55 protein-coding genes (1 of these 55 cut by a window edge) are annotated in these 56,680 nt (G+C 63.6%); 47 read left to right on the forward strand and 8 right to left on the reverse strand.

What is annotated here, in order from left to right; genetic code table 11:
• Positions 1-62 precede the first annotated feature (62 nt).
• Positions 63-296, forward strand: a complete 234-nt coding sequence (vapB, locus tag IB267_RS26055; RefSeq protein WP_192450420.1) for a type II toxin-antitoxin system VapB family antitoxin — start codon at positions 63-65, stop codon at positions 294-296.
• The gene (gene vapC, locus IB267_RS26060; protein WP_192450422.1) at positions 296-703 is read left to right on the forward strand and encodes a tRNA(fMet)-specific endonuclease VapC; all 408 of its coding nucleotides are present in this window, start codon (positions 296-298) and stop codon (positions 701-703) included. Before vapB ends, vapC begins: the two co-directional genes overlap by 1 nt.
• Before the next feature lie 12 nt (positions 704-715).
• Here the strand turns inward: vapC and IB267_RS26065 are convergent, their stop codons facing one another.
• Positions 716-1,603, reverse strand: a complete 888-nt coding sequence (locus IB267_RS26065; RefSeq protein ID WP_192450424.1) for a helix-turn-helix domain-containing protein — start codon at positions 1,601-1,603, stop codon at positions 716-718.
• A 128-nt stretch (positions 1,604-1,731) separates the two neighbouring features.
• Between IB267_RS26065 and pobA the strand changes: the two genes are divergently transcribed.
• Complete coding sequence (pobA, locus tag IB267_RS26070) at positions 1,732-2,904, forward strand: 4-hydroxybenzoate 3-monooxygenase (protein WP_192450426.1); 1,173 nt, start codon at positions 1,732-1,734, stop codon at positions 2,902-2,904.
• Here the strand turns inward: pobA and IB267_RS26075 are convergent.
• Both IB267_RS26075 and IB267_RS26080 read right to left on the reverse strand, forming a co-directional pair.
• Positions 2,898-3,440, reverse strand: coding sequence for a GNAT family N-acetyltransferase (locus tag IB267_RS26075; protein WP_192450428.1), 543 nt, complete (start codon positions 3,438-3,440; stop codon positions 2,898-2,900). The genes pobA and IB267_RS26075 overlap by 7 nt on opposite strands.
• 87 nt (positions 3,441-3,527) lie before the next feature.
• The gene (locus tag IB267_RS26080; RefSeq protein WP_192450430.1) at positions 3,528-4,442 is read right to left on the reverse strand and encodes a LysR substrate-binding domain-containing protein; all 915 of its coding nucleotides are present in this window, start codon (positions 4,440-4,442) and stop codon (positions 3,528-3,530) included.
• Positions 4,443-4,810: 368 nt separating this feature from the next.
• Between IB267_RS26080 and IB267_RS26085 the strand changes: the two genes are divergently transcribed.
• The 16 genes from IB267_RS26085 to IB267_RS26160 all read left to right on the forward strand — a co-directional run bounded on the left by IB267_RS26085 (position 4,811) and on the right by IB267_RS26160 (position 21,408).
• Entirely contained in the window at positions 4,811-5,848 is a 1,038-nt protein-coding gene (locus tag IB267_RS26085; protein WP_246810844.1) for an extracellular solute-binding protein, read from the forward strand.
• A 114-nt stretch (positions 5,849-5,962) separates the two neighbouring features.
• The gene (locus IB267_RS26090; RefSeq protein WP_156133980.1) at positions 5,963-6,949 is read left to right on the forward strand and encodes an ABC transporter permease; all 987 of its coding nucleotides are present in this window, start codon (positions 5,963-5,965) and stop codon (positions 6,947-6,949) included.
• Positions 6,949-7,743, forward strand: a complete 795-nt coding sequence (locus IB267_RS26095) for an ABC transporter permease (RefSeq protein WP_127889868.1) — start codon at positions 6,949-6,951, stop codon at positions 7,741-7,743. The genes IB267_RS26090 and IB267_RS26095 overlap by 1 nt, the downstream gene beginning before the upstream one ends.
• The gene (locus tag IB267_RS26100) at positions 7,743-8,825 is read left to right on the forward strand and encodes an ABC transporter ATP-binding protein (protein WP_043612758.1); all 1,083 of its coding nucleotides are present in this window, start codon (positions 7,743-7,745) and stop codon (positions 8,823-8,825) included. Before IB267_RS26095 ends, IB267_RS26100 begins: the two co-directional genes overlap by 1 nt.
• Positions 8,826-8,893: 68 nt before the next feature.
• The gene (locus IB267_RS26105; RefSeq protein WP_192450434.1) at positions 8,894-10,003 is read left to right on the forward strand and encodes an NAD/NADP-dependent octopine/nopaline dehydrogenase family protein; all 1,110 of its coding nucleotides are present in this window, start codon (positions 8,894-8,896) and stop codon (positions 10,001-10,003) included.
• Positions 10,004-11,191, forward strand: coding sequence for a glycine C-acetyltransferase (locus tag IB267_RS26110; RefSeq protein ID WP_192450436.1), 1,188 nt, complete (start codon positions 10,004-10,006; stop codon positions 11,189-11,191). It begins immediately after the preceding gene.
• An 11-nt stretch (positions 11,192-11,202) separates the two neighbouring features.
• Positions 11,203-12,237 carry an L-threonine 3-dehydrogenase gene (tdh, locus tag IB267_RS26115; protein ID WP_192450437.1) on the forward strand — a complete coding sequence of 345 codons (1,035 nt, stop codon included), beginning with the start codon at positions 11,203-11,205 and terminating at the stop codon, positions 12,235-12,237.
• 128 nt (positions 12,238-12,365) lie between these two features.
• Entirely contained in the window at positions 12,366-13,361 is a 996-nt protein-coding gene (locus IB267_RS26120; RefSeq protein ID WP_192450438.1) for a LysR family transcriptional regulator, read from the forward strand.
• A 62-nt stretch (positions 13,362-13,423) separates the two neighbouring features.
• Positions 13,424-14,524, forward strand: coding sequence for an extracellular solute-binding protein (locus IB267_RS26125; protein ID WP_192450439.1), 1,101 nt, complete (start codon positions 13,424-13,426; stop codon positions 14,522-14,524).
• 78 nt (positions 14,525-14,602) lie between these two features.
• On the forward strand, positions 14,603-15,583 hold the full coding sequence (locus IB267_RS26130) for an ABC transporter permease (protein WP_192450440.1): 981 nt from the start codon (positions 14,603-14,605) through the stop codon (positions 15,581-15,583).
• Positions 15,584-15,593: 10 nt separating this feature from the next.
• A complete protein-coding gene (locus IB267_RS26135; RefSeq protein WP_192450441.1) occupies positions 15,594-16,385 on the forward strand; it encodes an ABC transporter permease in 792 nt (263 codons plus the stop codon).
• 4 nt (positions 16,386-16,389) lie between these two features.
• Entirely contained in the window at positions 16,390-17,460 is a 1,071-nt protein-coding gene (locus tag IB267_RS26140; protein ID WP_043614933.1) for an ABC transporter ATP-binding protein, read from the forward strand.
• Positions 17,461-17,473: 13 nt separating this feature from the next.
• Positions 17,474-18,943 carry an NAD(P)-binding domain-containing protein gene (locus IB267_RS26145; protein ID WP_192450442.1) on the forward strand — a complete coding sequence of 490 codons (1,470 nt, stop codon included), beginning with the start codon at positions 17,474-17,476 and terminating at the stop codon, positions 18,941-18,943.
• Between the two features lie 31 nt (positions 18,944-18,974).
• On the forward strand, positions 18,975-19,481 hold the full coding sequence (locus IB267_RS26150) for a CMD domain-containing protein (protein ID WP_192450443.1): 507 nt from the start codon (positions 18,975-18,977) through the stop codon (positions 19,479-19,481).
• A 1-nt stretch (position 19,482) separates the two neighbouring features.
• Complete coding sequence (locus IB267_RS26155; protein ID WP_043614924.1) at positions 19,483-20,061, forward strand: peroxidase-related enzyme; 579 nt, start codon at positions 19,483-19,485, stop codon at positions 20,059-20,061.
• Positions 20,062-21,408, forward strand: a complete 1,347-nt coding sequence (locus IB267_RS26160) for an MATE family efflux transporter (RefSeq protein WP_371742643.1) — start codon at positions 20,062-20,064, stop codon at positions 21,406-21,408. It abuts the gene before it with no gap.
• A gap of 18 nt (positions 21,409-21,426) precedes the next feature.
• On the opposite strand, the gene IB267_RS26165 is transcribed toward IB267_RS26160, so the two are convergent.
• A complete protein-coding gene (locus IB267_RS26165) occupies positions 21,427-22,665 on the reverse strand; it encodes an FAD-binding oxidoreductase (protein WP_192450444.1) in 1,239 nt (412 codons plus the stop codon).
• Positions 22,666-22,689: 24 nt separating this feature from the next.
• Complete coding sequence (locus IB267_RS26170; protein ID WP_192450445.1) at positions 22,690-23,514, reverse strand: M55 family metallopeptidase; 825 nt, start codon at positions 23,512-23,514, stop codon at positions 22,690-22,692.
• A gap of 109 nt (positions 23,515-23,623) precedes the next feature.
• Here IB267_RS26170 and IB267_RS26175 point away from each other — a divergent pair, with 109 nt between their 5' ends.
• The 19 genes from IB267_RS26175 to IB267_RS26265 all read left to right on the forward strand — a co-directional run bounded on the left by IB267_RS26175 (position 23,624) and on the right by IB267_RS26265 (position 44,531).
• A complete protein-coding gene (locus tag IB267_RS26175; protein ID WP_192450446.1) occupies positions 23,624-25,081 on the forward strand; it encodes a M81 family metallopeptidase in 1,458 nt (485 codons plus the stop codon).
• A gap of 175 nt (positions 25,082-25,256) precedes the next feature.
• A complete protein-coding gene (locus IB267_RS26180) occupies positions 25,257-25,889 on the forward strand; it encodes a helix-turn-helix domain-containing protein (protein ID WP_192450447.1) in 633 nt (210 codons plus the stop codon).
• A 123-nt stretch (positions 25,890-26,012) separates the two neighbouring features.
• Complete coding sequence (locus tag IB267_RS26185) at positions 26,013-27,554, forward strand: ABC transporter substrate-binding protein (protein WP_192450448.1); 1,542 nt, start codon at positions 26,013-26,015, stop codon at positions 27,552-27,554.
• A 132-nt stretch (positions 27,555-27,686) separates the two neighbouring features.
• Positions 27,687-28,700 carry an ABC transporter permease gene (locus IB267_RS26190; RefSeq protein ID WP_192450449.1) on the forward strand — a complete coding sequence of 338 codons (1,014 nt, stop codon included), beginning with the start codon at positions 27,687-27,689 and terminating at the stop codon, positions 28,698-28,700.
• A gap of 2 nt (positions 28,701-28,702) precedes the next feature.
• Positions 28,703-29,611, forward strand: coding sequence for a D,D-dipeptide ABC transporter permease (gene ddpC, locus IB267_RS26195; RefSeq protein ID WP_246810845.1), 909 nt, complete (start codon positions 28,703-28,705; stop codon positions 29,609-29,611).
• Positions 29,608-30,630: an ABC transporter ATP-binding protein gene (locus tag IB267_RS26200; RefSeq protein ID WP_246810846.1), complete on the forward strand. Its 1,023-nt coding sequence runs from the start codon at positions 29,608-29,610 to the stop codon at positions 30,628-30,630. The genes ddpC and IB267_RS26200 overlap by 4 nt, the downstream gene beginning before the upstream one ends.
• Positions 30,627-31,619 (forward strand): oligopeptide/dipeptide ABC transporter ATP-binding protein, encoded by a 993-nt coding sequence (locus tag IB267_RS26205; RefSeq protein WP_210336010.1) that lies wholly within the window; start codon positions 30,627-30,629, stop codon positions 31,617-31,619. Before IB267_RS26200 ends, IB267_RS26205 begins: the two co-directional genes overlap by 4 nt.
• A gap of 232 nt (positions 31,620-31,851) precedes the next feature.
• Entirely contained in the window at positions 31,852-32,220 is a 369-nt protein-coding gene (locus IB267_RS26210; RefSeq protein WP_246810847.1) for a hypothetical protein, read from the forward strand.
• A gap of 61 nt (positions 32,221-32,281) precedes the next feature.
• Positions 32,282-33,106: a creatininase family protein gene (locus tag IB267_RS26215; RefSeq protein WP_192450451.1), complete on the forward strand. Its 825-nt coding sequence runs from the start codon at positions 32,282-32,284 to the stop codon at positions 33,104-33,106.
• Positions 33,107-33,169: 63 nt separating this feature from the next.
• On the forward strand, positions 33,170-34,783 hold the full coding sequence (locus tag IB267_RS26220) for an ABC transporter substrate-binding protein (RefSeq protein WP_192450550.1): 1,614 nt from the start codon (positions 33,170-33,172) through the stop codon (positions 34,781-34,783).
• Positions 34,784-34,893: 110 nt separating this feature from the next.
• Positions 34,894-35,541, forward strand: a complete 648-nt coding sequence (locus IB267_RS26225; RefSeq protein WP_192450452.1) for an AAA family ATPase — start codon at positions 34,894-34,896, stop codon at positions 35,539-35,541.
• A 348-nt stretch (positions 35,542-35,889) separates the two neighbouring features.
• The gene (locus IB267_RS26230; protein ID WP_192450453.1) at positions 35,890-36,654 is read left to right on the forward strand and encodes an IclR family transcriptional regulator; all 765 of its coding nucleotides are present in this window, start codon (positions 35,890-35,892) and stop codon (positions 36,652-36,654) included.
• On the forward strand, positions 36,654-37,766 hold the full coding sequence (locus IB267_RS26235; RefSeq protein WP_210336011.1) for an ABC transporter substrate-binding protein: 1,113 nt from the start codon (positions 36,654-36,656) through the stop codon (positions 37,764-37,766). The genes IB267_RS26230 and IB267_RS26235 overlap by 1 nt, the downstream gene beginning before the upstream one ends.
• A gap of 121 nt (positions 37,767-37,887) precedes the next feature.
• Positions 37,888-39,606 (forward strand): iron ABC transporter permease, encoded by a 1,719-nt coding sequence (locus IB267_RS26240; protein WP_192450454.1) that lies wholly within the window; start codon positions 37,888-37,890, stop codon positions 39,604-39,606.
• Positions 39,599-40,678: an ABC transporter ATP-binding protein gene (locus IB267_RS26245; RefSeq protein ID WP_192450455.1), complete on the forward strand. Its 1,080-nt coding sequence runs from the start codon at positions 39,599-39,601 to the stop codon at positions 40,676-40,678. The genes IB267_RS26240 and IB267_RS26245 overlap by 8 nt, the downstream gene beginning before the upstream one ends.
• A 21-nt stretch (positions 40,679-40,699) precedes the next feature.
• Complete coding sequence (locus IB267_RS26250) at positions 40,700-41,914, forward strand: CaiB/BaiF CoA-transferase family protein (RefSeq protein WP_192450456.1); 1,215 nt, start codon at positions 40,700-40,702, stop codon at positions 41,912-41,914.
• Positions 41,911-42,759, forward strand: a complete 849-nt coding sequence (locus IB267_RS26255; protein WP_192450457.1) for a CoA ester lyase — start codon at positions 41,911-41,913, stop codon at positions 42,757-42,759. Before IB267_RS26250 ends, IB267_RS26255 begins: the two co-directional genes overlap by 4 nt.
• Positions 42,760-42,795: 36 nt before the next feature.
• On the forward strand, positions 42,796-43,821 hold the full coding sequence (locus IB267_RS26260) for a hydroxyacid dehydrogenase (RefSeq protein WP_371742644.1): 1,026 nt from the start codon (positions 42,796-42,798) through the stop codon (positions 43,819-43,821).
• A 23-nt stretch (positions 43,822-43,844) separates the two neighbouring features.
• Complete coding sequence (locus IB267_RS26265) at positions 43,845-44,531, forward strand: RraA family protein (RefSeq protein WP_192450458.1); 687 nt, start codon at positions 43,845-43,847, stop codon at positions 44,529-44,531.
• A 200-nt stretch (positions 44,532-44,731) separates the two neighbouring features.
• Here IB267_RS26265 and IB267_RS26270 read toward each other — a convergent pair whose 3' ends face one another.
• Complete coding sequence (locus IB267_RS26270) at positions 44,732-45,343, reverse strand: outer membrane protein (RefSeq protein ID WP_192450459.1); 612 nt, start codon at positions 45,341-45,343, stop codon at positions 44,732-44,734.
• A 97-nt stretch (positions 45,344-45,440) separates the two neighbouring features.
• A complete protein-coding gene (locus tag IB267_RS26275) occupies positions 45,441-46,487 on the reverse strand; it encodes an ATP-binding protein (RefSeq protein ID WP_192450460.1) in 1,047 nt (348 codons plus the stop codon).
• 506 nt (positions 46,488-46,993) lie between these two features.
• Between IB267_RS26275 and IB267_RS26280 the strand changes: the two genes are divergently transcribed.
• The 6 genes from IB267_RS26280 (at position 46,994) to IB267_RS26305 (ending at position 54,238) form a co-directional block, all read left to right on the forward strand.
• On the forward strand, positions 46,994-47,830 hold the full coding sequence (locus IB267_RS26280) for a MurR/RpiR family transcriptional regulator (protein ID WP_192450461.1): 837 nt from the start codon (positions 46,994-46,996) through the stop codon (positions 47,828-47,830).
• A gap of 121 nt (positions 47,831-47,951) precedes the next feature.
• Entirely contained in the window at positions 47,952-49,073 is a 1,122-nt protein-coding gene (locus IB267_RS26285; RefSeq protein ID WP_192450462.1) for an ABC transporter substrate-binding protein, read from the forward strand.
• A 60-nt stretch (positions 49,074-49,133) separates the two neighbouring features.
• The gene (locus IB267_RS26290; RefSeq protein WP_192450463.1) at positions 49,134-50,879 is read left to right on the forward strand and encodes an iron ABC transporter permease; all 1,746 of its coding nucleotides are present in this window, start codon (positions 49,134-49,136) and stop codon (positions 50,877-50,879) included.
• Positions 50,876-51,976 (forward strand): ABC transporter ATP-binding protein, encoded by a 1,101-nt coding sequence (locus IB267_RS26295; RefSeq protein WP_192450464.1) that lies wholly within the window; start codon positions 50,876-50,878, stop codon positions 51,974-51,976. The genes IB267_RS26290 and IB267_RS26295 overlap by 4 nt, the downstream gene beginning before the upstream one ends.
• Positions 51,973-52,578: a histidine phosphatase family protein gene (locus tag IB267_RS26300; protein WP_034801808.1), complete on the forward strand. Its 606-nt coding sequence runs from the start codon at positions 51,973-51,975 to the stop codon at positions 52,576-52,578. Before IB267_RS26295 ends, IB267_RS26300 begins: the two co-directional genes overlap by 4 nt.
• Positions 52,579-52,600: 22 nt before the next feature.
• Complete coding sequence (locus tag IB267_RS26305; protein WP_192450465.1) at positions 52,601-54,238, forward strand: Na/Pi cotransporter family protein; 1,638 nt, start codon at positions 52,601-52,603, stop codon at positions 54,236-54,238.
• A gap of 124 nt (positions 54,239-54,362) precedes the next feature.
• Here IB267_RS26305 and pcaQ read toward each other — a convergent pair whose 3' ends face one another.
• Complete coding sequence (gene pcaQ, locus IB267_RS26310) at positions 54,363-55,289, reverse strand: pca operon transcription factor PcaQ (protein ID WP_192450553.1); 927 nt, start codon at positions 55,287-55,289, stop codon at positions 54,363-54,365.
• Between the two features lie 93 nt (positions 55,290-55,382).
• Between pcaQ and pcaD the strand changes: the two genes are divergently transcribed.
• The 3 genes in view from pcaD to pcaH are tightly spaced (at most 12 nt apart) and all read left to right on the forward strand, a layout consistent with a single transcriptional unit that may run on beyond the window.
• The gene (gene pcaD, locus IB267_RS26315; protein WP_192450466.1) at positions 55,383-56,195 is read left to right on the forward strand and encodes a 3-oxoadipate enol-lactonase; all 813 of its coding nucleotides are present in this window, start codon (positions 55,383-55,385) and stop codon (positions 56,193-56,195) included.
• Positions 56,188-56,592 carry a 4-carboxymuconolactone decarboxylase gene (gene pcaC, locus IB267_RS26320; RefSeq protein WP_034801802.1) on the forward strand — a complete coding sequence of 135 codons (405 nt, stop codon included), beginning with the start codon at positions 56,188-56,190 and terminating at the stop codon, positions 56,590-56,592. The genes pcaD and pcaC overlap by 8 nt, the downstream gene beginning before the upstream one ends.
• Positions 56,593-56,604: 12 nt before the next feature.
• A protein-coding gene (gene pcaH / locus IB267_RS26325; RefSeq protein WP_192450467.1) for a protocatechuate 3,4-dioxygenase subunit beta crosses the window boundary here: on the forward strand, positions 56,605-56,680 show its 5' end (the start). It continues 674 nt past the right edge of the window; only the first 76 of its 750 coding nucleotides appear in the window; it begins with the start codon at positions 56,605-56,607; its stop codon lies beyond the right edge, outside the window.

Raw genomic sequence — 56,680 nt, forward strand, 5'->3', positions numbered from 1 at the left:
ATTGACATATCCTGCGACTGAAACCACCTTGGATATACGCAAGGTATATCCCGGAGGCGGCAATGTCTGAACAGGGCGCAGTTTTTCTCAGCAACCGCAGTCAGGCAATCCGGCTGCCGAAGGCCGTGGCGCTTCCGGAGGACGTCAAACGTGTCGATATTGTCGCGGTCGGGCGAACGCGGATCATTACGCCCGCTGGCGAAGCCTGGGACAGCTGGTTCGATGGCGAGCCCATAACAGCCGATTTCATGGTGGAGAGAGAGCAGCCGGAGGCCCAGGAGCGCGAGGCACTCTGATGCTGAAATACATGCTCGACACGAACATTTGCATCTACACGGTCAAGAACCGGCCGCAACAGGTTCGCGAGGCGTTCAACAGGCATCACGGACAATTGTGCATCAGCTCGATCAGTTTGATGGAGCTGATCTATGGCGCCGAAAGATCCGCCATGCCCGAGCGCAACCTATGGGTTATAGAGGGCTTTGCCGCACGTCTTGAAGTGCTCAACTATGATCAGGGGGCAGCGACCCATACCGGACAGTTGCGTGCCGAACTCGCCCGCAGCGGAACTCCTATAGGGCCTTACGATCAGTTGATCGCTGGTCATGCACGCTCTCAAGGTTTGATCCTGGTGACCAACAACCGCCGGGAGTTCGATCGCGTGCCCGGCTTGCGCGTCGAGGATTGGACCGCAGCACCCTGACGCTCCCCGTCTCTACGCGCCGAGCCTGTCCCGCTCGGCAAGTCGCCAGGCGCGCGGCGTCATGCCCGTCTGGCGTAGGAAGAAGCGGGAGAAATATGCCGGATCGGCAAAGCCGAGGCGGAAGCTGATTTCCTGCACGCTGGCGCGGGTGAAGACGAGTTCGCGCCTCGCCTCTCCGACGAGCTTTCGCGAAATCATTTCGTGCGCGCTGAGCCCGGCGATGGCGCGCGTGATCCGGTTGAGATGAGTGAGAGACAGGCCGAGTTCGCGGGCGTAGGCGGCGGCCGGCCAATGGGTGCGATAGTGTTGCTGCAAAAGCGCCTGGAAGCGCTGGACCCGCCGTTCGTTTTCACTCTCGCTGCTGTCATCCCGCTCGTCGCTCGTCTCGTCGAGACGTGCCGTCAGCGTCAGGGCAGCGGTCAGATAGGCGTCGAGAAGATCGGCGCGGTTGCTGCGGCTGGTCTCCCATTCCCTGGCGAGGCGCGTGAGCGTTGCGGCGATGTAGGCCGCATCCTCGCCACCGCCGAGCCGGATCAGATGCGGGGCGGCGAGCCAGGCGCCAAGGCGGCTGCGCTCGCCGGGCGTCGTCTTCAAATGTGATGCGAGGATGGTGAAGACGAAGCCGTCGATGTCACGCGAGAAGCGGAAGCCGTGGCTCAGCGCCGGCGGAACGGTGATGACGACAGGCGGTTTGATCATGTTGACCGCGTTGCCGAAGACGGCATCGCCGGAGCCGCCGGCAATGTACAAGATCTGAAAGAAACTCTCGTGCCGGTGTAGCCCGATCTCCCAGTGGTAGAGGCTGCTTCGTGAAGGGATCGTCTCGCAATGCAGCCAGAAATCCGGCCGTTCTCCGGACTTTTCGCCGTAGAGCTCGTAGGTCGGAACCGTCTTCTTCATGCCACACATCCTGAAGCCATGTTCGATTTGTGCAATTTCATGGCGGATTTGTCCATTGAGGGCGAAGCCGGCCCGGCGCAGATTTTGCCAAAAGACAATTCTGACAAAGGGTAATTCCGGAGGAGAGCATGCGCACCAAGGTCGTCATCATCGGGTCGGGCCCGTCAGGTCTTCTGCTCGGCCAACTGCTGACGGAGGCCGGCATCGACAACGTCATTGTCGATCGTGTCAGCAAGGACTACATCCTCGGTCGCGTGCGCGCCGGCGTGCTGGAGGAAGGCACGGTCGGTCTGATGGATCGCGCCAGGGCCGGCGCACGTATGCACAAGGAAGGGCTGCCGCATGACGGCTTCTCGCTCGCCTTCGACGGTCGCGACCACCGTATCGATCTCAAGCATCTGACTGGCGGAAAACGCGTCATGGTCTATGGCCAGACGGAACTGACACGCGACCTGATGGAGCATCGCGGGCATTCAGGGGCCGTCACGATCTACGAGGCGGCCAATGTCGAACCGCATGACTTCGATGGCCACCAGCCCTATGTGACCTTCGAGAAGGATGGCGCCACGCAGCGCATCGATTGCGACTTCATCGCCGGTTGCGACGGCTTTCACGGCGTCAGCCGCAAGGCCGTGCCGCAAAAGGCGCTCAAGACCTTCGAGAAGGTCTATCCTTTTGGTTGGCTCGGTATCCTCGCCGACGTGCCGCCGGTCGATCACGAACTGATCTATGCCAACCATCCGCGCGGCTTCGCGCTCTGCTCGATGCGTTCGACGACGCGCAGTCGCTACTACATTCAGTGCGCGGTGAGCGAGAAGATCGAGGACTGGTCCGACGAACGCTTCTGGGACGAACTGCGCCGGCGCTTGCCGCAACACCATGCCGAAGCAATGGTGACCGGACCGTCCTTCGAAAAATCGATCGCGCCGCTGCGCTCCTTCGTTGCCGAGCCGATGCGTTTCGGCCGATTGTTCCTGGTTGGGGACGCCGCCCATATCGTGCCGCCGACGGGTGCGAAGGGCCTGAACCTGGCCGCCAGCGACGTGCACTATCTCTTCGAGGGGCTGCTCGAACACTACCAGGATCGCTCGAACGCCGGCGTCGACGCCTACTCGGCACGGGCGCTGGCGCGTGTTTGGAAGGCCGTGCGCTTCTCGTGGTGGATGACGACGATGCTGCATCGCTTTCCGGATACCGGCGATTTCGACCAGCGCATCCAGGAAGCCGAACTCGACTACCTGACCCATTCGGTGGCGGCCGAGACAGCGCTGGCGGAGAACTATGTCGGCTTGCCCTACTGAGCGGCGGCGGCGCGCTCGGCCCATTCCCCTCTGAGCAGGCCGTAGATTGCCGTGTCCCACCTGGCATCGCCGACCCTGGCGGAGGAGCGCCGAACGCCTTCTTCCTGAAAGCCGAGGCTGCGGTAGGTGCGGATCGCCGCCTCGTTGAAGGTGTAGACGTTGAGTTCCAGCCGCTCGAAGGCAGGGTCGGCGAAAAAGCGGCGGGTCACTTCGCTGAGGAATGGCCGGGCGAGGCCCTGTCCGCGCATGCGCGGATTGATTGCAATTCGGGCGAGGCGGCCGACGCCGTTTGCCCAGTCGAGCGCCACCTGCGCATGGCCGGCGAGCTTGCCGTCGACGATCCCTGCAAACATCAGGCGCTCGGCTTCGGCGCCTTCGGTCCCGGCGAGCATCGCCTCGAGCTGCGCTGCGTCCAGCGGAAAGGAGAGGCCGGGGCCGCCCCATTGGACCAGCGCCTCCAGGCTCGAAAACCAGTCGAGCATCTCGGGAACATGCGCTTCGGAAAATGCGTCAACACGGAGGGGAGTGGTCGGCATGGATCACCAGTTCTGTCGGGCCCGCAATCTCGGTTTCTGATCGAGGCTTGTAAAGCCGCGAAATCCCGCGGGCCGCCACACGCGAACTCAAACCGTCTCCATTGCTTGTCGCATGTCGTGGACCGTCGCGCGGGTCGCCTCGACATAGGCGTCGACCAGATGACGGTTCCGCGTGTCGCGCAACCAGCAGAGGCTGAGATCCGATGGGATGCTGGGGAGGAACGGCCTGATCGTCAGCCGGTCGCGTTGGCCAAAGGCGAAGACGGGGTCGACGATGGCGATCCCGAGCCCGTTGGCGACCATTTCACACACCGCCGGCGCCAGTGTCGCGTCCATGATGTAGTTCAGGCGCGTGCCATAGGTATCGAGCGTACTTTCGATCTTCTGCCGGATGCGATTGTCGGCGGCAAAGCCGATATAGGGTTCGCCGTGGATGTCGCTGGGCACGATCTCCTGTTTCGCGGCAAAGCGATGATCGCGCGGCGCGATGCAGACGAGATCCCCACCGCGCAGCGGCACGCACTCGATGTAAGGGTTGTCCGTGTTGCGATTGATGAGGCCGATATCGACCTGCTTGGACAGCAGCCATTCGACGATGAACTGCGAACTGCGAATCACCACCGAGATATAGGCGTCGCCGTGCCCGGCGAGGAAACGCTTGTTGGTGTGGCTGATGAAGAGGCCTGAGAGCGCCGGCATCACGCCGACCGAGATCTGCCCCAGTTCCTCGCGCCGGATCAGGTCGACGGCGCGCTCGATCTGCTTGATGCCGGCGAAGACGCGATCGATCTCCTTGTAGAGCCGCATCCCATGCTCCGAAGGAATGAGCCGCCCCTTGATGCGCTCGAAGAGTTCAAGCTCCGTATCTTCTTCCAGATGCGCCAGCAGTTTGCTCACAGCGGGTTGCGAGATGTGCAGGACTTCCGCGGCACGGCTGACCGTGCCGCATTCGATGACGGCCTTGAGAGCCTCGATTTGTCGTAGGTTCGGTGCGCGCTTCATTTCATAACTTCATGCAGGTCCGAATTGGCTCCAGCCTAGCTTTGCGCGCGCAGGTTGACAATGCGTCTGCCCGGGGCCCCTGCAAAATATCGCCATTCCCCGTCCCAGCACAAATCCTAGCCTATAACCTTTTGGAATGGACGCAGACTCAAAAACAATTAGACGGGTCAAATTTGCTGCGCTTATCTCTAGGCAGGCTGCAACCGGATCGATCCGGTTGCGCGATTGGCGACGGGATCAGGATAGCGCTTATGCGGCGCACTGACGCCATCAGGTCACGCTGGGAGGCGAGAGGAGGAACAATGATTATCGGGCAGAAAATCAATCGCAGGAGCGCGCTCAAGCTGTTGGGGGCAGGGGGCGCTACGATGCTCGCCGCGCCTTACATCCGGTCGGCGCATGCGCAGAGCTCGGTTCTCAACATCACCACCTATGACAAGTTCCTGCCGCAGGACTTCATCGAGCAGTTCCAGAAGGATAGCGGCATCGAGGTTCGCATCCGCCTGACCGACGACCAGGGCAAGCAGTACAACCTCTTGACGGCGGAGGGCGCAAACCCGACGACCGATATCGTCACGGTCGCGGGCCACCGCTACGGGCAGTTCATCGGCTCGAAGCTGGTGCAGGCGCTGGATACGGCAAAGCTGCGCAACTGGTCGAACCTCAATCCCGCCTATCAGGATGCCGCCTGGGCGCGCTATGAGGGCAACCTCTGGGGATTGCCGATCCTTGCCGGCTACGAAGGCCTCGTTCGCAACACCGACTACGTGCCGGAAGCCGACAGCTGGGGCATCATGTTCGACGAGAAGTACGAGGGCCTGACCGCTTACATGGCCGGCGATTTCATGTCGATCACCATGAAGTATCTCGGCCATGACGGCGACTTCGTCACCTACACCGACAAGGTCGAGGCGGCCCAGCAGGCCGCCAGCGAAGCGCGCGACCACCTGATCAAGCACAAGCATATGGTTCGCAAGTATTACGATGCGGCCAGCGAAGTGCAGCAGATGTTCATCAACGAGGACATCCACCTGGCGCAGGCCTGGTCGGGTCCTGCCGCCAAGCTGATCATGGACGGCGTGCCGGTCAAGCTCTCCGTTCCGAAGGAAGGCACCTACGGGTTCTGCTACACGCTGAACATCGTCAACAACGCGCCCAATGCCGAGAACGCCTACAAGCTGTTCGACGCGATCCTCGCCAATCCCGAGGTCGGCGCGGCGATGACCCGCACCTCCGGCTTCAGCTCGACGATCTCTGGCGTCGACAAGCTGCTCGACGACAGGGAGCGGCTGGCATCGACGCTGCCGCAGGAAGAGCTCGAGCGCGTCACCTTCTTCAGCTCGCTCAATCGCTCGATGAAGAACGAGATCATCGATCGCGCCGTCGCGGAACTGAAGGCCGCCTGAGCAATCGCATCGTGACGACTGACTGACCGACCTCGCCGTGGCGGCGGGGTCGGAACGGTGACGCATGTCCTGCCAACACCCGTCGGGTCGCGGACAAGCTTTGGGATTAAAACAATGGCCGTGGGAACACATGCGGCAGGTGGCGGTATCCCCGTCCGCGCCGCGCACATGAAATACTCGACCGGTGTCGCGAGGGTGATCAACTCACCGCTCTATCGCTACACTCTGGGCGCGGTTGCCGAGTGGCGATATGGGCGCATCCTGCTTCTGGCCGGCGTGCCGGTCGTCTGGATGCTGATGATGCACATCGGCCCCATCTACGAAATGCTGCGCATCAGCCTGCTCTCCAGCTATCCGCCGCAGCCGGGCGTGGAGGCCGAATTCACGTTCGACAACTACGCGCTCTTCTTCAGTGAAAAGCTCTACTGGATGCCGCTGCTGCGCAGCTTCATCTATGCCTCCATCGCAACGGCCGTCACCTTGGTCGTGGTCTATCCGGTCGCCTACTACGTGGCGAAGGTGGTTGCGACCGGCAACAGGTCGCGCGCGCTCCTCCTGCTCTTGGCGCCGTTCTGGGCAGGCGAAATCATCCGCATCTTCTCGGTCATCATGCTTCTCGCCAATCGCGGTGCCGTCAACGTGCTGCTGCGGGAGATCGGCCTGACCGAGCGTCCGATCCAGATGCTCTACACCTCGTTTTCGATCAGCTTCGGCCTGGTCTACATGGTCTGTCTCTACATGCTGCTGCCGCTCTATTCGGCGATCGAGAAGATCCCGAAGTCGCTACTCGACGCCTCGGCGGATCTCGGCGCGGGGCCGTTCACGCGCTTCCGCCGCATCATCCTGCCGCTTTCGCGCGATGGCATCGTGTCGGGATGCTCGCTGGTCTTCCTCACCTGCATGGGTGTGTTCGCCGCTCCCATTCTTCTCGGCGGGCCGACCACCAGCATGTTCTCCGAGACGATCAGCAGCTTCTTCCACGGCGCCAGCAGCCGTTGGCCGGCCGGTGCCGCCTTCGCGATGATCATGCTTGCCGCATCCCTCGTCACCGTAGGTCTGTTCATGCGGGTCGTCGGCGGCTCGAAGCAAAGGACATTCTGATGCGCGCCATGTTTCACGATTGGCCGGGACTGGCTCTGAAGTCCTTCTACTGGCTGTTTGTCCTGTACCTGTTTCTGCCGCTGTCGCTGATGGTGGCGGTCAGCTTCAAGGATGCGAGCTTCATTTCGTTCCCGCTCGGTAACCTGACGATCGACTGGTATGCCAAGGTTATCAAGGACAAGCAGTTCCTGGACGCTTGCCTCTACACGATCATGATCGCCGCGGCGACGACCGCCATCGCGACGGTCATCGGCGTCTGGATCGCGATGCTGATCGGGTCGCTGCGGGGCGCCGCTCAATACGTGGCCTTTGCCGTCGCCTGCCTCCCGGCCGTCGTGCCGGGCATGATCTCGGCGATTTCGCTGCGCATCTTCATCACCACCATCGACCTGCCGACCGGCACGGTCGCCATCATCCTCGGCCACGTCGTCCACGCGGTGCCCTTCGTGGTGGTCATGGTGCTGACGCGGCTGCGCTCGATGCCAGGCAATCTCGTCGATGCCGCCCGCGATCTCGGTGCCGACAGCATCGTCACCTTCTTCCGCGTCACGCTCCCCTACCTCGGACCGGCCATCTTCGGCGGCATGATCTTCTGCCTGCTGCTGTCGAGCGATGACTTCGTCCGCACCTTCTTCCTCGGCGGGTATCGCCCGACGCTGCCGATGCTGATCTTCGCCCGCGTGCAGTCCGGCATGTCTCCGGAAATCAACGTCATGGCGACGCTCGTCCTGGTCGTGACCGCCGTGGTCGGGCTCTACGCAGAATATCTCACACGTCGTTCGAGGATCCGCTGATGCAACCGGTTGTTCAGTTCGAAAATGTCCGCAAGAGCTTCGGCAGTTTTGTCGCCGTCGATAATCTCAACCTCAACATCGAACGCGGCAAGTTCGTCACCCTGCTCGGCCCCTCCGGCTGCGGCAAGTCGACGACGCTGCGCATGCTCGGCGGGTTCGAAACGCCGACGGAGGGCCGCATTCTGCTCTCCGGCCGCGACGTGACAATGGTTCCGCCGAACCGGCGCAACGTCAACATCGTGTTCCAGGATTACGCGCTGTTCCCGCACATGTCGGTCGCAAAGAACATCGCCTTCGGCCTGGAGCTGAAGGGCGTCGACCAGAAACAGATCCAGAGGCGTGTCTCCGAACTCCTGGAACTCGTGCAACTGCAGGATTTTGCCGGCCGCCTCCCGTCCGAGCTGTCGGGCGGCCAACGTCAGCGTGTTGCGCTCATGCGCGCCTTGGCGCCGGATCCCGATGTTCTGCTTCTGGACGAGCCGCTCTCGGCGCTTGACGCCAAGCTTCGCCAGACCATGCAGATCGAGCTCAAGGCGATCCAGGAACAGACGGGCAAGACCTTCATGTTCGTGACCCACGACCAGGAAGAGGCGCTCACCATGTCGGATACGATCGTGGTCATGAACAATGGCCGGATCGAGCAGATGGGCGATCCGGCGAGCCTCTACAAGCGGCCCGGTTCCGCCTTCGTGGCGACCTTCCTCGGCGAAACCAATCTGTTGCAGTCGGATGTCGTCGGCACCGAAGCCGGCGAAGCGGCGGTGCGGTGGAACGGCATGACGATCAAGGCGTCGGCCGGCGCGCTGTCTCCCAAGGCAGGCGATGCGATCTATGTCGTCCTGCGGCCGGAAGCGATCCAATGTTCGGCGCAGGAACCGGGCGTCGCCAACCGGATCCGGGGGCGCATCCGCCAGCGGGTTTTCAAGGGCAACCACACATCGCTCAAGGTCGAGATCGGCGAGGGGCATCTGCTCAACGCGCTCGTTCATCCAAGCGAGGTGGAAGGCCTCAGCCGCGACGACATCTGGGTCGGCTGGTCGTCCGAAGCGACCACGCTCATCCCCGCCCGCAACGCGGCTTAGCCGCTACATCTCGACGGCGGGCGCCCGGCTGCGCCCGCTACCCGATATCAATGAAAGTGGAAAACGACATGCGCGTAGGTATCGCAGGTGCTGGCTCTATTGCCTTTGGCACCGCTGCACTTCTTGAAAAACTGGGACACAAGGCAACGCTCTGGTCGCCGTCCGGCACCGGCACTGTGGCACTTGCCGAGGGAGAACGCCTCAGGGCCGAGGGCGCCATCGAAGGCACCTTCCTTCCGGCCGTTGCCAAGAGTGCGGAAGATCTCGTCCACGATACCGATGCGATCCTCATCGCGCTGCCGGCCTATGGCCACCGCTTCGTGCTGGACGCTATCGCGCCGCATCTGACCGCCGGCCAGGTGGTGATCTTCAGCTCGCACACTTCGTTCGGAGCGCTCTATCTCTCGTCGCTGCTGGCCGCACGCGGCATCACCTTGCCGATCGTTGCCTGGGGCACGACGATCGTCAGCGGCCGGAAGCTCGGCCCGGCGCTGGCGCATGTCAACACCATCCGCAAGCAGGTCGATCTGGCGACGGTTCCAGCATCGGAGAGTGCGCGCGGTCACGCGGTCTGCACGGCGCTTTTCGGCGAACATTTCGTCGATCGCGGCAGCCTGCTGGCGATCGCGCTTTCGAACCTCAACCCGCAAAACCACCTCGGCATCGCGCTCGGCAACATGTCGCGCATGGAGCGTGGCGAAAGCTGGGTGCAGGCCCAGAACGTCACCCCCAACATCGGTCGCCTATTGGAGAGGCTCGACCGTGAGCGGCTGGCCGTCGCCGAGAGGTTGCAGCTGAAGGTGCGTGACATCTTCCAGCATTTCCACCTGTCGTTCCATGTGCCGGTCAGCACCATCTCGCAGATGAACCAGGAAATGTACCAGGCCGGAAACAACGGCACGGGCCCTGCGACGGCCGATAGCCGTTACGTGACTGAAGATGTCCCCTTCGGTCTGGTGGTCACGGCGCAGCTCGCGCGTCTCGCCGGATGCCCGGCGGACCTGCACGAGGCGGGAATCCGCATCTTTTCGGCCATGTATGGCCGGGACTTCGAAGGCGAGAACGACCTCCTTCCGGAACTGGGTCTCGAGCAACTGGATCTCGAAGGGCTCGATGCGCTCTGCCGCACCGGCTTTCCGCCCGTTGCCGCTGTCGATCGAGCCGAGGGGCGTGCCTGAATGAGCGACCGCTTCCTGTCCCATCTCCGATCCGAACTCGAGGGCCTGAAGTCATCAGGGCTCTACAAGTCGGAGCGTGTGATCACCTCGAAGCAGGCCGGTGAGATTGCGGTCGCCTCGGGCGAGCGGGTGCTCAACTTCTGCGCCAACAACTATCTCGGCCTTGCCGACAACGAGGAGCTGGCCGTGGCCGGCAAACAGGCGCTCGACCGCTACGGCTACGGCATGGCCTCTGTGCGCTTCATCTGCGGTACGCAGGAGGAGCATAAACAGCTGGAAGCGCGCATCTCGTCGTTCCTCGGGATGGAAGACACGATCCTCTATTCGTCGTGTTTCGACGCCAATGGCGGCCTGTTCGAAACGCTGCTCGGTGAAGACGACGCGATCATCTCCGACGCGCTCAACCATGCCTCGATCATCGACGGCGTGCGGCTGTCGAAGGCCAAGCGCTTCCGTTATGCCAACAACGACATGGCAGCGCTTGAAGAGGAGCTGAAGAAGGCCGAGGGCAGCCGCTTCAAGCTGATCGCCACCGACGGTGTGTTCTCGATGGATGGCATCATCGCCAATCTCGGAGGGGTCTGCGATCTCGCCGACAAGTACGGCGCCATGGTCATGGTCGACGACAGCCATGCGGTCGGTTTCGTCGGCAGACATGGCCGTGGCTCCGCCGAACATTGTGGCGTCGAGGGCCGGATCGACATCATCACCGGCACGCTCGGCAAGGCGCTCGGCGGTGCCTCCGGTGGTTACACCTCGGCCAAGACCGAAGTGGTCGACTGGCTGCGCCAGCGCTCGCGTCCCTATCTGTTCTCCAACACGCTGGCGCCGGTGATTGCCGCGGCCTCGCTCAAAGTGTTCGATCTGATCGAGAACGGCGATGCGCTTCGCGAAAGGCTTTACGCCAATGCCAGCCTGTTCCGCGCCGAGATGTCGAAGCTCGGCTTCACGCTGGCCGGCGAAGGCCACCCGATCATCCCGGTCATGCTCGGAGATGCAGCCCTCGCGCAGGAGATGGCGGCACGCATGCTGAAGAAGGGCGTCTATGTCATCGGCTTCTCTTTCCCGGTGGTGCCGAAGGGCCAGGCGCGCATCCGCACGCAGATGTCGGCGGCCCACAGCGAACAGGACGTGCGCCGGGCGATCGCCGCCTTCGAAGAGGTCGGCCGCGACCTCGGTGTGATCTGAGGGAGAGACCGATGACGAACATGATGAAGGCGCTGGTCAAGTCGAAGCCGGAAGAGGGCCTCTGGATGGAGCGCGTGCCGGTGCCGGAGATCGGCCCGAACGACGTGCTGATCAAGGTCAAGAAATCGGCGATCTGCGGCACGGACGTGCACATCTGGAACTGGGACCAGTGGGCGCAGAAGACCATTCCGGTGCCGATGGTCGTTGGCCATGAGTTCATGGGCGAGATCGCCGAGGTGGGATCTGCCGTCACCAAGTACCATGTCGGCGAGCGGGTCTCGGGCGAGGGCCACATCGTCTGCGGCAAGTGCCGCAACTGCCGGGCCGGCCGCGGGCATCTCTGCCGCAACACGCTCGGCGTTGGCGTCAACCGGCCGGGTTCGTTCGGCGAGTTCGTCTGCCTGCCGGAATATAACGTCGTGCCGATCCCCGAGGACGTGCCGGATGAAGTCGCGGCGATCTTCGATCCGTTCGGCAATGCGGTGCACACCGCCCTTTCCTTCGATCTCGTCGGCGAGGACGTGCTTGTGACCGGCGCCGGCCCGATCGGCATCATGGGGGCGATGGTCGCCAAGCGCTCGGGCGCGCGCAAGGTTGTGATCACCGACATCAACCCGACGCGGCTGGCGCTCGCGAAAAGCGTCGGCATCGATCATGTCGTCGACGCGTCGAAGGAAAACCTTGCCGACGTGATGACGGCGATCGGCATGACCGAGGGTTTTGACGTCGGGCTGGAAATGTCCGGTGCAGCACCCGCCTTCCGCGACATGATCGACAAGATGAACAACGGCGGCAAGATCGCCATCCTCGGCATTGCACCGGCCGGCTTCGAGATCGACTGGAACAAGGTCATCTTCAAGATGCTCAACCTCAAGGGCATCTACGGCCGCGAGATGTTCGAGACCTGGTACAAGATGATTGCCTTCGTTCAAGGCGGCCTCGACCTCGCCCCGGTCATCACCCACCGCATCAAGATCGACGAATTCCGCGACGGCTTCGAAGCGATGCGCTCCGGCAACTCCGGAAAGGTCGTCATGGACTGGTAAGGCCGCAAGGGCCGGCCTGATCCGGCCCGGTCGACCCCATCCGAGAAAAATTGTCTTTTGTCACTAGAACTAAGAATGCGTTTTATGCACTATTGATCATCAACCATGCAGGGAGCGCATGATAGCCGATGGAAGTACGCGATCTCGAGGCCTTTCTCGCCGTTATGTCGACGGGCAGCATCACAGGTGCTGCCCGCCTGCTCGACCGCTCGCAGTCGCAGGTGACGCGCCTGATCCAGGACCTGGAGACGTCGCTCGGTTTTGCGCTGTTCGAGCGGAATGGCCCGAGGATCGCGCCGACCGACAAGGGCATTGCCTTCCATGAGGATGCGGAGCGTTTTGTCAGCGGCATCGGGCACCTGCGCAATCGCGCCAAGGCAATCGCCGGCAAGGAACCCGAGCCGATCGAGATCGCCGCAACGCCGGCCTTTGCCAGCGGCATCATCCCGATCGCACTTGCCGAACTGCCGGAACATCTGCTGCCCCACACGATCAATCTGCGCAGCATGCCGGCCGAGGCGGCCGTGCAGTCGGTGTTCGCGCGCACGGCCGATTTCTGCGTGACCTCGCTGCCGGCCGATCAGCCGGGCCTGGAGGTGCAAGGCTTCTTCGAAGGGCGCTGCGTGGCCGCCATTGCGCCGCACGATCCGCTGGCGGCGAAAGACGTGATCTCGATCGCCGATCTCGCCGGGCGCACGCTCGTCACCATGTCCAATCCGTTTCGGCTGCGCCACAGCGTCGATGAAGTGCTCGATGCAGCCGGCGTGCGTCCCAATCGCATCATCGCGACCAACGCGGCGCAAAACGCTGTGCAAGTCGCATCGCTCGGCCTTGGCGTGGCGATCATCGAGCCGGCGACCGCCTATGGCCTGCAATCGGCGCCCATCGTCGTTCGGCCTCTCGACGTCGAGATCCCCTTCCTGTGGGCGATCCTGTCGGCCGGCTCGCGCCCGCTTTCCGCCGGCGTCCGGGAACTCATTCAACGGATAGCGCGGATCGCGTCGGAGCGGATGCCGGATCTCATCGTGCACGATCCCAAGCAGATGGCGCGTATCGCCGAAAGAAGCTTTGCCGGCAGGAACGCCGGCAATGGTGCGCTGCCGGACAACCCGGCGGCGAAATAAAGGGGAGCAAAAGCTCTGAACGCTCACATGGAAATTGAGCCTGCTAAAATGAGGAGAACGAGATGAACAATTTTGACGTTACCCGCCGATCGGCCATGAAGCTGTTGGCAGCCGGGGCGGGGGTGCTCGCGGCACCTTCGATCATCCGCCCGGCCTTCGCCCAGAGCAAGGTCGTGAACATCACGACCTACGACAAGTTCGTACCGCAGTCCTTCATCGACCAGTTCCAGAAGGATACCGGCATCGAGGTGCGCATCCGCCTGACCGACGACCAGGGTAAGCAGTACAACCTCTTGACCGCCGAGGGTGCCGCACCTTCCACCGATATCGTGACCGTCACCGGTCACCGTCTGTCGCAGTTCATGAAGTCGAACCTGCTCTCGACGCTCGACACCGGGCGGCTGAAGAACTGGGGCAAGCTCGCCGCGGCCTACAAGGGCGCGCCGCAGCTCACCGTCGACGGCAAGACCTTCGGCGTGCCGCTGCTTGCGGGCTTCGAGGGCCTCGTGCGCAACACCGAATACGCCAAGGCCTCCGACAGCTGGGAGATCATGTTCGACGAGGAAAACAAGAACCTGACGTCTTACATCGTCAGCGACTTCCTCTCGATCGTCATGCGCTACCAGGGCAACGACGGCGACTACGTAACCTATGGCGACAAGCCCGATGTTGCGCAGGCCGCCACGAACCAGGCCCGCGACTTCCTCATTCAGCACAAGGACAAGGTCCGCAAATACTACGACGCCGGCTCCGAGCTGCAGCAGATGTTCGTCAACGAGGACATCTACCTCGCGCAGGCCTGGTCGGGACCGGCCGCCAAGCTCGTCATGGACGGCCACCCGATCGAGATCTCGGTGCCGAAGGAAGGCACGTTCGGCTTCCTCTATTCGTTCAACATCGTCAACAACGCGCCGAACGCCGACGCCGCCTACACCTTCCTCGACGCCATCCTGTCGTCGCCGGAGATTGGTGCTGCGATGACCCGCCAGTCCGGCTTCTCGTCGGCCTTCGACGGCGTCGACAAGGTGCTTGACGACAAGGAGCGCGCCGCGCTGTCGCTGCCGCCCGAGCAGGTCGAACGCATCCAGTTCTTCAGCTCGGTCAACCGCGACATGAAGAACGAGATGATCGACAAGGCCACCGCCGAGATCAAGTCGGCCTGACCTCTCGAAATCCGGGCGATCGGCTGAGGCCGGTCGCCCGTCAAAAAATGGACTCTTCCAGAGCCGGGAACAAAGAGAATGCTGGATACGACAACACAACCGCCATCCGTCGGTTTGTCGACGGTGCCGCGCTATGCCGGATGGATCGGCAGGGCGGCGCGCTCAGGTCTATACCGCCATACGATCGGACTGCTCGTCGAAAGCCGGCGCGTGCGCCTCGCCGTGCTCGCGGGCGTGCCGCTTGTCTGGATCGCCATGCTGCATATCGGCCCGATCCTGCAGATGGCCAATATCAGCCTTCTTGCCAACTACCCGCCACAGCCGGACAAAAGCAGCGAATACACGCTTTCGAACTACGCGCTGTTCTTTTCCGACCGGCTCTATTTCCTGCCTTTCGTGCGCAGCCTGATCTTTGCAGCTGTTGTCACGATCTCGACGCTGGTGATCGTCTATCCCGTTGCCTATTACGTCGCGAAGATCGTGCAGCCGAAGAACCGGATGCGGGCCTTGCTGCTGCTGCTCATCCCCTTCTGGGCCGGTGAGCTGATCCGCACCTTCTCGGTGATCATGCTGCTTGCCAATCGCGGGGCGCTGAACGTGCTGCTGCGCGAATTCGGCTTCATCGACCGGCCGATCCCGATGCTCTACACCTTCTTCTCGCTGAGCTTCGGCGTCATCTACCTGCTCGCGCTCTACATGCTGCTGCCGCTCTACTCGGCGATCGAGAAGATCCCGACGCCGCTGATCCAGGCGGCGGCCGATCTCGGCGCCGGCCCCTTCCAGCGGTTCCGCCGGGTCATCCTGCCGCTATCGAAGGACGGCATCGTGTCGGGCTGCAGCCTCGTCTACCTGACGGCTGTCGGCGTCTTCGCCGCACCACTGCTGCTCGGCGGGCCCAACTCGGTCATCTTTCCCGAGGTTATCGCGACGCTGTTTCACGGGTCGAACGACAAATGGCCGGAGGGTGCTGCCTTCTCCATGATCATGCTCGTGGTGTCGCTGACAACCGTCGGGCTTTTCATGCGGGTCGTTGGCGGCCGCTCCGTTCGGCTGATGTGAGGACGTAACGATGCGAACCTATTTCAACGACCTTCCCAAAACCGCGCTTGGCGCTTCCTACTGGATTTTCGCCGTCTATCTGGTCTTGCCATTGGCGCTGATGATGGCGATGAGCTTCAAGGATGCGAACTTCATCGCTTTCCCGATCGGCAACTGGACGCTGTCCTGGTACGGCAAGGTGATCCAGGACAAGCAGTTCCTCGAAGCCTCGCTCTATTCGATCGGCATCGCACTCGCCACTACGATTTCGGCGACGATCATCGGTGTGTGGATCGCACTGCTCGTTTCGGCGGAGAACATCTGGGGCAAGGCGATCATCTTCGCGCTCGCCTGTCTTCCGGCCGTCGTGCCCGGGCTGATCAACGCGATCTCGATGCGCATTTTCATTCGCGCGGTCGACATTCCGACCGGAACCTTCGCGATCATCCTCGCCCATACGGTTCATGCGGTACCCTTCGTCGTCATCATGGTCTTGACGCGGCTGCGGTCGATGCCGGCCAATCTCGTCGACGCCGCGCGCGATCTCGGCGCCGATCCGTTCATCGCTTTCCTGCGCGTCACCATCCCCTATCTGATGCCGGCGCTCTTTGGCGGCATGATCTTCTGCGTGTTGACCAGCATCGACGACTTCGTCCGCACCTTCTTCCTTGGCGGCTACCAGCCGACCCTGCCCATGCTGATCTTTGCCAAGGTGCAAGGCGGCATGTCGCCGGAAATCAACGCCATGGCGACCATCGTGCTCGTCGTCACCACCGCCGTCGGCATCTATGCCGAGCATATCACCCGCCGTTCCAGGAGCTGACGCAATGCAGCCTGTCGTCCATTTCAAGAACGTCAACAAGTCCTATGGGGCGCTGACCGCCGTCGATGATCTCGATCTTGCGATCGCGCCCGGTCAGTTCGTCACGCTGCTCGGCCCTTCCGGCTGCGGCAAGTCGACGACGCTGCGCATGCTCGGCGGCTTCGACAGTCCGACCTCGGGGGAAATCTACCTCGAGGGCAAGCCGATCTCGCACCTGCCGCCGAACAGGCGCAACGTCAATATCGTCTTCCAGGACTACGCGCTCTTTCCGCACCTCACGGTTGGCCGCAACATCGCCTTCGGGCTCGAACTGAAGGGCATGGAGAGTGCGGCGATCCACAAGCGGGTCAGCGACCTCCTTGCGCTCGTCTCCCTCCAGGACCATGCCGAACGCATGCCGGCGCAGCTTTCGGGCGGGCAGCGCCAGCGCGTGGCGCTGATGCGGGCGCTGGCGCCCGATCCGAACGTGTTGCTCCTCGACGAGCCGCTGTCGGCGCTCGATGCAAAGCTCCGCCAGCAGATGCAGATCGAGCTGAAGTCGATCCAGAAGAAGACCGGCAAGACCTTCATCTTCGTCACCCACGACCAGGAAGAAGCGCTCACCATGTCCGACGTCATCGTCGTGATGAACAAGGGCAGGATCGAGCAGATGGGTGGTCCTGACGAACTCTACGCCCGGCCGCGCAGCCGCTTCGTCGCGAATTTCATCGGCCAGAGCAATTTTCTTGAAGGCACGGTCGCATCGGTTGCGGGCGGGATCGCCGCCGTCGAGTGGCGCGGCAATGTCGTGCATGCGGACGTGAACGGCACGTCGCCGATCCCGGGAGACGATGCCACCGTGGCGCTGCGTCCGGAGGCGGTGTTCTGCCTGTCGCGCAAGCCCGAGGACCGCCCGTCGATGAAAGGGCGCATCGACCAGCGCGTCTTCAAGGGCGCCCACACGTCACTGACCGTGGTTCTCGACAATGGCAGCACCTTGGTGGCGCAGATCGATCCGGTGGCGCTTTCGCATATCGAAGGGGACGACGTCTGGGTGGGGTGGCGCGACCGCGATGCCGTACTGCTGGCGAAGTGAAGGGAGATCGGGGATGACCGACAGTCAAAAACAGCAACGGCTTGCCGCGCTCAATGCGAGGGTAAGGCAGGATCTGAGCTATCTCAACTATCCGCCGGCCAACTGGTCGAAGCCGGTGACGACGGCGGCGGGCGAGGACGTCAGCGATGTAGTCGTGATCGGCGGCGGCATGTGCGGGCTTGTTGCCTGGCATGCGCTCACGCGCGCCGGCATCGCCAATCTGCGCATCGTCGACCGCGCGCCCAAGGGGTTCGAGGGTCCTTGGGTCACCTATGCGCGCATGGAGACGCTGCGCTCGCCAAAAATCCTTCTCGGCCCGGCGCTTGGCGTTGCCTCGCTCAGTTTCCGCGCCTGGTTCACCGCGCTCCATGGTGAAGCGGAATGGGAGGAGCTCTTCCGCATCCCGCGCCCGATGTGGATGGATTACCTGCGCTGGTATCGCGATGTCATGGACATCCCGGTCGAAAACGACACGCACGTCACCCGTGTCGTGCCGCGCGCCGATGGGCTGCTGGAACTCGAAATCGCCGGTGGAGCTAAGCCTGCGATCATCACCCGCAAGCTGGTGATGGCGACCGGCCGCGACGGGCTCGGCGAGCCGACCATTCCGGATTTCGTCAAGACCATGGAGCGGCATACCTCCTGGGCGCATTCGGCCGACGCGATCGACTTCGATCGCCTGAAGGGCAAACGCGTCGTCGTCATCGGCGTCGGCGCTTCGGCGGTCGACAATGCTGCAGAAGCGCTGGAGCAGGGGGCAGGGGAAGTCCGCCTTCTCGCCCGCCGCAAGGAGATGCCGACGGTCAACAAGCTGATGGGCATCGGCTCCTATGGCGTCACCGCAGGTTTTGCCGAGATTTCGCCGGAATGGCGCTGGCGGCTGATGGACTATGCGGCTAAGCAGCAGACGCCAGCGCCGCACAATTCGACCCTGCGCGTCAGCCAGCATTCGAACGCCTACTTCCACTTCGATTGCGGTATCCGCTCGATGAAGGAGGAGGGCGGTGAGGTCGTCATCACCACCACGAACGGCCGCACCTTCCGCACCGATTTCGTCATCCTCGGCACCGGCTTCTCGATCGATCCGCTGAGCCGCAGCGAGCTTGTTCCCTATCAGGACCAGATTGCCTGCTGGGATGACCGCTACGCGCCGCCGGCGGGCGAAGAGAACCCCGGCCTCGGCCGCTTCCCGTGGCTGAACGGAGACTTCTCCTTTACCGAGAAGGAGCCGGGAACGGCCCCGTGGCTGAAGGACATCCATTGCTTCAACTACGGCGCTTCCGTCAGTGTCGGCAAGGTCAGCGGCGACATTCCCGCCATCAGCGAGGGCGCCCTGTGGCTGGCGCGCGGGGTCGCGGCTTCGCTCTTCATTCGGGATGTCGACTACCATTGGGAAGCGCTGATCGCCTACGAAAAGCCGGAACTCGACGGGACCGAATGGGTGGATGCCGACGCGCCGACGCCGGCACAGAAGACGGCCTGAACCTCCCGCATTTCAGATGACAGGAAAACCAATGACCGCTCCATCGACAAATGACGTGATCGACACGGTTCTCGGGCTCGATCGCTTTCCGGACCTGCAGGCGCTGCGCGAACAACGGGCGAAGCTAAAGCACTTGAGCCAGACGAGCTATCAGGCTGCCCTTCGCCCTGCCGATCCACGCAACTTCTCCTATGCGCTCCGGGCAGCCCTTGCCGCGCGCATGGCGGCACTCTGGAAGTCGCAGGAACTCTCCGCGCATTTCCGGGCCTTGCTTGAACGCGAGGAGGAGGCCGCCGCCCTGGTGTCGGTTGCCGATCCCGGCAACAGCACCGAAGCTGCCGATCCGCGCCTTCGGGCGATCCTCGCCCATGTCGATCTGGTCACGCTTTCGCCGAAGGAGGCGACGCGCGCCAATGTCGAGAAGCTGCTGGCCGCAGGCCTCGACGACCGGGACATCGTCACGCTCGCCGGCCTGATCGCCTTCGTGAACTATCAGGTGCTGGTGGTGGCCGGCCTCAAGATGCTGAGGGATAATTGAGATGTCGCAAGCCGTGCACGAATTCACCGTCGAAGCGCTCGACTGGAAGCCCTATGTCAAGCCGGTCGACGTCGAGACGGCGACGCCCGAACAGCTCGACGCGCTGAAGATCACGCCGTCCAACAAGAAGATCTCGGACTACGTGCTGGTTCTCGCCAATGAGCCGGAAACCTTGAAGGAGCGTACGCCGCTCTTCAACGACATCATGTATAGCGAGGGTGGGCTCTCGCGCGGTGGCCGGGAGATCGGCGCGCTTGCCGCATCCTTCGTCAATCGCTGCATCTATTGCGCCTCGGTGCATGCGGCGCGCTACATCCAGCTCGAAAAGCGGCCGGAGGTGGTCGACGAGATTTATGGCAGCGGCCTCGACGCCAACCTGCCGGAATTCGAGCAGGCGCTGTTCAATTTCGGCGTCGATCTCACGGCCCATCCCGACAATGTCGGCGCTTACCAGTTCTACCATCTGCGCGAGATCGGCCTGGACGACCTGCAGATCCTCGATCTCATCCATGCGGTCGCGATCTTCGGTTGGGCCAACCGGCTGATGCATACGCTCGGCGAACCACACCGGCTGGATTGAGTGAAACACGCGTCCGACCACCCTGCGGTCACGGTCCGCCCCTTCGACATCGCGCATCGCGACGTGCTTCGCATCGCGTTGCCGATGATGATCGCCTATCTTTCGAGCCCGCTTGTCGGGCTCGTCGCAACCGGCGTCATCGGCCAGTTGCGCGACGAGACCCTGATCGGCGGCGTGGCGCTTTCGACCGTCATCTTCGACGTGATCTTCGTCACCTTCAATTTCCTGCGCGGCGCGACCACCGGCTTTACCGCCCAGGCGCTCGGGGCAGGTGACCGGCGCGAAGAGCAGCGCATGCTCGCAAGCGGCCTCATCATCGCACTCGTCGCGGGGCTGGCACTGCTGGTTCTTCAAAAGCCGATCGGCGCACTTGGCCTTGCCGCCATGGGCGCGGAAGGCAAGGTGGCCGAAGCAGCCGCCACCTATTTTGCCTGGCGGGTGTGGTCGGCACCCTTCGTCCTCTTCAATTTCGTGGTCTTCGGCTGGATCATCGGGCGCGGCGATGCACTCTGGGGCATGATCCTGCAAACCCTGCTCAATGCGCTCAATGCCGGCCTGAGTGTGCACTGGGTACTCGGCCTCGGCTGGGGCGTGGCAGGCGTTGCGGCCGCCTCGCTCGTCGCCGAAGCCGTCACGGCTGTGGCGGGGCTCTATCTAATCTGGGCAAAGACCGACCGGAGTGCGTGGAACCTTCCGGATCTGACGGCCTTCCGCCGCGCCTTTTCGGTCAATGGCGACATGATGATCCGTTCCTTCGCGCTTTTGATCGGTCTGTCCTTCTTCACCCGCCAGAGCGGCATGCTCGGCATCGAAATCCTTGCGGCCAACACGATCCTGCTGCGCTTCTATTTCTTCGGCGTCGCCTTTCTCGATGGGGTGGCAACGGCGGCCGAGCAGCTGGCAGGCCGTGCCGTCGGCGCACGTTATCGGCCAGCTTTCGACCGTGCCGTTGGTTTGACCACGGTATGGGGATTCGCCTTTGCCGGGCTCGTCGCGCTCTGTCTCTTCGTGGCCGGCGACTGGGTGATCGGCATCACTGCCCCGTCGGAAAGCGTGTCAGCACTTGCGCACGCCTACCTGCCCTATGTCGCCGCCCTGCCGATCTTCGGCATCGTCGCTTTCCAGATGGATGGCGTCTATATCGGCGCCACCTGGTCGAAGCAGATGCGAAACCTGATGGTCGGCTCGCTGGTGATCTATTTTGCTGCTTGGGCGATCCTGCAGCCGGTCTTTGGCAATGACGGATTGTGGATCGCGCTGATCCTGTTCCAAAGCGCTCGCAGCGTCGCCTTCCGGCTCATGTTGCCGCGACTGGCCGACCGCACTTTTGCTGCGGTGCGGCAGTAATCGCGCTTTAGCGTTGCGCTATGCCCAGTCTCGGGTCGACGGCAACAGAGGCAAGGCCAGCGGATTGGCAGCGCGCCCGGCAACCTGCTCGGCCATCAGAAGTGCTGTCGTCGGCCCCAGGGTGAAGCCCTGGTGCCCATGGCCGAAGTGAAACCACAGGCCCTTGTGCCGGCTGGGCCCGACGACGGGAAGCATGTCGGGCATGCAGGGACGGGTGCCCGACCAAGGCGCCGCTTCGATGGGGTCGCGCAGCGCAAAAAGCGTGCGTGCGGCGTTGACGGCATGCCGTATCTGTCGCGATGCGGGGGCGGCGCCGAGTGGCGCCAGGTGCGCGCCGGTCAGGACCCGCCACCCCGCGTTCATGGGGGCGATTAGGGCGGAGCTGTCGATGTCCAGCATCGAAATGCGTGGGCCGTCCTTGCCGCCGAAGTGCCAGTGGTAGCCGCGCTTTAACACCATGGGGACACGATAGCCGAACCGCGCCACAAGCATCGGCGACCAGGGCCCGAGGGCGACGACCGCGTTTTCAGCCGTGATATCGCCACCCTCCGACAGCACCCGCCAGCCGGTGCCGGTCTGCTGCAACGACATGGCATCGCCTTGGGCGACCTTCCCGCCGCGGGCAACGAAGAGCGCTGCGTAGCGCGAAACCAGATCGCCCGGGTCGCGGCAGGTCCAGGGCGAGGTCCAGTGGACCGCACCTGCCAGCCGGCTTTTGAGCGCCGGCTCGCTTGCCGCGAGTTCGTCTGACGTGAGCGCCTTAGACGGCACGCCGTACTCTCGTTTCAGGCGTTCGGCAGTCGAGACGGCCGCGTCGAGCTTTGCCGGCGAACGGTAGACCGCGCGCCAGCCGTCGCGAACGATCAGGTCGCCGGCATTGGCCGGCTCGATGAAGCGCGCGTGATCGTCGCTCGCCCTTAGCGCCAGCTTCGAATAGGCCGCGACGGTTCTCGCATAGGGGACGGGCGCCGATTGCGTGAAATAGCGCCAGAGCGGCCCCGCCAGCCGCGGCATGTCGCCGAGCCGAAAGTCCGTATCGTTGCCGCGCTTCAGCGCCACCCTGACGATCTCGGCCAGGGAGCGCGGAAAGGCATAGGGTTCGACGGCCTCGGTCTGGATGATGCCGGCATTGCCGTAACTGGTTTCCCGGCCCGGCGCCTTGCGGTCGATCAGCACAACCTGGTGCCCGGTTTCTTGCAAGGCGAGCGCGGTGGAGACGCCGACCATGCCGGCGCCGAGGACGATTGAGGTGGTCATGGATTGGTTCCGCGGAAATGCTCGTCAGAAGGTGAGGCGGGAATTGTAGCCGACCACGAATTGGATGAAGCGCGAGACGTCGACCATGTCGTCGCCCTGATAGCGGATCGTGTAGCCGTCGGTCCGCTCGACGCCCTTGAGATAGGAGAGATATTCGGCCGGGAGGCGGTTGCGGAAGACGATCTCAAGGACGGGGTTTTCCAGTTTGAACGGCTTTGCCGAACCGGCCCTCGACAATGCCTTCTTGACGCCCTCGCGGATCCGGCGATGGGCGACGGCCGGCGTCAGGGTGATGGCCGATTGCGTGCTGTAGACCTGCTTCACCGGCACCGTCACGATATCACCGATCCGCTCCTTGATTTCCTCCAAGGCAACGTTGTCACCGGATGCGAGCAGCACCGGGATGCCGAAATGTCCGGCGATGGCGGCGTTGATGCCGGCCTCCGGCATAACGGTGCCATTGATGCGCACCTCAGCAAAGGCGGTGCCGCCGATCGTGTGCGACAGCACGCCGCTCGCATGGCTTGCGCCGGCGTGATAGCCGAGAAGCATCGCGCCGACGAAGGAACCGAGTTCGACGCCCTGCATCATCATCAGCGGCCGCGGCCAGCTGCGCACAACCTGCACATAGTCCGGCAGGCGGTCGATCAGGATGCTCTCGCCATTTCCGTGGGAATCGCTGAGGATGACCTCCTCCACACCTTCCTCATGCGCAGCTTCGCAGGCGTGAACCACGGTGTCGGTCATCCAGCGCCGGGCGTTCTCGTACTCGAAACCTTCGGGCATCAGTTGGTCGCGGCTCACGACCCCGACGATCCCCTCGATGTCAGCGGAAATATAGATGCGCATTCCTGCCTCCCCGGTCAGCCGCGCAAGCGCGGATAATGCATTTGACTTTCCGACGATAAACATAGTTTTATCATTAGAAAATATCTTTCTTGATGAGCGGGAGGCGAAAATGAAACTTTTCATCGCGGGGCTGGATACGGAGACCAACACCTTCTCGCCCATGCAGACCGGTATCGAGGCCTTCCGCGAAAACCTGATCGCCTATGGCGACGCCACCGGCAAGCCGCTCAACTGCTGCTCTTCGCAAATGTTCGTCTGGCGCCACGCCGCTGAGGATAAGGGCTGGGACGTGGTCGAGAGCCTGTGCGCCGTGGCCGAGCCCGGAGGCAAGACGACGCGGACGGTCTATGAGAGTTTCCGCGCCACAATCCTCGACGATCTCAGGGCCGCACTGCCGGTCGACGCCGTGATGCTCGCCCTGCACGGCGCCTGCGTCGCCGATGGCTACGACGACGTCGAAGGCGATCTGCTTGCGCATGTTCGGGAAGTGGTGGGGCCCGATGTGCCGGTTGCGGCGGAACTCGACCTGCACTGTCACATCACCGACCGTATGCTGGCCAATGCGACCATGATCGCCACCTATAAGGAATATCCGCATACGGACATTGAAGAGGTTGCCGAACAACTGTTCCAGCTGATGGAGCGCACACTTGCCGGCGAGGTGCGGCCGACTATGGGCCTCCATGATTGCCGGATGATCAACACCTTCCACCCGCATCGCGCGCCGTTGCGCGGCATTGTCGACCGCATGAAGGCGATGGAAGGCCAGGATGGCGTCCTCTCGGTTTCCTTCGGCCACGGCTTCCCTTGGGGCGACGTGGAAGACGTCGGCGCCAAGATGCTTGTGGTGACCGACAACGACCCGGAAAAGGCCGCGCGCACGGCGCGATCTTTCGGCCGGGAGATCTTCGAGGCGCGCGAAGAGATGCGCGGAGACTATCTTAGCATTGACGAAGCCCTCGACCGGACGGTTGCCGCTAAGAACGGCCCGATCGTGATCGCCGATGTCTCAGACAATGCAGGCGGCGGCGCGCCTGGAGATTCGACGTTCATCCTGCGTCGCATCATCGAGCGCGGCATCGAAGACGTGGCTTCCTGCCTCTACTGGGATCCGATTGCGGTGCGTATGTGCCGCGAAGCGGGAGAGGGCGCCACATTGGCGCTGAGGATCGGCGGCAAGGTCGGACCGGCCTCCGGCGACCCGCTCGACCTGACGGTAACGGTCAGGCGCGTGGCCTCGGGCATCACCCAGCGCTTCGGGCCGACGCCGCTTGGCATCGGCGATGCCGTGTGGGTCTCGGCCGGCAGCATCGACATCGTGCTCAACACCGTGCGTACCCAGACTTTTCATCCGGAATGCATGACGGCGCTCGGGCTCGATCCGGCGAAGAAGAAGGTCGTGGTGGTGAAGTCCAGCAACCACTTCCGTGCCGGCTTCGAACCCATTGCGCGCGACATCCTCTACGTCAGCGCGCCGGGCGCCTTGCAGCCGACTTTCGAGGATCTGGCCTTCACCAAGCTGACGCGCCCCTATTGGCCAAAGGTCGACAACCCGTTCGCCGAATAGGAGGCAGCAGGAAGCTGCAAGTGGTTGCGGGGCAGGGATTGCCTTCAACACGATGTTGCTTTCGGCCACGTATTATAGGAAATGGTTTTCCTATCATGCCAATCGGATTCTGTGTTGCGGGCGGGCGAAACCCGGCGAGCACTTCGATGGCTGCAGGCAAATGGAGACGCCAACGATGACCGACGCGAAATCCAGCCTCGGCGAGATCCTCAAGGATATTCGCAATCGCAACCGCTGGACCTTGGCCGAAGTCAGCTCCATGACCGGGCTTGCGGTCTCGACCCTGTCCAAGGTCGAGAACAACCAGATGCAGCTGACCTACGACCGATTGATCCAGCTTGCCCAGGGCCTCAAGGTCGACATCGTCGAGCTGTTCGGGACGATGTCTGGCGCGGAAGACACCCCTAGCATGCTCGGGCGGCGCACCTATACCAAATCCGGCGACGGGCGGGAAATCGTCACGCAGAACTACGACTATCTCTATGTCTGCACGGAGATTTCCAAGAAATCGATGGTCCCGATCCTGGCGATGGCGCGGGCGCGCACGCTCGAGGAGTTCGGACCGCTGATCCGCCACAAGGGCGAGGAATTCTTCTACGTCCTCGACGGTGAGCTGGAGCTCCACACCGAGATCTATGCGCCGCTGCGGCTGAAGAAGGGCGATTCCTGCTACTTCGACGCCATGATGGGGCACGCCTATCTGAGCGTCAGCGACGAGCCGGCGCAGATTCTCTGCGTTTGCTCGACCCCGGAAACCGAGCTGGTCTCCACGCTGGCAAACGCGCAGACGATCAAGCTCAAAAGCTGATCGAAACTAAAAAACAAATACGATAAGAAAAAATATTGCACTTAGGAAAATCGTTTCCTAGTCTAGCACTGCGGTGGATGCCGGGAGGGCATCGCACGCCGCAGTTCTGGGGAGGACTACGAGATGAACAGTTCCAAGTGGAAATCGATCGGCATTGCTTTGCTTCTGGCATCGACGCCGCTTTCCGGCGCCCTTGCTGCGCAGGACGTGCTGGTGCTGGCGCGCGCGGAAGATCCGCCGACAGCCGATCCGGGCATTGAGATCAGCAACAGCGGCTACACGCTCACATATGCCGCCTATGAACGGCTCGTTGCCTACAAGGGTGCCTCGACGGAAGTTGGGCCGGAACTCGCCGAAAGTTGGACGGCCGACGATGCCGGCCTCGTCTGGACCTTCAAGATTGCGGCCGGCCACAAGTTCGATGACGGTTCGCCGGTCGATGCCGCCGCCGTCAAGTTCAGCTTCGATCGGCTGATGAAGCTGAAGGCTGGCCCGTCCGACGCGTTCCCGGTGCTGAAGGAGGTCGAGGTCGTCGATCCGCAGACCGTGAGATTTCACCTGACCGCGCCGTTTGCGCCTTTCATCTCGACGCTGGCCGTCTCCGGCGCTGCGATCGTCAATCCCAAGGTGATGGAGCATGAGAAGGACGGCGACATGGCGAAGGCCTGGCTTGCCGAACATTCGGCCGGCAGCGGGCCCTATCGCATCGCCTCCTGGGAGCGCAACCAGAGCATCGTGCTCGACCGCAACGAACATTACTCGGGTAGCCAGCCGGCGCTGAAGCAAGTGGTCATCCGCATCGTCGGCGACGTCTCTGCCCGTCGCCTGCAACTGACCAACGGCGATGCCGACATCATCGAACAGATCCCGCTCGATCAGGCCGAGGCGCTGCAGAAGGATGCCTCCGTCGTCGTCGAGAGCAATCCCAGCATGTATGTGAACTACATCTACATGAACAATCGCCAGCCGCCGCTGGACGATGCCAAGGTCCGCCAGGCGATCTCCTATGCGGTCGACTATCAGGGCATCATCGACGGCATCATGCTCGGCCAGGCCAAGCAGATGCGCGGCGCAGTGCCGAGCGGCATGTGGGGGCATGATCCCCAGGGTTTCCAGTACAGCTACGACATCGAAAAGGCCAAGGCGTTGCTTGCCGAATCCGGCAAGGGCGACATCCATTTGACCTATACCTTCTCGCAGGCCGATCCTGCCTGGGAACCGGTCGGTCTGGCGCTGCAAGCCTCTCTCGCAGAAATCGGCGTCAAGCTCGATCTGCAGGCGGTCGCCGACACGACGAAGCGCGAGTTGGTCGCCAACGGCAAGTTCGACATGGCGCCCGGCGCCTGGACGCCTGATTTCGCCGACCCCTACATGTTCATGAACTACTGGTTCGACGCCGGTAAGATGGGCGGTCCGGGCAACCGTTCCTTCTACAACAACAGCAAGGTGACGGGTCTCGTCCAAGAGGCAGCTTCGATCGTCGACGAAGCAAAGCGCAAGGCTCTCTACATCGAGGCGCAGAAGCTTTCGACTGACGACGCGCCGTATCTCTACATCATGGAGAAGAACGACATCTTCGCCCGCCGCGCCGCGGTGAAGGGCTATGTCTACAATCCGATGCTGATCCAGGTCTACAACTTTGGAACGATGTCGAAGACGGAATGAGCAGGAACGGTCAGGCTGCGCTTGACCGACCTCGTTTCCCGGAAACCTGCCGCCGGCCTCAGGGCCACGGCGGCAGGGGTTCATCGTTTCCCAAGCTAGGCCGGGGTTCCCGTGCCGGAAGGGCTGACGTCCATGGCAATCACCCGCATCATTCTTCCGCGCCTGATCCTCTTGCTCTTCGTTGTGCTCGGGGTCGCGGTCATCACTTTCACGATCTCGCACCTCATCCCCGGCGATCCGGCGCGCATGATCGCGGGCGACCGGGCAAGCGCCGAGACACTTGAAAATGTCCGGCGCAACCTGGGTCTCGACCGGCCGGTCGTCGAACAGTTCACCATCTATATCGGCAATCTGCTGCAGGGCGATCTCGGCACGTCGCTACGCACCAATCGCCCCGTCGCGGCCGATATACGCACCTTCCTGCCGGCGACGCTGGAGCTCGGCGTGGTCGCGCTTTTCATCGCGATCTGTCTCGGCGTGCCGCTCGGTGTGCTCTCGGCCGTCTACAAGGATGGTCCAATTGATCAGGTGGCACGCACGGTCTCGGTCTGCGGCATCTCCATGCCGGTCTTCTGGTTCGGGCTGATCCTGATCTATGTGTTCTATGCGAAATTCCAGATCCTTCCCGGCAGCGGGCGCCTGGCCATGGGCATCGTGGCGCCCGAGCGCATCACCGGCTTCCTGCTGATCGACTCGCTGTTGCAGGGCCGTTTCGACGCATTCCGCAGCGCGCTTTACCACATCATCCTGCCGGGCTTCGTGCTGGCCTTTGCCAATATGGGCGTGATCACCCGCCAGATCCGCGCCTCGATGCTCGACGTGCTGCAGGAGGATTATATCCGCACCGCGCGCGCCAGCGGGCTGCGCAAGGGCGTGATCATCTTCAACTATGCGCTCAGAAACGCGCTCATCCCCTCGATCACCCTGCTCGGGCTCGCGCTCGGCGACCTTCTCTATGGCGCGGTGCTGACCGAGACGATCTTCGCCTGGCCGGGCATGGGAACCTATGTCGTGACCTCGATCCAGACGCTCGATTTTCCCGCCATTATGGGCTTCACCATCGTCGCATCCGTCGGCTATGTGCTGATCAACCTCCTGGTCGATCTCGCCTACATGCTCGCCGACCCGCAGATCAGGGAGGTCTGATCATGTCCGCCGTCATGCCGACAGAGCCTGTCGCGTCGAACGCAGCAATGCGCAGGACGAAGTCCTTCTCCGAGCGGTTGCGTTATGTCTGGTACCTCAGCCGCCGCAGCCCGCTGACGCTGGTGGGCGTCGCGATCATCCTGCTTGTCCTCGTGATGATCATCGCCGCACCCGTCATCGCGCCCTACAATCCGGACAAGGTGTCGCTGACGGCGCGCCTGTTGCCACCGAGTGCTGCCCACTGGTTCGGCACGGACGAGGTCGGCCGCGACCTGTTCTCGCGGGTGATCTACGGGGCAAGGGCGTCCTGTGGCGCCGCCTTCATGATCGTCCTGATCTCGATGTCGGTCGGGGTGCTGATCGGCTGCTTCTCGGGCGTCGTCGGCGGCCGGGTCGACACCACCATCATGCGGCTGATGGACGTCGTGCTCGCCCTGCCGGCGCTGGTGCTCGCCATGGCGCTGGCCGCAGCCCTTGGTCCGAGCCTGTTCAATTCCATGCTCGCGGTGGCGATCGTGCGCATCCCTGCCTATGTGCGCCTCGCGCGCGGCCAGACGCTTTCGCTGCGCGAGCAGGTCTTCGTGAAGGCGGCGCGCACCTTCGGCGCCTCGCCTTTCTACATCCTGCGCTGGCATATCCTGCCGAACGCGATGTCGCCGATCATCGTCCAGGCAACGCTCGATCTTGGCGGCGTCGTACTGATCGCAGCCGCTCTAAGCTTCATTGGCCTCGGTGCCCAGCCGCCCACCGCCGAATGGGGAGCGCTGGTCAGCAGCGGTCGCAGCTACATGCTCGATCAATGGTGGTACGCGACCTTCCCGGGCCTTGCCATTCTGATTACGGCCATGGGGTGCAATCTCGTCGGCGACGGCATTCGCGACATGCTCGACCCGCGCTTGAGGGGCAGATGATGATGGGAACGGCAGAACCACGCGGCCAGGCGCTGGCCATCAACAATCTGTCGTTGGAGTTTCCAACCTTCAGCGGCGCGGTCAAGGCGCTCGACGATGTCACCATCAACGTCGGCAAGGCCGAGATCGTCGGTATCGTCGGCGAATCCGGCTGCGGCAAGTCGGTGACGACCATGGCCGCAACGGGGCTTCTACCCAAAGGGCGCTATCGCATCACCGGCGGCACCGTCAGGCTCTTTGGCCACAGCACGCTTTCCATGGACGACAATCAGCTGCAGGATCTGCGCGGCAAGGTGGTCTCCACCATCTTCCAGGAGCCGATGAACGCCCTCAATCCGACGATCCGCATCGGCAAGCAGCTGACCGACGTCATCATGCGCCACGAGGAAATAGGCCTGGCAGAGGCAAGGCGCGTCGCTCGGGATATTCTGGCCGACATGCTGATCGGTGAGCCTGAGCGGGTGATGAAGCTTTACCCGTTCGAGCTCTCCGGCGGCATGCGGCAGCGGGTGCTGATCGCCATGGCCTTCTCCTGCAATCCCGGTCTCATCATTGCGGACGAGCCGACGACCGCACTCGATGTCACAGTCCAGGCGGTGATCCTGCGGTTGATCCAGAACCGGGCGCGCCGCACAGGCACGTCGGTCATCTTCATCTCGCACAATGTCGCCGTCGTCTCGCAGCTCTGCGACCGGCTTTACGTGATGTATGCCGGGCGAATTGTCGAGCATGGCGCGACGCGGACCGTGCTCGAGACGCCGCAGCATCCCTATACCCAGGCGCTGTTGCGCTGCCTGCCGGAGCGCGTGGCGCCGAAGCAGGAACTCGAAGCGATCCCCGGTGCCGTGCCGAACCTTCTCAGCCCACCGGCCGGCTGCTACTTCCAACCGCGATGCAAGGAAGCGGTCGACCAATGTCGATCCCGGTCTCCGCAACTGGTGGGGGCGGGCGGCCAGCAGGTGGCCTGCTGGCGTCGCGGTGGCGCGGCGGAACTTGTAGAACAGGGGGGCCGGCAATGATCGAAGGCGTTGGTATCATGACGCGACCGGTGCTTGAGGTCTCCGACCTGCATGTCCGCTTCCCGGCCTCCCGCAACTGGCTCGGCCGGCCCACGTCTTACGTGCATGCGGTCAACGGCGTGACCCTTGAGGTCCGCGCCGGCAAGAGCCTCGGCATCGTCGGCGAGTCCGGCTGCGGCAAGAGCACGCTCGCCCAGGCGATCATCGGGCTTGCACCTTACGAAGAGGGTAGGGTGGCGATCAATGGCGAGGATTTTCAGAAGGCTCAGGGCAAACAGAAGCGCGCCTTGCGGCAGAAGATGCAGATCGTCTTTCAGGATCCGCAATCCTCGCTCGATCGGCGCCTGCCGGTCTGGCGGCTGATCAGCGAGCCGCTGCATATCCGCGGTGGACACAGCAGGGCCGAACTACATGAGAAAGCGGAGGAACTGGCCGTTGCCGTCGGGCTTCGTCCGGAACATCTCGACCGCCTGCCGCACGAATTTTCAGGCGGCCAACGCCAGCGCATCGCCATTGCCCGCGCGATCAGCACGGACCCGGAGCTGATGGTGCTGGACGAGCCGACATCGGCGCTCGACGTCTCGGTACAGGCACAGATCATCAACCTGCTTTTGAAGCTGCAGCGCGAGCGCGGGCTCACCTATCTGCTGATTTCACATGACGTCGCGCTGGTGCGGCATTTCTGCGACGATGTTGCGGTGATGTATCTCGGCCAGATCGTCGAATCCGGCCCGGCCGACGCGGTGTTGCGCGATCCCCGTCACCCCTACACCCAGACGCTTCTGGCCGCGGCTCCGAGTTTCGAAAGCCCGCTGCCGGACATTGCCCAGGTGCGCGCCGGCGAGCTTCCCAACAACCGCAACCTGCCGGACGGCTGCTTCTATAAGCAGAGGTGCGACCGCGTCGGCGGCGGCTGCGAGGCAGGCCAGGTGCTGCGGCGCCTGAGCGAGAGCGCCCGCCGTGTCAGGTGTCATCTGGCGCAGACGTGAAGGCGTAGGCGATACGCCAGATCCGCGCCCGCCGGCCGCAACCCGCGGCGTGGTGCGGCGTCGTCTGTCTCATTTGATGCGCAATTGCGATAGTTTGAGAAATATAATTTTCTTATAGGAAAAATAATTTGCTTGATATTTCCGACTGTGCAAATTTGTAGCCGCCGCCTTCGGGCGGCGCTTGCCAATCGGGGCTGCCCTTTTGCGATCCCGCCGCTTGCCGGAGATGAGATTGACTGACCTAACGCTGCTCGACGCCTTTCGTCGTCCGGACCCCGCCGACCTGCCGACGCTTTGTGTCAAAATCGATGAAGATCGGCTGACGCGCAGTCTGCGCGACGTGCAGGCGCGGGCCGTTGCCTCAGGTGTCGCGCTGCGCCCGCATATCAAGACCCACAAGAGTGTTGCGATCGCCCGCCGCCTTTCCGAAGAACACGGCTTTGTCCGTTTCACCGACATGGCGCCCGCGATCGGCAGCCGCGTCCGCAGCTTCCCCAATCATTCCTGCGCCGTCGGCGCACAGTTCGACACCGTCACCCTGCGGCAAGCGCATGGGCGGGCAGTGACGCTGCGGGTCGATGCCAGGGGACGCCAGACATAGGTGCATGCCGACGGCGTGGCGGCGAACAGAATTTGCTTTGAAGACATGAAAGAGGCCTGACATGACCAAGGAAGTTGAATGGGCGCGCATGACCGCGCCGAGCCTGCGCGAGATTGCCGGCAAGCCGGGCGCGCTTGCGATCCTGCCGATCGGCTCACTGGAGCAGCACGGCCCACACCTGCCCGTCATCACCGACACGGCGAGCGCGTCCGCAGCTGCGATCCGCGCCGCCCGGCTGGTTGCCGATGACATTCCGGTCGCCGTTCTTCCGGGCTTGTGGACCGGCATGAGCGAACACCATCTACCGTTCGGCGGCACGATCACGCTCGACTACGATACGCTGAGCCGCCTCATCCGCTGCATCGTCCGTTCGCTGAAGACGCTTGGCTTCCAGCGCCTGTTCATCGTCAACGGTCACGGCGGCAACATGGACCCGCTCGCCGTCGCCGTGCGCGAACTGGCGGTCGAGTTCGCCATGCCGATCGTCGCCACGACGCCCTGGATGCTGTCGCCCGAGGAAGCGTCAAAGATCTTCGAGGTCGACACGGGCGCACACCATGCCTGCGAAGGCGAGGCCTCGGTCATGCTGGCGATCGTGCCGGACGCGGTGAAGACCGAGATGTTCGGCCAGGCTTTCGGCAACCAGCAGCACCCTGTCGACGTGCCGGCCGACGTGTCGCGCTTCTATTCCTTCTCCGAACGCGCGCCGGTCACTGGCACCTGGGGCGATCCGCGCAGCGCGACCGCCGAAAAGGGCGAACGCTTCCTCGACCTGCAGGCGAACGAACTGGTGAAGCTGATCCGCAACGACGTGCTCTGGACCAAGCCGGATCCGGTCTGGGCGCCCGGCCGCGGCCTCGGCACCACCGCCGGTAAGGCCGACTGATCTTTCCGGCGCAATTGCAGGCACATCGCATTCCATTCCTTTAGGGAGGACAGACCAATGAACATGAAATTCGCGCGGACGCGCAGCACCCTTGTCTCGCTCTTTGCAGCAACCATGCTGTCGGGCGCGGCACTGACGCCGGCCATGGCAAAGACACTCGTTTATTGCTCGGAAGGCGCGCCGGAAGGGTTCGACGCGGCACTCTATTCGGCCAACAGCACCTGGGACGCCTCGGCCGAGACGGTCTATGACCGGCTCACCGAATTCGCCCCCGGCACCACCAATGTCGTTCCGGGTCTCGCTGAAAGCTGGACCATCTCTGCCGACAATCTCGAATATACGCTGAAGCTGCGCGCGGGGGTGAAGTTCCAGACGACGGACGATTTCACGCCGACGCGCGATTTCAATGCGGACGACGTGCTCTTCACCTTCAACCGCCAGATGGACAAGGACGATCCGTGGCACAGCTATTTCGCCGGCGCGAACTGGGAAATGTTCAACGCGATGGAGATGCCGGCGGCGATCAAGGAGATCGTCAAGGTCGATGACAACACAGTCAAGTTCGTGCTGAACCAGCCGGATGCGTCTCTGCCGTCGAAACTCGCGCTGAACTTCGGCTCGATCGTGTCGAAGGAATATGCCGACAAGCTGGCGGCGGAGGGGCGGCGCCAGGATCTCGACCGCAAGCCGGTCGGCACCGGACCGTTCCGCTTCGTCGACTACCAGCAGGACGCGGCGATCCGCTTTGTCGCAAATGCCGACTATTGGGACGGTGCACCGAAGATCGACAACCTCATCTTCGCGATCACCACCGATCCGACCACCCGCATGCAGAAGCTTCAGGCGGGCGAATGCCACATCGCTCCATATCCGGCTCCGGCCGATATCGCCAAGCTGAAGGAAAATCCTGATCTCAACGTCATGGAGCAGCCGGGGCTCAACGTTTCCTATCTGGCGATGAACACGCTGGTCGCGCCGTTCGACAAGCTGGAGGTGCGCCGCGCCATCAACATGGCGATCGACCGCAAGGCGATCGTCGATTCCGTCTACCAGGGCATGGGACAGGTCGCCAAGAGCGTGCTGCCGCCGACGATGTGGGGCTATAACGGCAAGATCGAGGGCTACAGCTACGATCCGGAGGCGGCAAAGAAGCTCCTCGACGAGGCCGGCGTCAAGGATCTGAAGATGAAGATCTGGGCGATGCCGGTCAGCCGCCCCTATATGCCGAACGCCCGGCGCGCCGCGGAACTGATGCAGTCGGACCTCGCCAAGGTCGGCATCGGCGTCGAGATCGTCTCCTATGAATGGGGCGAGTACCTGAAGAAGGTGCGCGACGAGGCGCGTGATGGCGCGGTCATTCTCGGCGGCACCAGCGACAACGGCGACCCGGACAACCTGCTCAGCTACTTCTTCAGCTGCGCCGGCGTCGGCGGTGCCAACAATGCCAACTGGTGCTACAAGCCGCTCGACGAGATCTTCCAGAAGGCGCGGGTCAGTGCGGACCAGGGCGAGCGCACGAAGCTCTACGAGGAAGCCCAGGCGATGATCAGCGACCAGGCACCCTGGGTGCCGATCGCCCATTCCACCGTCGTGCTGCCGATGTCGAAAAAGGTGAAGAACTACGTGATGGAGCCCCTGGGCTCGCATCGCTTCGACAAGGTCGACATCGAGGAGTAACCCACCTGATCTGGGCTGGGCGCCAATCCGGTCCTTTAGGCGAGCGTTCATCCGGTTCCGCTTGGGGCGCCGAAGTTCTCGGGCTTCAGTGGCCCCATGGGGACGGATGAATGACGGCGACAATGCCCGCCCGGCGGCAGCCGACAGCCGCGCCGGGCGTTGATCGGCGTGTTCGAGTGACTATATCTGCAACTCCCTGGTACGGAGCGCCGCGGGTACGGAACGGTGCGCCTTGCGCGCAGCCGCTGACGACCCGAGGCGGCGAAATGGCCATGAGAGAAGGCAAGATGTGGTATATCCTCGGCGCGCCGGGATCCGGCAAAACGGCCGTCGTCGCGCATTTGCGCTACCTGCTTCCCCAGTCAGTGATCCTGGATTGGGACGCGCTGATGGAGCCGGCCGGGTTGCTTGCCGGCTGCAATATCAGCGAGAACGAGGCGACATGGTCGCCCTATGCCGCGCTCGTGAGGAGGGCGGTCGAGATCGCGGATCCCGCCCGTGTCGTCCTGCTTGGCGTCTGTACGCCGGATGAACTTTCGGATTGGCCCGACGGCCAATGGCTGCTGCTTGATTGTAGCGACAGCGAGCGCACGAGAAGGCTCGCGCATCGAGGCGAGGAAGACGCGACGATCGATTCTGCGCTTTCGGACGCTGCCGAATACCGGAACCTTAGGCTCGAAACGCTCGATACGACCTCTTTGACAGCAGAACAGACGGCAGAGGCGATCGCCAGCATTCTGGCTCGCGGCCGCCGTTAGAGGCGTTTCATGATGTCGCCTGCGGGCGCGGCTCCTGGTTCCGCCCCCTGCGTTCATCCTCTCCACTCAGCCACCGTCCTGCATGCCGCTCGGTCCACCTGCGGATGACCGCGATCTTTCCGCGCGTGGGCTGCTGCCTCTAACACGGTATGGCGCCTCGGTGAGGCGCGTTTGTGGCGTCAGGCCCTGAGATCGGTCGGATGGCCGCGGGTTCGGGGACGGCGTCCTGGCAGCCTCATATGTTCACGAAACGGGATGACGCCGGCGAGCGCCTTGACAAAGGCGAGTCGCTTCCATAGCATTCACAATATAGCACGTGTTCAATATATTGAACAAGAGGAAACTTGAATGAGCGGCCGCGGCGCGGAAAGAATCCTTGATCTGATCGAGTGGCTCGCGTCGCGCGGCGAGGCCTGCACTCTGGCGGAGGTCGTCCAGGCGCTTGAGCTGCCGAAGAGCAGCACGCTGCTTCTTTTGAGGACGCTGGTTGAGGGCGGGTACGTCACCCGGCAGGCCGATGGTCGTTATCTGCTGATCCGCCTGCCCGGCGAGCCGTCGGCGGACAACAATGGCTGGGGCACGATCCTGCGGGTGGCCGAGCCCATCCTTCGCGAGACCGTCGGTGCGATCGAAGAGACGGGCTTCATCGCCGTTCTCACCGACGACCGCCAGGTCCGCTACCTCAACAAGATCTTGCCGATGCGGGAGATCCGCTACGACCGCGACATCGCTGCGCCGCGCGTTGCGCACTACGTTGCCAGCGGTCTCATGCTGCTTTCCGGGCTGAACGACGGCGACCTCGAAGCCTATCTGCGCGGCGACGTCGCACGTGAGGACGATCCGGACGCAATCGCCGAGCGCGTCAGCGCCGCGCGCAGCGACGGCCATGTCGCCAATCTCTACGGACGTGTCGAGGGGGCTGCCGGTGTGGCGGCGCCGATCGTCGATCCGGACGGCCGCATCCTTGCCGTCGTCAATATTTCAGGTCCGCGCGAGCGGATCGCCAACAATCTCGAACGCGTCACCAAGGCGACGGTCGAGGCTGCGCGCCGCGCAAGTGAGGAGCTTTCGCGCCGCGTGATGAAGAACGGGAAAACCCACGGGAGGAAGTAATGACCTATATGAAAAGAGAACTGGCCGGCTGGCTCGTCGCGGCATCGGCAGCGTTCTCGACCGGCGCTTACGCGCAGGAGCCGAAGCTGCCGGACTATTATCCGGCCGACTACGCCCAGCTCGTCGACGCATCGCGCAAGGAAGCCGGGCTCGTCGTCTATTCCAACATGGCCGACAACAACTGGCAGCCGGTAATCAAGGGCTTCAACGAACTCTATCCGTGGATCAAGGTCGAGACGCTGGACCTTGGATCCGGCACGGTGCACACGCGCTGGGAGGCCGAGGCCGGCAGCGGCGCGCGCACCGCCGATGTCCTGGTGTCGGGCGCCAACGACCGCTGGGCACGCTACGGCACCGAGGGCCGCATGCTCGACTATCCCAGCCCGGAAATCGAGCGCCTGCCAGGTTTCGCCAATCCCTATCCGGGCATCTTCGTGATGTCGGCGGATCCGCTCGTCATCACCTACAACGCCGCCCTGCTTCCCGAAGGTCAGCGCCCGACCGGCTTCTCGTCGCTCGTCAAGGCGGCGGCGGCCGACAAGGCAAGCTTCGACGGCAAGATCACCACCTATGACGCCGCGCGCAATTCCTTCGGCCTCGCCGCCTGGTGGAGGACCCTGCAGGTCAAGGGTGACGAAGGCTGGAAGGAACTGCGCCAGATCGGACCGATGATCCGCGGCGAAGTCTCCGGCGGCCCGATGAACGAGAAGATTGCCACGGGCGAATATCTCGTCGGCATCGCCGTCTCGGGCATCACGATTTTCCCGCGCCTGGAACAGCCCGGCGGCGAGATCCTCGGCTTTGCCTTCCCGGACGACGGCACCCCGGTCATGCTGCGCGGCCTTGGCATTCCGAACGAAGCCGCCAACCCGAATTCGGCAAAGCTGTTCGTCGACTATCTGCTCAGCCGCAACGGCCAGACCCAGATCGGCAAGGGCGGGCTGACCCCCTATCGCGAAGACGTCGATGAAGCCGAGGTTCGCTACACCTACCAGGCGATCGCCGAGAAGGTCGGCATGGAAAATCTCATCGCCGTGGGTTTCGACCGGGCGCTGATCGACGACGCGGCGGGCTTTGCCACCAAGTGGACCGCTGCGATGGCTGGCAACTAACGGCCACGGGCAGGGCTGTCGAGCGAACCGATACCGGTCGGCGGCCTGTCCCCTTTTCTTAACAATACGAAGCCTGACGCCCGTCTCTCGCGCATGCGGACGGCCTTCGAGGACTATTGCCATGACCGAACTCGCAGCAGGGTCGCCAGCGCACGCCGGGCGTGACCGATCGACCGCAATCTTCTGGACCGTGAGTATCCTGACCACGATCCTCGTGATCGGGCCGATTGCGCCCATCATCCTCCAGGCCTTCCTGGACCAGCCGCTCTACAAGCCCGATGCCGCGTTGACCGCCGGCAATTTCGTTCGCCTCTTCACCGAGGCCGGCATGGGCAAGATCGTGCTCAACACGCTCTTCTTCGCCGTCGTGACGATGGTGGTGGCGCAGCTGTTCGGTTCGGTGATGGCGGTCATCGTCGGTCGCACCAATCTGCCTGGCCGCAAGTGGATCGGCGAGATCCTGATCTGGCCGCTGTTCGTCAGCAACCTCGTGATGGCCTTCGGTTGGTTCACGATGTACGGCCCGTCCGGCTACATCACCCTTGCGGTCAAGGCGGGGACCGGGCTTACCCCATGGAACCTCTACAGCCTGACCGGCATGAGCATCGTCGCTGGCCTCAGCCAGGCGCCGCTTGCCTATCTCATGTGCATCGGTGCCGTCACCAAGGCCGATGCGCAGCTCGAGGACGCTGCCCGTTCGGCAGGCGCCAGCCCAATGAAGGCGCTGCTCAACATCACCGTTCCGATGATGCGCCCGGCGATGGTCTACTCCGCAGTCCTGAATTTCGTCATCGGCATCGAGATGCTGGCGATCCCGCTCGTCTTCGGCGGCCCGAGCGGCATCCATACCGTGACGACCTTCCTCTACGACCAGGGCATCAACGCCGCCGTGCAATCCGACTACGGCATTGTCGGTGCGGGGGCCGTGATGCTGCTGGTCATCGTCGGCCTGCTCGTCTGGCTGCAGGGCCGCCTGATGAAGGACAGCGGCCGCTTCGTGACGGTGCGCGGCAAGGCCTCGCGCCCGTCGCTCGTCGATCTCGGGAAATGGCGCTGGGTCGCGTTCGCGGCGGTTGCCGCCTACGTGCTCTTCACCATCGTCGCCGTCTTTGCCGGCATCTTCATGCGGGCGAGCGTCAGTTTCCTCACGCCGCTGGTTCCGTTCTGGAAGCTGCTGACCCTTGCCAATTTCGAGCTGATCTTCAGCCAGCCCGGCTACATCAGGGCCATCCTCAATTCGGTGGTCATCTCGTTCCTCGGCGGCATCATCGGCACGGCCTGCGTGGTTCTGATCGCGCTCGTGGCCAAGCGCTCCGAGTACCGCTTCCGCCGTGCCCTGGAATATGTGGCCCTGTTCCCGCGCTCGTTGCCGGGCATCATCGCCGGTCTCGGCTTCTTCTATGCGGTGATCTGGGTTCCCGGCCTCGACATGATCCGCGGCACGATCTGGATCCTCATCGCCGCCTTCGTCGTGCGCTACATTCCGATCGGTTTCGGTGCGATCGCCCCGGCGCTGTCGCAGATCGGCGAGGAACTCGACCGGGCGTCCCGCATCTCCGGCGGCGACTGGTGGACGACCGTCACGCGCATCGTCCTGCCGCTCCTGAAGCCGGCGCTGTTTTCAAGCTTTGCGCTGCTCTTCATCCACTTCTTCAAGGAATACGTCACCGCGGTTTTCCTCTACCAGCCGGGATCCGAGATCATCGGCTCGACCATGCTCCAGCTCTACGCCCAGGGCGACAACGGACCCGTCTCCGCGCTGGCCACCATCCAAGTCATCATCACGGCCTTGTTCGTCTTCATGGCGCGCCGTCTACTGGGAGCCAAGATCTATGGCTGATCTCATCCTCGACGACCTTTCCATCAGCTACGGCTCCTACAAGGCCGTCAGCAACGTTTCGCTGACGATCCCGAAGGGAGAGTTCCTGACGCTGCTTGGACCTTCCGGCTGCGGAAAATCGACCACGCTGTTTGCGATCTCCGGGCTCAATCACGCAACCTCCGGCGCAATCCGAATGGGCGAGCGCGTGCTTTTCGACGGCAGAACCGGAACGGTGGTGCCGCCCGAGCAGCGCAACATCGGCCTCGTTTTCCAGAGCTACGCGCTGTGGCCGCACATGTCGGTCGCCCAGAACCTCGCTTATCCGCTGAAACTGCGCAAGATCGGGCGCGCAGAGCAGGACGAGCGGATCAAGGAAGCGCTCGAACTGGTCGAGATGGCGCGCTTTGCCGAGCGCTACCCGTTTGAGCTTTCCGGCGGACAACAGCAGCGCGTCGCGCTAGCGCGTGCCCTGGTCTACCGCCCCGGTCTCCTGCTTCTCGACGAACCGCTCTCCAACCTCGATGCCAAGCTGCGCGAGCGGGCGCGCGTCTGGCTGCGTGAGCTGCAGGAACGGCTTGGCGTCACGACCGTCTACGTCACGCACGACCAGGCCGAGGCGCTTGCCGTGTCCGACCGCATCGCGGTCATGGACAACGGCCGTATCCGGCAGCTCGGCACGCCCAAGGAGATCTATGAAACGCCGGCCGACGCTTTTGTCGCCGACTTCATCGGTTCGTCGAACTTCCTGAGCGGAACCGTGGTTGGCGGCAGCGGCGGGGCTGCCAGCGTCCGCCTGGATGAACAAACGGTCATCCGCGCCAATGCCGGTGCAGGCGGCACGGGCGAGAAGGTGGTCGTGGCAGTCCGTCCGGAACGTCTGCAGATCGTCGGCGGCGCCGGTGACAACGTCGTGCAGGCGACGGTGCAGGGCGGCGCCTATCTCGGATCCGTCTATCAGTATGAGCTTGTCGGTGCGGGCAGCACCTTCCGCGTGCAGACGAGCCGCGAGATCGCCGACAGCCAGGTCTTTGTCTATGTGCCGCCGGAAGCTTCGACCCTGTTTTCCGCGCAATCCCGCCCGCAGGCCTGACGCATGAGGACGGATCAACCTATGACCAGGGAACCGAAACGCTTCGATGCGGATGCAAAGGGGCCGCTCCACGGCATTCGTGTCGTTGACCTGTCCCGCCTCGTTGCCGGAAACATGCTGTCGCTTCAGCTCGGCGATTTCGGCGCCGACGTGATCAAGGTCGAGCCGCCGGCCGGCGACCCCTTGCGCGACTGGCGCGACGGCGGAAGCTCGCTCTACTGGAAGACCTACGGCCGCAACAAGCGGTCGGTGATGCTCAACCTGCGCGAACCGGCGGCGATGGACGCGCTGTTCAAGCTGCTCGACACGGTCGATGTCTTCATCGAGAACTTTCGGCCGGGCACGCTCGAAGAGATGGGACTGGCGCCCGAAAAGCTTCTGGCGCGCAATCCCGATCTGATCATCGTGCGCATTTCCGGCTTTGGCCAGACCGGTCCCTACGCGGAGCTTCCCGGTTTCGGCACGCTGGTGGAAGCGATGAGCGGCTTTGCAGCGCGCACCGGATTTCCGGATCGCGAGCCGGTGTTGCCGCCGCTGGCGCTTGCCGACATGATCGCCGGCATCTACGGCGCGTCCGCCGTCAGCACGGCGCTTCTGGCCCGCGAGCGAGGCATTGCCCGCGGCCAGGTCATAGATCTTTCCCTGCTTGAGCCGATGTTCTCCGTGCTCGGGCCGGAGGCGGCGATCTACAAGACCACCGGCAAGATCAAGGAGCGTGTCGGCAGCGGTTCGAACACGACCTCGCCACGAAACGTCTATCGCTGCGCGGACGGCAAGTTCGTCGCCTTGTCCGGCTCGACCCAGGCCGTGGCGAAGCGGATCTTCGAGATCATCGGCCGGGCCGACATGATCGACGATCCGCGCTTTGCCACCAACACCGACCGGGTTTTCAACCGGCCGCTGGTCGACGAGGCGGTGGGGGCCTGGTTCGCGACGCGCGATCGTGATGACGCACTCGACGTGATGCGGGAGGCGGGAGCGACCGTCGGTCCCGTCTACAACATCGCCGATGCCTTTTCCGATCCGCACTTCGTCGAGCGCGAGGTTTTCACCGAGGTCGAGGATCGTGATTTCGGTTCTCTGCCCATGCACAACATCCTGCCGCGGATGTCGGGAACGCCCGGCGTCTGGCGCAATCCGGCGCCGTCGCTTGGCGAAAACACGCGCGACGTGCTCGCGGAAGCCGGTCTGTCGACCGACGAGATCGATCTGATCATGGGAGGACGAACCGAATGAGGCTGCGCTCGCTCCTTTACGTCCCCGGCAGTTCGCCCCGGTTCCTTGAAAAGGCGCACGAACGCGGCGCCGATGCGATCATCGTCGATCTCGAAGACGCGGTCGCGCCGAGCGAAAAGGAATCCGCAAGGGCGGCACTCGGCAAGAACCTGCCGATGGTCGGGCAGCGCGGCGCCATCGTCATCGTCCGGATCAACACCCATGACGAGGCCGCGATGCTCGCGGATGCGGCGGCAGCCTGCGAAGCCGGGGCCGACGCGCTCTACGTGCCGAAGGTGTCCTCGCCCGAGCTTCTGCACCGGCTCGACCGCCATCTGACGCCGATCGAAACCGCGAAGCAGCGCAGCCCGATGCGTTTCGTGCCGCTGATCGAGGACCCGATCGGGTTGCAGAATGTCGCGTCCATTGCGACGGGGCCGCGGGTCTTTGCACTTTCGGCCGGTGGCGAGGACCTCGCCACATCGATGGCGGCACAGCCGACGCCGGAGGTCCTGCGTCTGCCGAAGCTCCTGATCCATTATGCGGCGAAGGCGGCGGGGATCATGTCCTTCGGCTTGCTGCGCAGCACGGCCGACTATGCCGACAAGGTGGCGCTGACCGCTGCCATCAGGGAGGCCAAGGACTTCGGCTTCGATGGCGCGACCTGCATCCACCCGAGCGTCGTTGCCCTGCTGAACGACGGCTTTTCACCGTCCGGGGCCGAGATCGACCGCGCCCGGCGCCTCATCGAGGCTGCAGATGCGGCCGCAGCGGACGGCGTCGGTGCCTTTGTCTTCGAGGGCAAGTTTGTCGACCTGCCGATCGTCACACGCGCCCGCGCCTTGCTGACGCGCGCCTCACATTGACCGCCCCCAGCGTGGGGAAGCCTATTGGAGAAAACAGTGTCAAATCCTTCCAGCGCCATGGGGGAGCGCCGCAAATGGCGCGTTCTCGTGACCCACAATTCGATCGCCGAGAGTGCGGTCGAATTGCTCAACGCGCATGACTGCGACGTCTTCTTCTCGCCGCCTTACGATGCCTCCGACATCGTCGCCGCGCGTGCCGCCGAACTCGGCATCGACGCGATCATGGTTCGCCAGGGCCAGATCAACGAGGCGGTGATCGCCGCCTCGCCGAAGCTGAAGGTCATCGTCAAGCATGGCGTCGGCGTCGACAATGTCGACATCCAGGCAGCGGCTGACCGGGGCGTGCCGGTATTGCGTTCCATGGGATCGAACGCGCGCGCGGTCGCCGAACACGCGATCGCGCTTTCGCTCGCATTGCTCAAGGAGATCGGCCCGCTGACGGTAGCGGTCAAGGACGGCCGCTGGCCGAAGCCGACTTTCATGGGGCGGGATATCATCGGCACGGTGATGGGGCTCGTCGGTTATGGCGCGATCGGGCGGGAAACGGCTGCGATGGCCCGTGCGCTCGGTATGGACGTGATCGTCTACGATCCGCATGCGGCGGCGGGGCTCGCCGAGGCGAACATCGAAACCGTCAGCGACGTGGACGACCTCGTCCGCCGTGCCGATATCGTCAGCCTGCATTGCCCGCTGACGGCCGAGACGCGCCACCTGGTCGACGCCCGTCGCCTTTCTTTGATGAAGCCGACGTCCTTCATCGTCAACACGGCGCGCGGCGGCCTCATCGACGAGGCAGCGCTTGCCATCGCCCTGCGCGACAAGCGCATCGCGGGTGCCGCCCTCGACAGCTTCGCCATCGAGCCGCCGGCTGCCGACAATCCGTTGTGGGCGGCGCCCGACCTGCTCGCCACGCCGCATATCGGCGGCGTGACCAAGGGCTCGTCGAAGGCCATGGCGGAAATCGCCGCCCGGCACATCATCAGCGTGCTCGGCGGCGAAGCACCCGATGCCTTCAGCCTTGCAACGCCGCAGAGCCTCGGCCTGCGCAAACAGCCAGCCTAACCGTTCCGAGGAGAGAACAAGATATGCCGATCGGTTTCCGAGTGAAGAGCGACATGGAACGTGTCGATCCCTCCTATATCGAGGCGTTCCGCGCCTTGCCCGTCGCCAACGTGTCCGACAGCATGTCCCGGCTGGTCGCCGGCGGCGACCGGTTGCGCCCGATGCATGGCGGCGGCGTGCTGTCCGGCCCGGCGCTCACGGTCAAGACCTGCCCCGGCGACAACCTGATGCTGCACAAGGCGATCGATATCGCTAGCCCCGGTGACGTCATCGTCGTCGATGCCGGCGGCGATACCACCAATGCGTTGATGGGCGAGTTGATGCTGGCCCATGCGGTAAAACGTGGGGTCGCGGGCTTCGTCCTCAACGGCGCGATCCGCGACGCCGAGGCCATTCGCGCCCAGGACCTGCCGCTTTACGCAATCGGCGTGACGCACCGGGGACCCTACCGCACCGGTCCCGGCGAAATCGGCTTCCAGATCTCGATCGCCGGCATGGTGATCAATCCGGGCGATCTCATTCTGGGAGATTTCGACGGCGTGGTGTGCATACCCAGAGCCGACGCCGACACGGTTCTCAAGGCGACCCGCGCCAAGCACGAGGCCGAGGCCAAGCAGATGAATGCGACGGTGCTCGGCGAGATCGACCGGTCCTGGGTTGACCGCGAACTGCAAAGACTGGGCTGCAGCTTCGTCGGCGAGGGCGCCTGAAACACGTTTGCGAGCGCCCGAGATCGAAGGCGCCGATGCGGCCCGTTCGGCGTTGGCTCGCCCGGGGCGGGTTCGGCCGACATTCGGGGACATGCGCGACCATGATTGTGGCGGCGCCTGTGCAGGCGCCGCCGGTTGGCGAGGTGTTGCCGCTCGCCCGACCGGTGCTAGGGGGACGGTAGAACCGGTCGCATTCGAGATCAGAAGCGGAAATTCAGGCCCGTCTTGATCGCGTGATTGACCAGATTGTTCGAGCCCTTCGCGCCACCGATCGTGGAGTCCACGCCGTTGAAGCGGGTCTGGCTATACTCGACCTTGCCGGAGATGTTTTCGGTGAACCCCATCTCGGCGCCGGCGCCATAGGTCCAGCCGGTGTGCCAGCGATCGCCGGAGGTCACGGTGCCCTTGCCCTCGAAGCGCGCGGTGGTGACGCCGACAGTGCCGTAGAGCAAGATGTTGTCGAGTGCGTAGCCGGCCTTGGCCCGGGCGGTGCCGCTCCAGGTCTGCTGCAAGGCGCCGCCCTTGCCGACCTGGTACTGCAGGCCGCCGGCCCGCGCCGCCTCGATCTCGCCGCCCACCACGAACTGGCCGATCTGCTGGTTGTAGCCGACCTGGACGCCGCCATTGATCTTGTTCTTGCTGCCCTTCTGGTTCGAGGAGCCGGTGCCGATGTGGCCACCCGCGTAGGTCCCCGTCCAACGATCCACATTGGCAAAGTCGACGCCCGAATTGTTGAAATCAGCGGCCTGCGCCGTCGAAGCGGCTGCGGCAACGCTCAGAGCAAGCGCGGCCGTCGTGAAGTTGAGTGTCATCGATCGTTTCCTTTATTGTCGCGGACCGGTCCGGCCCGTTCAATGCGATCGGTTTGCCTCATCTGCTTGCAGGTTCCGCGCAGAGTTCATCCGGGTTTCATGGAGAGAGTACGCTTTGCACGCCTCTGCTCCCGCAGTCGGTCGGCAACGCTATTTCAAAGGTCATGCCGCCGAACTCGTTTCGCTTCGCGCTGGTCGAGCCGCCATGGGCTTCGGCGATCGCACGAACGACCGAGAGGCCGAGGCCGCTGCCGCCGCTCGCACGGGATCGGGAATCGTCCGCGCGCCAGAACCGATCAAACGCGTGTTCGATGTCGAGATCGGACATGCCTGGCCCCGAATCCTGGCATTGGAAGATGGCTTCCGAACCTCTCATCCGCGCCACGATGGAGAGCCGGGTGCCCGGTGCATAGCGAGTGGCATTGTGCATGATCGCTAGCAGGGCCTGTCGAACCTTGGCGCGATCAAGCGTCATCGGCGCCCGGCTGAGGTCGAGCGATACCGGCATCCCCGCCTTGTCGAACTCGCCGAGCATCGCGGCGACGGCAGTCTCGACCTCCTCGCCCATGTCGCCCGGCTCCAGGCGGAGCTCCAGCCGCCCCACATTCGAGAGCGCCAGGATGCGAAGATCCTCGACGATGCTGGTCAGGTGATCGATCTGGCCGATCAAGCCATCGTAAAGTTTGGTGGTTGGCTCGAAGAGGCCGTCGCGCATTCCTTGCAGGCGGCCACGCAGCACCGTTAGCGGCGTTCGCAGTTCATGGGCGATGGCGTTGTTCTGGTACTGCAACTCCTTCTCCGCGCTCTCCAGTAGTTCGGCCATGCGATTGAAATGGTCGATCACGTCGTCGACCTCCCCCAGGCGTCGCGATCGAACCGGCACGCGGGTGGAGAAGTTTCCCATCGCAATCGCCTTTGCGGCATCGCGGATGAGCACCAGTGCGTTCACGATCCGGTGGCTGAGGCGACCGCCGATGATCGCAGCGATGATCAGGCTGACGGCGAGCACCGCGGCCATCACCAGGAGCTCGACCAGGGTCACCGGTTCGAGCACCGCGTCCGAGTGCATCAGGTAGAGGACGTACATGTAAATGAACGATCCCGATGTCAGTACCCCAATGGTGGCTGTCACCGCCAGAAACATGTGCTTCGTCAGAAGCCAGTTGAAGCCTCCGATCGGCCATTCCCTTTTCTTGGGATGGCTGCCCGGGACTGGGCCGACGGCAAGGTCTGTCGTTTGGGGATCGCTCATGGTGGTTCTCGAAGTTTCGCTGCAATCAGCGGTGCAACCGGCAGGCACAGGATTCGTTGAGGCCGTGTGTGGGTTGCGTGGAGAGGGCGCCGAAATCGGAGGAGCAATCGTTCGAGGATCCATGCCATTCCGGCGCAGCCAAGGCCGGCTGCATCGGTTTGCGGTGCTTTGCAAAGAATCTGTCGGGTAACCGCAAAGGTTGCAGGTGTGCCTTCCCGCAGCGCGCGAGGGTAGGTTCGTCGGGGCGTGTGGCGGGTGGCCTGCAGGGCAGGGAGCCCATCCGCAACCAGGTGGCATCGGCCATTGCAGACCCTTGCAAAGATTCTTGCACTGCTATTATTGACGGCATGGAAAATTGCAGGAACGATGGATCCTGCAAATGAACTTGCGGGGACGTCATGACGATACTCGATCGCATTAAGACGCATTCCAGGCGGCTTACCGATGCGGATCAGAAGCTGATCACGACCATGCTGGAAAACCGGGCGGAGGCCGCGTTCCTGTCGGGCCCGCAGATTTCCCAGCGCGCCTCCGTTCATGAGGCCACCGCCACGCGGCTGGCGCAGAAGCTCGGCTACAAGGGCTTTCCGGACCTCCGCGCCCAGTTGCAGCGCGAGGTACTGGACGATCAGGACGCGGCGAACCGCATGCGCCGCTCGGTCTCGAAAGTCGAGCATGGCGACTACCTGACCGATCTGATCGCAGCCGAGATCAGCGCGCTCGAAACGCTCGCCCGCTCGGTCGAGCAGGCGGATATCGACAGGGCCGCCGACATGATCTTTTCGGCGCGCCGGGTCTTCATCTTCGGGCAGGGGCACGCGCAATCGGTTGCCGGTTTCCTGCAGCGTCGCCTCGACCGCTTCGGCATGACCACGATCCAGCTGACGGGCCGCGGCCGGGACATCGCCGAGCGCCTGGTCGGCATGGAGGCGGGCGACCTCGTGGTGGCGCTTGCCTTTCGCAAGCAGCCGCAAAGCTACGGTCCGCTGGTGCGGCACGCGACGCGGGTCGGTGCGCAATCGATCCTCGTTTCCGATTTGGTCGGGCCGCTGATGGAACCCGCCGCCGATCTGATGCTCGCAGCGCCGAGGGGGCGCTCGGGCAGCGAATTTCAGACACCGACGATCCCGTTTGCGATCGTCAACGCCATCGTGCTCACGATCGCCGGCCGCCATCAGGGGCAGGTGATCGGCAGGCTGGAGAAGCTGTCGGAGTTGTTCAACGACTTCGACTAGCTGCGCGTTCATACGCACGAAGGGCGATAATGCTCTGATTCTATTGCATCTTTACGCCAGAAGGTGATCCCACTTGAAGGCCGGATGCGCTAGCGGGGAACTACAAAGGGAGGAGAAAGAAATGCTGAAGAAACTGACCAGTGCCGCGCTTGCCGCATGTTTCGCATTGCCATCCTTGGCGATGGCGTCCGATCTCGACGGCCTGACGCCGCAGCAATTGCTGCCGCTCGCACAGAAGGAGGGGAGCGTCACCGTCTTCTCGCTTTCGAGCCGCATCGCCAAGATCGAAAAGGCCTTCGAGGAAGCCTATCCGGGCATCGACCTCATCGGCCTCGACATGAGCTCGACCAAGCAGATCGCCCGCATCGAGGCGGAACAGCAGGCCGGCGTGCATGCGGTCGACGTGCTCTATATCGCCGATACGCCTGTCGTGTTCACCAAGCTTCTGGAGGGAAAGCGGATCGTGAACTACGTGCCGCCGCGGGTCGCGAACGAACTGGAGGACCGCTACAAGGCGCCGCTTTTGACGCAGCGCCTCTCGACCAAGGTGCTGATGTACAACGAGAAGGCCTTTCCTGGCGGTTCGCCCGTCAGCAATCTCTGGCAGCTCACCCAGCCGGAGTGGCAGGGAAGGGTGCTGATGGTCGATCCGAGCCAGCGTGGCGAACTGCTCGACCTCCTGACCGAGATCGCGCTACATCCGGACGAGATGGCAGCCGCCTACAAGGCCCATTTCGGCAAGGATATCGAAGTGGAAGGCGATCTCCAGGGTGCCGGCGAGCAGTTCATCAAGGATCTCTTCGCCAACGACCTGATCCTGGTTCCCAACAGCGACGTGCTCAACAAGTCGGTGGGCGACGTCAACGCCAAGAACCCGCCGGTCGGTTTCGGCACCTATTCCGACCGTCGCGACAACGAGAAGGAAGGCTGGGCGCTGCAGATCGCCAACAATGTCGAGCCGGCCAACGGCATCCTCTTTCCGGCGGTTCTGACGGTCGCCGACAAGGCGCATCATCCGGCAGCCGCTCGGTTGCTGATCGACTTCATGTTCGGCGACGACACGCCGACCGGCGGGGCGGGCTTCGAGCCCTTCAACGTCCCCGGCGACTACGCAACCCGCAAGACCATCGCCCACCATCCGGACTCGGTGAAACTCGATGACTTGAAGGCCTGGACGATCGATCCGGCAAAGACGGCCGCCGCGCGCGGACGCATCGCCGACCTGATCATCACGCTCCAGTAACGGAAACCGTCTGTCGGCATGCTCTACACCGGGCGTGCCGACAGACGCCGAGGCCCTGACATGACATCCCTATCGATATCCGCACCATCGGGCAGCCGGCTGCTCCGATCGGGCTTCCTCTTGCCGGCACTTCTCGTCGCCGTCGTCGCGATCCTGGTCGTCGCTCCGCTCTTGCGCATCCTCTTCACGACGCTGACGCCCGAGGGCATCGCGGCCTGGAAGGCGGTGCTTGCCAGCCCGCTCTCCGCCAATCTCTGGTGGCGACCGCTTCTCAACACCATGATCCTCGGCTTCAGCGTCGGTGTCGGCTGCCTGCTCATCGGCGGCTTCCTCGCCTGGCTCGTGGTGCTGACGGACGTCCCGGGGCGCCGTTTCCTCGGCCTGATGGCGTCGCTGCCCTACATGATCCCGAGCTTTGCCGCAGCCCTTGCCTGGGGCACGCTGTTTCGCAATTCGCGTCTCGGCGGCTCGGCCGGCTTCTTCGAGACCAGCGGCCTTGCCATTCCCGACTGGCTCGCCTGGGGTCTGATCCCGACGGCGATCGTGCTGATCGCGCACTATTATTCGCTCGCCTATACGATCATCGCCGCGGCCCTGAGTTCGGTCGGCGCCGATCTCGTCGAGGCAGGCCAGATGGCCGGCGCCAAGCGCCCGCGCATCTTCTTCGGCATCATCCTGCCGGTCGTCACGCCGGCGCTGATTGCGGCCGCATCGCTGACTTTCGCCGGGGCTGTCGCCAATTTCGCAGCCCCCGCCTTGCTCGGCCTGCCGGTGCGCATGCAGACACTTTCCACCCGCCTCTTCGGCATGATCGAGACGGGCCAGAACGAACGCGGCTTCGTGCTTGCGCTGCTGCTCATTGCGGTCTCGGCGCTGTTCCTGTGGCTCTCCGATCGCATCGTCTCCGGCCGCAAGGCCTTCATCACCGTGACCGGCAAAGGCGGGCGGACCAAGCGCTTCCCGCTCGGCGCCTGGCGCTGGCCACTCTTTGCCATCGCCGTCGTCATCGGGCTTTTGACCACGGTGCTGCCGGTTCTCGTGCTGGCCGCATCGAGCCTGGCACCGCAAAGCGGCGCGCTGTTCTCCAATTGGACGCTGCATTTCTGGATCGGTGAAGGCGGCGGCGAGATGGCGCAGGGGCAGGCGGGGATCTTCCGCAATCCGGTGCTGATCGACGCCATCTGGAACACGATCCGTCTCGGGCTGGTCGTCGCCTTCACCACGATGCTGCTCGGTCTGGCGCTGGCCTATACCATCGTGCAGCGCCGCGGCAGCCTGCTTGCGACGCTGCTGAGCCAGCTCGCCTTCCTGCCGCTCCTGGTGCCGAGCATCGCCTTTGCTGCCGCGTATATCGCACTCTTCGGCGCGCCGATCGGGCCGTTGCCTTCGCTCTACGGCACTTTTGCGCTGCTGGTCATTGCGGCATCCGCGCACAATCTGCCCTTTGCCGTGCAGTCGGGGCGCTCGGTGCTCGGCCAGATCTCCGCCGACATCGAGGAAAGTGCAAGGCTGACCGGCGCGGGACTGATCCGTCGCCTGTTCGCGATCATCTTTCCGCTCGCGATCCGGGGCCTCTTTGCCGGCGCGATCCTCGTCTTCGTCAAGATGGTGCGGGACCTCTCGCTGGTCGTGCTGCTGTTCACCGCCACCTCGCCGGTGCTGAGCATGGTCGCCTATCGCTATGCCGCGGAAGGCTTCATGCAGTTCGCCAATGCCATCACCCTCGTCATCCTCGTCGTCTGCCTGGCTGCCTCCTTCGTGGCCCACAGCCTGCAGAACCGTGTCCAGAAATGGAAAGCACCATGAATGCCTTAGCAACCGGCACCGCGGACGCCATCAAGATCCGCAGTCTCGTCAAACGCTTCGGCGCCTTTACCGCCGTCAAGGACGTCAACATCTCGGTACCAGCGGGGTCCTTCCTCGTGCTCGTCGGCCCCTCCGGCTGCGGCAAGTCGACCCTTCTGCGCATGCTGGCCGGGCTTGAAAGCCCGAGCGAGGGCGAAATCGCCTTCGTCGGGCAGACCGTGTCGAGCGGTGCGGGCGGCGTGATTGCCGACGCCGGCAAGCGCAATGCCGGGCTTGTGTTCCAGAGCTATGCGCTCTGGCCGCACATGACGGTCGCCGGCAACATCGCCTGGCCGCTGAAGGTCGCCAGATGGCCGCGCGACAAGCGCGAGCAGCGTGTAAAGGAAGTACTTGCTCTTCTCGGCATCGACATGCTTGCCGAACGGTATCCGGCCGAGATCTCCGGCGGCCAGCAGCAGCGCGTGGCGATCGCCCGCACGATCGCGCCGCAGCCGAGCATCCTCCTGTTCGACGAGCCGCTGTCGAACCTCGACGCCAAGCTGCGTATCGAGATGCGCAGCGAGTTGATGCGCATTCACCGGGCGACCGGGGCGACATCGGTTTACGTCACCCACGACCAGGTCGAGGCGATGACCATGGCGACCCATGTCGCCGTGCTCAACAACGGTCGCGTCGAACAGTTCGGCAAGCCGATCGATCTCCTGCGCAACCCGCAGACTACGTTCGTTGCGACGTTCCTCGGCACGCCGCCGGCAAACCTGATACCGGTGCACCGCGCCGGCGACGGCCTCGTCTTCGGCGATATGGTGCTCGCTCCGGCTTCCCTGGCCGCCGGCCGCGACGATGCGCAACTGCTCTACCGCGCCGAAGACGTGAGCGTCGGCGCGGTCGCAGGAGCGCCGTCGCTTACGGCCCGGTTTGCCGAAGCGGCGCCGATCGCGGGCCGAACCATGGTGACCGCCATGGTCGGCGAACTGCGCATCACTGCGATGGCCGACAGCTACTTCACCGCCACGCCGGGGGAGCCGATCCCCCTTTCCTTCATTCGCACACCCGATGCGGTTTTCGCCGCCACCGGAGAAAGGATCCAACAATGAGGCTCATCCTCATGCGCCACGGCGAGACCCAGTGGAACGCCGAACAACGCCTCCAGGGACAGGACAACTCGCTTCTGTCCGAGCGCGGGGTCGCGCAGGTCAGGCGCTTTCGCCCCTACGCCAAGGCGTTGAAGCCGGTTCGCATCATCGCCTCGGACCTCGGCCGCACCCGGCAGACGGTCGCCCTCATCGGTCACCCGGACGCACCGACCGACGAGCGCTTCCGTGAGCTGGACATGGGCGAATGGACGGGACGGCGCAAGCCGGACCTGATCGCCGAGCGTCCGGAGGAATATGCCGCCTGGCGGGCCGGTACCTTCACGCCGGCCAATGGCGAGACCTGGGGCGCCTTCCGCGGCCGTGTTGCCGAAGGCGTGCACGACTGGATGTCCCGCACCGAAGGGGACCTGCTCGTCGTTGCCCATGGTGGGGTGGTGCGCGCCGCCTGCCACGAATTCCTCGACCTTCCGCCCTCACGCGTCGTTCCGGTGACGCCGGGCACGGCGACCATCCTGCATTTCCCGCGGCGCGGCAGCATGACCGCGCAGCTCGAGGGCTACAACATCGGATCTGTCGCACCCGACGATTTCGTCGCCGACTGAGACTTGCGGCGAGGGGCATGAGATGAACTCCGGAACATTGGTTATCCTGGAACTTCTGGGTGGCGTGGCGCTGCTTCTGTGGGGCGTTCGCATGGTGCGCACCGGCGTTATGCGCGGCTGGGGCGATCGGCTGCAGCGCTTTGTCGAAGAGCGCCTGTCGAACCGGCTTACCGCCTTCGGCGGCGGGGTCCTTGCGACCGCCGTGCTCGGCAGCGCCACGGCGATGGCGCTGATCGTTGCCGGGCTCGCGGGCGCCGGTGCGATTTCGGCCCAGACCGGGCTTGCCGTCCTGCTCGGGGCGGATATCGGCTCGGCGCTCGTCTCCGGCCTCTTTGCCTCCGGCTCGTCGCTGGCGGGCGTGCTCGCTCCGCTGTTTCTCCTGACCGGCTATGTCGCGTTCAGCGTGTCCTGCGAATTCCGGCCGCGAAACGCCGGCCGCATCCTGATGGGCCTCGGCCTGATGCTGATGGCGCTTAAGGTGATCGTGTCGGCGACGGCGCCGTTGCGCGAAGCCACGCTCTTCCACGACGTCCTGCAGGCAGTCGCGACGGAACCGGTACTCGGCTTCCTCGTCGGTGCGATGCTTGCCTGGCTGTTTCATTCGACGCTTGCCGTCATCCTGCTCGTTGCCTCGCTACTGATGAACGGCAGCCTCGAAGTCGCAGGCGCTGTCCCGCTCATCCTCGGGATCAATTTCGGCGGCGGCCTTCCGGCAGTCAGTGCCACGCTCGACCAGCCGCCATCCGCCCGCAAACTGCCGATCGCCAATCTTTTCTGCCGCGGTCTTCTGGCCGTGTCGCTGCTGCCCTTCGTGCGGCAGATCGTGGACATTGCCGGTCGTCTACCCACGGATCCGTTGCACGTCGCCGTCGGCCTTCACGTTGCCTTCAACCTAGTGGTCGCGGCCGTGTTCCTGCCGCTGTCGTCTTTCGTCGTCAGCCTTGTGGAGCGGTTGGTTCCTCAAGCGCCGATCGCCGCCGATCCCCTGGCGTCCCCGCGTTATCTCGACAGCATGTCGCTGGAAACGCCGGCAATCGCGCTCAGCAATGCGACGACCGAAACGATCCGCATGAGCGAATTGCTGGAGCGCATGTTCCGGATGGCGCTGACGTCGCTGCAGGCCGGCGGGCTCGAAAACCTGAAGGAACTGTTGCCCGTGGATGCGCGGCTCGGCAACTACATGGCCTCGGTGCACGCCTATCTCGGACAATTGACACAGGACGGCTTGCCGGCCGGAGAGACGAGCAGGGCCCATGAGATCATGTTGTTTGCGAGCAATCTCGAACATGCGGGCGACGTCATCAAGCTGAGCCTCGCCGATCGGATTCGGGCAAAGATAAAACAGGACATCCAGTTTTCGGCGAGCCAGCGCGCGGCGATCGAGGCGCTCTCCGAGGTGATTGTGGCCTCGTTGAGACTGCTGCCGGCGGCTCTCTCGTCCAGGGATGTTGCGGCCGCATCGCGGCTCGCGGCCCAAAGGACCGTTTTCGCGAACTGGAAGACGAAATCGTCCGGCGGCATCTTGGTGGTGAGCATGTGGAGACGGCGGCCGGTGCGAGAGACAATGCCCTCTTCATCGATCTCGTACGCGACCTCCATCGGATCAATTCCGATATCGCAGCCGCCGGCTATCCGCTGGTGCAGGCGGCCGGCCTGTTGAGCAGCAGCCGAATTATGAATGTGGGACCGGTTGCCGCTGCGAGATAACGGCACCCGGTCGACCTGCTGGATCGATAGGCGACGGGTTCGCCGTCGCCTATCGATCCAGCAGGTCGATCCCGCGCCTAGAGCTTGGCCGAGACTGCCGTCGCCGCCTCGCGAATGGTCTGCATCAGAAGCGAGAGGGCGAGCGTGGGTGCTGCGTCGGCGCGCATGGTCAGGCCAACAGGACCTTTCGTTTCGCTAGTGTCGATCGGCAGGATTGCGATCGTGCCGTCGTCGACATCGGCGGCGACGACGCCGGCGGAAATGATCCAGATCGCATCGCTCGCCCGCACGAAGGCGCGGCCGAAGGCGTCGGACACGGTCTCGATCTGGTTCGGCAGGCTGGCGATGCCGTTGGTGATCAGGAAGCGTTCGACGAAGGGCCGGATGATCGAGGCCCGTGTCGGCATCAGCACCGGGAAATCCGCAAGCCGCGCGAACGTCGAATGCGCACCGGCAAGCAGCGGATGCCCGGCCCTGACGGCAAAGACCACCTGTTCCGAATAAAGATGCTCGAAGGAAAAGCCGGTCATCTTTTCCGGCGCCGCAAGCCGCCCGACGACCAGATCGAGATCGCCGACGCGCAACTGCTCGAGGAGGACTGCGTTCTCGCCGGTGACGATCTTGATGCGGGCGCCGGTCTCCTCCTTGAGAAACAGCGTCATGGCGTACGGCATGATCCGCGTCGAGACCGTCGGCAACGCGCCGATGCGAACCGGGACGCCGTCGCCGGACCGCTCCTGCGAGACAGAATCGAGTCCTTGGCGAAGCGCCGTTAGCGCCGCGCCGGCGTGGCGCAGGAAGACCTCGCCATAGCGGGTTATCTTGATGCCGCGCCCGTCGCGCTCGAAGACCGCGACGCCAAGCACCTCTTCGAGTTCGCGGATCGTCTTGGTCACGGCCGGCTGGCTGACATGCAGCAGCTCGGCCGCCTTCATCACGCTCTTCTGCCGGGAGACCTCGACAAATGTCTGTAGATGGCGAAACTTGACCCGGGCGTCGATCATGGAATTCATAACCCTCAAGTTAATGAAATGCCATGAAATATCATTTTACCTAACCAGATTAAATATCCAATTTGGTGACGGAGGAGAGAGCCCGTGCAGTTTGCCCGTATCAACGACATCACGATCCATTATCAGGTGATCGGCGCCACCGGCGACCGGCCGGTGCTGGTTTTCGCCAATTCGCTCGGCACGGATTTTCGCATCTGGCGCGACGTCATCGTTCGGCTGGCCGGCGATTACGCCATCGTTCTCTACGACAAACGCGGCCACGGTCTCTCGGACATCGGCCCGGCCCCTTACGCGATCGAGGACCATGCCAACGACCTGGCCGGCCTGCTCGACATGCTCGCGGTCAGGCAGGCGATCATCTGTGGCCTTTCGGTCGGCGGCCTGATTGCGCAGTCGCTCTACCAGCGGCGGCCGGATCTGGTGCGAGCGCTCGTCCTCTGCGACACGGCGCACAAGATCGGGACGGCCGAGAGCTGGGCGGCGCGCATCGCAGCGGTCGAGGAGAAGGGCATCGAGTCGATCGCCGACAGCGTGCTCGAGCGCTGGTTCACGCCGGCCTTTCGCCGCCCGGAAAACACTGACCTTTCCGGCTACCGCAACATGCTCGTCAGACAGCCGGTGACCGGTTACGTCGCCACCTGCGCCGCCATCCGTGATGCCGACTATACCGAGGCGGCTGCGCGCATCGCCGTGCCGACGCTTTGCGTTGTCGGCGATCAGGACGGCTCGACGCCGCCGGATGTGGTGCTGGCCACCGCCCGCCTCATTCCCGGTGCGCGCTACGAAGTCATCCGCGATGCCGGTCACATTCCCTGCGTCGAAAACCCGGAAGCCTTGACTGCGGTGCTTCGCGCCTTCTTCGAAATTGCAATGCATGGAGACAGGACCCATGAGTGACGCTTCTGCGCCCTCCGACCGCTATCGCCAGGGCATGGCCACACGCCGTGCGGTGCTCGGCGACAATCACGTGGATCGGACGCAGTCGGTTTCCACCGAATTCGACCGCCCCTTCCAGGAACTGATTACCGAAGCGGCGTGGGGTCACGTCTGGTCGCGGCCAACCTGGACGAAGCGCGAGCGCTCGATCGTGACGATCGCCCTCCTCGCCGCCCTCGGCCAGGACGACGAGGTCGCCATGCATGTGCGCGCGACCGCCAACACCGGCGCGACGCGCGAGGATATCTGCGAGGCTCTGCTGCACGTGGCGATCTATGCCGGCGTGCCGGCGGCCAATCATGCGATCAAGATCGCCAAGCAGGTCTTTGCCGAGATCGATGCCGGCACGGCGGCCTGACGGGAGGAAGCGATGTCCGACAGAACCAACGGAAGACCGGAGACGGGCGCCTTTTTCCCGCGCGATCGTGGGTGGCACGCACCGGCGC

It is taken from the genome of Ensifer sp. ENS09 (assembly GCF_014852425.1).
Classification (GTDB): Bacteria; Pseudomonadota; Alphaproteobacteria; order Rhizobiales; family Rhizobiaceae; genus Ensifer.

Bases quoted from the DNA above. Each gene is read 5' to 3' on its own strand.
- IB267_RS26285 (WP_192450462.1), top strand. From the start codon at position 47,952: ATGCTGAAGAAACTGACCAGTGCCGCGCTTGCCGCATGTTTCGCATTG.
- IB267_RS26075 (WP_192450428.1), bottom strand. From the start codon at position 3,440: ATGCCGACCACTCCCCTCCGTGTTGACGCATTTTCCGAAGCGCATGTT.
- IB267_RS26150 (WP_192450443.1), top strand. From the start codon at position 18,975: ATGACCGCTCCATCGACAAATGACGTGATCGACACGGTTCTCGGGCTC.
- IB267_RS26235 (WP_210336011.1), top strand. From the start codon at position 36,654: ATGACCTATATGAAAAGAGAACTGGCCGGCTGGCTCGTCGCGGCATCG.
- IB267_RS26245 (WP_192450455.1), top strand. From the start codon at position 39,599: ATGGCTGATCTCATCCTCGACGACCTTTCCATCAGCTACGGCTCCTAC.
- IB267_RS26105 (WP_192450434.1), top strand. From the start codon at position 8,894: ATGCGCGTAGGTATCGCAGGTGCTGGCTCTATTGCCTTTGGCACCGCT.
- IB267_RS26170 (WP_192450445.1), bottom strand. From the start codon at position 23,514: ATGCGCATCTATATTTCCGCTGACATCGAGGGGATCGTCGGGGTCGTG.
- IB267_RS26200 (WP_246810846.1), top strand. From the start codon at position 29,608: ATGATGATGGGAACGGCAGAACCACGCGGCCAGGCGCTGGCCATCAAC.
- IB267_RS26080 (WP_192450430.1), bottom strand. From the start codon at position 4,442: ATGAAGCGCGCACCGAACCTACGACAAATCGAGGCTCTCAAGGCCGTC.
- IB267_RS26305 (WP_192450465.1), top strand. From the start codon at position 52,601: ATGAACTCCGGAACATTGGTTATCCTGGAACTTCTGGGTGGCGTGGCG.
- IB267_RS26255 (WP_192450457.1), top strand. From the start codon at position 41,911: ATGAGGCTGCGCTCGCTCCTTTACGTCCCCGGCAGTTCGCCCCGGTTC.
- pcaC (WP_034801802.1), top strand. From the start codon at position 56,188: ATGAGTGACGCTTCTGCGCCCTCCGACCGCTATCGCCAGGGCATGGCC.
- IB267_RS26180 (WP_192450447.1), top strand. From the start codon at position 25,257: ATGACCGACGCGAAATCCAGCCTCGGCGAGATCCTCAAGGATATTCGC.
- IB267_RS26220 (WP_192450550.1), top strand. From the start codon at position 33,170: ATGAAATTCGCGCGGACGCGCAGCACCCTTGTCTCGCTCTTTGCAGCA.
- IB267_RS26250 (WP_192450456.1), top strand. From the start codon at position 40,700: ATGACCAGGGAACCGAAACGCTTCGATGCGGATGCAAAGGGGCCGCTC.
- IB267_RS26095 (WP_127889868.1), top strand. From the start codon at position 6,949: ATGCGCGCCATGTTTCACGATTGGCCGGGACTGGCTCTGAAGTCCTTC.
- vapC (WP_192450422.1), top strand. From the start codon at position 296: ATGCTGAAATACATGCTCGACACGAACATTTGCATCTACACGGTCAAG.
- vapB (WP_192450420.1), top strand. From the start codon at position 63: ATGTCTGAACAGGGCGCAGTTTTTCTCAGCAACCGCAGTCAGGCAATC.
- IB267_RS26110 (WP_192450436.1), top strand. From the start codon at position 10,004: ATGAGCGACCGCTTCCTGTCCCATCTCCGATCCGAACTCGAGGGCCTG.
- tdh (WP_192450437.1), top strand. From the start codon at position 11,203: ATGACGAACATGATGAAGGCGCTGGTCAAGTCGAAGCCGGAAGAGGGC.
- IB267_RS26230 (WP_192450453.1), top strand. From the start codon at position 35,890: ATGAGCGGCCGCGGCGCGGAAAGAATCCTTGATCTGATCGAGTGGCTC.
- IB267_RS26140 (WP_043614933.1), top strand. From the start codon at position 16,390: ATGCAGCCTGTCGTCCATTTCAAGAACGTCAACAAGTCCTATGGGGCG.
- IB267_RS26125 (WP_192450439.1), top strand. From the start codon at position 13,424: ATGAACAATTTTGACGTTACCCGCCGATCGGCCATGAAGCTGTTGGCA.
- IB267_RS26085 (WP_246810844.1), top strand. From the start codon at position 4,811: ATGCTCGCCGCGCCTTACATCCGGTCGGCGCATGCGCAGAGCTCGGTT.
- IB267_RS26205 (WP_210336010.1), top strand. From the start codon at position 30,627: ATGATCGAAGGCGTTGGTATCATGACGCGACCGGTGCTTGAGGTCTCC.
- IB267_RS26225 (WP_192450452.1), top strand. From the start codon at position 34,894: ATGACGGCGACAATGCCCGCCCGGCGGCAGCCGACAGCCGCGCCGGGC.
- IB267_RS26120 (WP_192450438.1), top strand. From the start codon at position 12,366: ATGGAAGTACGCGATCTCGAGGCCTTTCTCGCCGTTATGTCGACGGGC.
- IB267_RS26090 (WP_156133980.1), top strand. From the start codon at position 5,963: ATGGCCGTGGGAACACATGCGGCAGGTGGCGGTATCCCCGTCCGCGCC.
- IB267_RS26270 (WP_192450459.1), bottom strand. From the start codon at position 45,343: ATGACACTCAACTTCACGACGGCCGCGCTTGCTCTGAGCGTTGCCGCA.
- IB267_RS26215 (WP_192450451.1), top strand. From the start codon at position 32,282: ATGACCAAGGAAGTTGAATGGGCGCGCATGACCGCGCCGAGCCTGCGC.
- IB267_RS26065 (WP_192450424.1), bottom strand. From the start codon at position 1,603: ATGAAGAAGACGGTTCCGACCTACGAGCTCTACGGCGAAAAGTCCGGA.
- IB267_RS26135 (WP_192450441.1), top strand. From the start codon at position 15,594: ATGCGAACCTATTTCAACGACCTTCCCAAAACCGCGCTTGGCGCTTCC.
- IB267_RS26300 (WP_034801808.1), top strand. From the start codon at position 51,973: ATGAGGCTCATCCTCATGCGCCACGGCGAGACCCAGTGGAACGCCGAA.
- IB267_RS26175 (WP_192450446.1), top strand. From the start codon at position 23,624: ATGAAACTTTTCATCGCGGGGCTGGATACGGAGACCAACACCTTCTCG.
- IB267_RS26130 (WP_192450440.1), top strand. From the start codon at position 14,603: ATGCTGGATACGACAACACAACCGCCATCCGTCGGTTTGTCGACGGTG.
- pcaQ (WP_192450553.1), bottom strand. From the start codon at position 55,289: ATGATCGACGCCCGGGTCAAGTTTCGCCATCTACAGACATTTGTCGAG.
- IB267_RS26100 (WP_043612758.1), top strand. From the start codon at position 7,743: ATGCAACCGGTTGTTCAGTTCGAAAATGTCCGCAAGAGCTTCGGCAGT.
- IB267_RS26265 (WP_192450458.1), top strand. From the start codon at position 43,845: ATGCCGATCGGTTTCCGAGTGAAGAGCGACATGGAACGTGTCGATCCC.
- IB267_RS26145 (WP_192450442.1), top strand. From the start codon at position 17,474: ATGACCGACAGTCAAAAACAGCAACGGCTTGCCGCGCTCAATGCGAGG.
- IB267_RS26295 (WP_192450464.1), top strand. From the start codon at position 50,876: ATGAATGCCTTAGCAACCGGCACCGCGGACGCCATCAAGATCCGCAGT.
- IB267_RS26275 (WP_192450460.1), bottom strand. From the start codon at position 46,487: ATGTTTCTGGCGGTGACAGCCACCATTGGGGTACTGACATCGGGATCG.
- IB267_RS26185 (WP_192450448.1), top strand. From the start codon at position 26,013: ATGAACAGTTCCAAGTGGAAATCGATCGGCATTGCTTTGCTTCTGGCA.
- IB267_RS26290 (WP_192450463.1), top strand. From the start codon at position 49,134: ATGACATCCCTATCGATATCCGCACCATCGGGCAGCCGGCTGCTCCGA.
- IB267_RS26280 (WP_192450461.1), top strand. From the start codon at position 46,994: ATGACGATACTCGATCGCATTAAGACGCATTCCAGGCGGCTTACCGAT.
- ddpC (WP_246810845.1), top strand. From the start codon at position 28,703: ATGTCCGCCGTCATGCCGACAGAGCCTGTCGCGTCGAACGCAGCAATG.
- IB267_RS26165 (WP_192450444.1), bottom strand. From the start codon at position 22,665: ATGACCACCTCAATCGTCCTCGGCGCCGGCATGGTCGGCGTCTCCACC.
- pobA (WP_192450426.1), top strand. From the start codon at position 1,732: ATGCGCACCAAGGTCGTCATCATCGGGTCGGGCCCGTCAGGTCTTCTG.
- IB267_RS26155 (WP_043614924.1), top strand. From the start codon at position 19,483: ATGTCGCAAGCCGTGCACGAATTCACCGTCGAAGCGCTCGACTGGAAG.
- IB267_RS26190 (WP_192450449.1), top strand. From the start codon at position 27,687: ATGGCAATCACCCGCATCATTCTTCCGCGCCTGATCCTCTTGCTCTTC.
- IB267_RS26240 (WP_192450454.1), top strand. From the start codon at position 37,888: ATGACCGAACTCGCAGCAGGGTCGCCAGCGCACGCCGGGCGTGACCGA.